The sequence below is a fragment of the Stenotrophomonas sp. 93052_Sma genome, from assembly GCF_056481145.1.
The window spans coordinates 4,046,332-4,104,002 of the sequence record NZ_CM151134.1 but is presented as its reverse complement, the minus strand read 5'-3'; the positions used below and the strand labels follow the sequence as shown (position 1 = coordinate 4,104,002).

Annotated in this window: 40 protein-coding genes, 10 pseudogenes and 1 riboswitch (2 of these 51 only partly in view); of the genes and pseudogenes, 26 read left to right on the top strand and 24 right to left on the bottom strand. The window is 66.5% G+C overall.

Translation table 11 applies throughout. The features are described from left to right. The 3 genes and pseudogenes from ACZK2V_RS19195 to ACZK2V_RS19185 all read right to left on the bottom strand — a co-directional run. Nucleotides 1–711, bottom strand: the 5' portion of a protein-coding gene (locus ACZK2V_RS19195; protein WP_486322684.1) for a TolC family outer membrane protein. 588 nt of this gene lie to the left of the window's left edge; only the first 711 of its 1,299 coding nucleotides appear in the window; the start codon lies at nucleotides 709–711; the stop codon falls past the left edge of the window. Between the two features lie 74 nt (nucleotides 712–785). Continuing rightward, a complete protein-coding gene (locus ACZK2V_RS19190) occupies nucleotides 786–1,433 on the bottom strand; it encodes a protein-L-isoaspartate O-methyltransferase family protein (protein WP_049421767.1) in 648 nt (215 codons plus the stop codon). 136 nt (nucleotides 1,434–1,569) lie between these two features. Further along, a pseudogene (locus tag ACZK2V_RS19185) lies at nucleotides 1,570–2,248 on the bottom strand (TetR/AcrR family transcriptional regulator). Nucleotides 2,249–2,365: 117 nt separating this feature from the next. Here ACZK2V_RS19185 and ACZK2V_RS19180 point away from each other — a divergent pair. Both ACZK2V_RS19180 and ACZK2V_RS19175 read left to right on the top strand, forming a co-directional pair. Further along, nucleotides 2,366–3,494, top strand: a pseudogene (locus ACZK2V_RS19180) (efflux RND transporter periplasmic adaptor subunit). Between the two features lie 4 nt (nucleotides 3,495–3,498). Further along, a complete protein-coding gene (locus ACZK2V_RS19175; protein WP_486322683.1) occupies nucleotides 3,499–6,660 on the top strand; it encodes an efflux RND transporter permease subunit in 3,162 nt (1,053 codons plus the stop codon). A gap of 312 nt (nucleotides 6,661–6,972) precedes the next feature. On the opposite strand, the pseudogene ACZK2V_RS19170 reads toward ACZK2V_RS19175, so the two are convergent. Both ACZK2V_RS19170 and ACZK2V_RS19165 read right to left on the bottom strand, forming a co-directional pair. Continuing rightward, nucleotides 6,973–7,116 (bottom strand): annotated as a pseudogene (locus ACZK2V_RS19170) (LysR family transcriptional regulator); the annotation flags it as partial. Between the two features lie 119 nt (nucleotides 7,117–7,235). Next, on the bottom strand, nucleotides 7,236–8,141 hold the full coding sequence (locus tag ACZK2V_RS19165) for a LysR family transcriptional regulator (protein ID WP_049421761.1): 906 nt from the start codon (nucleotides 8,139–8,141) through the stop codon (nucleotides 7,236–7,238). Between the two features lie 117 nt (nucleotides 8,142–8,258). Here ACZK2V_RS19165 and ACZK2V_RS19160 point away from each other — a divergent pair, with 117 nt between their 5' ends. Next, nucleotides 8,259–9,032, top strand: a complete 774-nt coding sequence (locus ACZK2V_RS19160; protein ID WP_049421759.1) for an SDR family oxidoreductase — start codon at nucleotides 8,259–8,261, stop codon at nucleotides 9,030–9,032. A 165-nt stretch (nucleotides 9,033–9,197) separates the two neighbouring features. Here the strand turns inward: ACZK2V_RS19160 and leuB are convergent, their stop codons facing one another. From leuB to ilvC, 9 genes and pseudogenes are all read right to left on the bottom strand, one after another. After that, entirely contained in the window at nucleotides 9,198–10,259 is a 1,062-nt protein-coding gene (leuB, locus tag ACZK2V_RS19155; protein ID WP_201117276.1) for a 3-isopropylmalate dehydrogenase, read from the bottom strand. Further along, complete coding sequence (gene leuD / locus ACZK2V_RS19150; protein WP_049421756.1) at nucleotides 10,249–10,827, bottom strand: 3-isopropylmalate dehydratase small subunit; 579 nt, start codon at nucleotides 10,825–10,827, stop codon at nucleotides 10,249–10,251. The genes leuB and leuD overlap by 11 nt, the downstream gene beginning before the upstream one ends. Beyond that, on the bottom strand, nucleotides 10,827–12,245 hold the full coding sequence (gene leuC, locus ACZK2V_RS19145; RefSeq protein ID WP_201117275.1) for a 3-isopropylmalate dehydratase large subunit: 1,419 nt from the start codon (nucleotides 12,243–12,245) through the stop codon (nucleotides 10,827–10,829). Before leuC ends, leuD begins: the two co-directional genes overlap by 1 nt. 60 nt (nucleotides 12,246–12,305) lie before the next feature. Then, nucleotides 12,306–13,085, bottom strand: coding sequence for a class I SAM-dependent methyltransferase (locus tag ACZK2V_RS19140; RefSeq protein ID WP_201117274.1), 780 nt, complete (start codon nucleotides 13,083–13,085; stop codon nucleotides 12,306–12,308). 10 nt (nucleotides 13,086–13,095) lie between these two features. Next, nucleotides 13,096–14,682, bottom strand: coding sequence for a 2-isopropylmalate synthase (locus ACZK2V_RS19135; protein WP_049421750.1), 1,587 nt, complete (start codon nucleotides 14,680–14,682; stop codon nucleotides 13,096–13,098). Beyond that, on the bottom strand, nucleotides 14,679–15,776 hold the full coding sequence (locus ACZK2V_RS19130) for a threonine dehydratase (RefSeq protein WP_486322682.1): 1,098 nt from the start codon (nucleotides 15,774–15,776) through the stop codon (nucleotides 14,679–14,681). The genes ACZK2V_RS19135 and ACZK2V_RS19130 overlap by 4 nt, the downstream gene beginning before the upstream one ends. 96 nt (nucleotides 15,777–15,872) lie before the next feature. Then, nucleotides 15,873–16,124, bottom strand: coding sequence for an ACT domain-containing protein (locus tag ACZK2V_RS19125; protein ID WP_014038403.1), 252 nt, complete (start codon nucleotides 16,122–16,124; stop codon nucleotides 15,873–15,875). Next, nucleotides 16,108–17,842: pseudogene (ilvG, locus tag ACZK2V_RS19120) on the bottom strand (acetolactate synthase 2 catalytic subunit). The gene ACZK2V_RS19125 and the pseudogene ilvG overlap by 17 nt, the downstream one beginning before the upstream one ends. Nucleotides 17,843–17,881: 39 nt before the next feature. Beyond that, nucleotides 17,882–18,856, bottom strand: a complete 975-nt coding sequence (ilvC, locus tag ACZK2V_RS19115) for a ketol-acid reductoisomerase (RefSeq protein ID WP_032130453.1) — start codon at nucleotides 18,854–18,856, stop codon at nucleotides 17,882–17,884. Nucleotides 18,857–19,542: 686 nt separating this feature from the next. On the opposite strand from ilvC, the gene ggt reads away from it, so the two are divergent. Beyond that, entirely contained in the window at nucleotides 19,543–21,261 is a 1,719-nt protein-coding gene (gene ggt, locus ACZK2V_RS19110) for a gamma-glutamyltransferase (RefSeq protein ID WP_486322681.1), read from the top strand. A gap of 414 nt (nucleotides 21,262–21,675) precedes the next feature. On the opposite strand, the gene ACZK2V_RS19105 is transcribed toward ggt, so the two are convergent. After that, a complete protein-coding gene (locus ACZK2V_RS19105; protein WP_486322680.1) occupies nucleotides 21,676–23,391 on the bottom strand; it encodes a BCCT family transporter in 1,716 nt (571 codons plus the stop codon). Between the two features lie 245 nt (nucleotides 23,392–23,636). Then, a riboswitch (TPP riboswitch) is annotated at nucleotides 23,637–23,738 on the top strand. Between the two features lie 82 nt (nucleotides 23,739–23,820). On the opposite strand from ACZK2V_RS19105, the gene thiC reads away from it, so the two are divergent. From thiC to ACZK2V_RS19075, 6 genes and pseudogenes are all read left to right on the top strand, one after another. Next, entirely contained in the window at nucleotides 23,821–25,665 is a 1,845-nt protein-coding gene (gene thiC / locus ACZK2V_RS19100; RefSeq protein WP_049421745.1) for a phosphomethylpyrimidine synthase ThiC, read from the top strand. Between the two features lie 137 nt (nucleotides 25,666–25,802). Continuing rightward, a pseudogene (locus ACZK2V_RS19095) lies at nucleotides 25,803–26,472 on the top strand (ion channel). Nucleotides 26,473–26,732: 260 nt separating this feature from the next. Continuing rightward, nucleotides 26,733–29,057, top strand: coding sequence for a winged helix-turn-helix domain-containing protein (locus ACZK2V_RS19090; protein WP_486322679.1), 2,325 nt, complete (start codon nucleotides 26,733–26,735; stop codon nucleotides 29,055–29,057). Nucleotides 29,058–29,172: 115 nt separating this feature from the next. After that, nucleotides 29,173–30,072 (top strand): helix-turn-helix transcriptional regulator, encoded by a 900-nt coding sequence (locus ACZK2V_RS19085; protein ID WP_032128400.1) that lies wholly within the window; start codon nucleotides 29,173–29,175, stop codon nucleotides 30,070–30,072. A gap of 49 nt (nucleotides 30,073–30,121) precedes the next feature. Continuing rightward, nucleotides 30,122–32,980 carry a TonB-dependent receptor gene (locus ACZK2V_RS19080; protein ID WP_486322678.1) on the top strand — a complete coding sequence of 953 codons (2,859 nt, stop codon included), beginning with the start codon at nucleotides 30,122–30,124 and terminating at the stop codon, nucleotides 32,978–32,980. A gap of 180 nt (nucleotides 32,981–33,160) precedes the next feature. Then, entirely contained in the window at nucleotides 33,161–33,433 is a 273-nt protein-coding gene (locus ACZK2V_RS19075) for a hypothetical protein (RefSeq protein WP_486322677.1), read from the top strand. 288 nt (nucleotides 33,434–33,721) lie between these two features. Here the strand turns inward: ACZK2V_RS19075 and ACZK2V_RS19070 are convergent, their stop codons facing one another. Both ACZK2V_RS19070 and ppa read right to left on the bottom strand, forming a co-directional pair. Continuing rightward, on the bottom strand, nucleotides 33,722–34,843 hold the full coding sequence (locus tag ACZK2V_RS19070) for an HDOD domain-containing protein (RefSeq protein WP_049421739.1): 1,122 nt from the start codon (nucleotides 34,841–34,843) through the stop codon (nucleotides 33,722–33,724). Nucleotides 34,844–34,995: 152 nt separating this feature from the next. After that, nucleotides 34,996–35,532 carry an inorganic diphosphatase gene (ppa, locus tag ACZK2V_RS19065; protein WP_005410935.1) on the bottom strand — a complete coding sequence of 179 codons (537 nt, stop codon included), beginning with the start codon at nucleotides 35,530–35,532 and terminating at the stop codon, nucleotides 34,996–34,998. 184 nt (nucleotides 35,533–35,716) lie between these two features. On the opposite strand from ppa, the gene ACZK2V_RS19060 reads away from it, so the two are divergent. The 4 genes and pseudogenes from ACZK2V_RS19060 (at nucleotide 35,717) to ACZK2V_RS19045 (ending at nucleotide 40,981) form a co-directional block, all read left to right on the top strand. Beyond that, a complete protein-coding gene (locus tag ACZK2V_RS19060) occupies nucleotides 35,717–36,190 on the top strand; it encodes a hypothetical protein (protein WP_049421737.1) in 474 nt (157 codons plus the stop codon). Between the two features lie 72 nt (nucleotides 36,191–36,262). After that, nucleotides 36,263–36,763 carry an RNA polymerase sigma factor gene (locus ACZK2V_RS19055; protein ID WP_014038389.1) on the top strand — a complete coding sequence of 167 codons (501 nt, stop codon included), beginning with the start codon at nucleotides 36,263–36,265 and terminating at the stop codon, nucleotides 36,761–36,763. A 104-nt stretch (nucleotides 36,764–36,867) separates the two neighbouring features. Further along, nucleotides 36,868–37,798, top strand: a pseudogene (locus ACZK2V_RS19050) (FecR family protein). A gap of 267 nt (nucleotides 37,799–38,065) precedes the next feature. After that, a pseudogene (locus ACZK2V_RS19045) lies at nucleotides 38,066–40,981 on the top strand (TonB-dependent receptor). Between the two features lie 96 nt (nucleotides 40,982–41,077). Here ACZK2V_RS19045 and ACZK2V_RS19040 read toward each other — a convergent pair. Next, nucleotides 41,078–41,335 carry a DUF2789 domain-containing protein gene (locus ACZK2V_RS19040; RefSeq protein WP_006390068.1) on the bottom strand — a complete coding sequence of 86 codons (258 nt, stop codon included), beginning with the start codon at nucleotides 41,333–41,335 and terminating at the stop codon, nucleotides 41,078–41,080. A 106-nt stretch (nucleotides 41,336–41,441) separates the two neighbouring features. Here ACZK2V_RS19040 and ACZK2V_RS19035 point away from each other — a divergent pair, with 106 nt between their 5' ends. The 5 genes from ACZK2V_RS19035 to ACZK2V_RS19015 are packed head-to-tail and all read left to right on the top strand — an operon-like array spanning nucleotide 41,442 to nucleotide 44,394. Continuing rightward, nucleotides 41,442–42,029 (top strand): biliverdin-producing heme oxygenase, encoded by a 588-nt coding sequence (locus ACZK2V_RS19035; protein ID WP_049400694.1) that lies wholly within the window; start codon nucleotides 41,442–41,444, stop codon nucleotides 42,027–42,029. A 31-nt stretch (nucleotides 42,030–42,060) separates the two neighbouring features. Further along, nucleotides 42,061–42,528 carry a YbaN family protein gene (locus ACZK2V_RS19030; protein ID WP_121504430.1) on the top strand — a complete coding sequence of 156 codons (468 nt, stop codon included), beginning with the start codon at nucleotides 42,061–42,063 and terminating at the stop codon, nucleotides 42,526–42,528. Beyond that, on the top strand, nucleotides 42,515–43,243 hold the full coding sequence (gene exbB / locus ACZK2V_RS19025) for a tonB-system energizer ExbB (protein WP_107431601.1): 729 nt from the start codon (nucleotides 42,515–42,517) through the stop codon (nucleotides 43,241–43,243). Before ACZK2V_RS19030 ends, exbB begins: the two co-directional genes overlap by 14 nt. Nucleotides 43,244–43,252: 9 nt before the next feature. Beyond that, nucleotides 43,253–43,678: a TonB system transport protein ExbD gene (exbD, locus tag ACZK2V_RS19020; RefSeq protein ID WP_486322676.1), complete on the top strand. Its 426-nt coding sequence runs from the start codon at nucleotides 43,253–43,255 to the stop codon at nucleotides 43,676–43,678. Then, the gene (locus ACZK2V_RS19015) at nucleotides 43,675–44,394 is read left to right on the top strand and encodes an energy transducer TonB (protein WP_071228168.1); all 720 of its coding nucleotides are present in this window, start codon (nucleotides 43,675–43,677) and stop codon (nucleotides 44,392–44,394) included. Before exbD ends, ACZK2V_RS19015 begins: the two co-directional genes overlap by 4 nt. A 93-nt stretch (nucleotides 44,395–44,487) precedes the next feature. On the opposite strand, the gene ACZK2V_RS19010 is transcribed toward ACZK2V_RS19015, so the two are convergent. Continuing rightward, nucleotides 44,488–46,515, bottom strand: coding sequence for a sodium-translocating pyrophosphatase (locus tag ACZK2V_RS19010; RefSeq protein ID WP_111202757.1), 2,028 nt, complete (start codon nucleotides 46,513–46,515; stop codon nucleotides 44,488–44,490). A gap of 308 nt (nucleotides 46,516–46,823) precedes the next feature. Between ACZK2V_RS19010 and ACZK2V_RS19005 the strand changes: the two are divergent. Further along, a pseudogene (locus ACZK2V_RS19005) lies at nucleotides 46,824–47,325 on the top strand (hypothetical protein). 162 nt (nucleotides 47,326–47,487) lie between these two features. On the opposite strand, the gene ACZK2V_RS19000 reads toward ACZK2V_RS19005, so the two are convergent. From ACZK2V_RS19000 to ACZK2V_RS18990, 3 genes are all read right to left on the bottom strand, one after another. Further along, nucleotides 47,488–47,877, bottom strand: coding sequence for a DUF488 domain-containing protein (locus ACZK2V_RS19000; protein WP_049421719.1), 390 nt, complete (start codon nucleotides 47,875–47,877; stop codon nucleotides 47,488–47,490). Between the two features lie 120 nt (nucleotides 47,878–47,997). Further along, nucleotides 47,998–48,792, bottom strand: a complete 795-nt coding sequence (locus ACZK2V_RS18995) for a hypothetical protein (RefSeq protein ID WP_049400701.1) — start codon at nucleotides 48,790–48,792, stop codon at nucleotides 47,998–48,000. A gap of 205 nt (nucleotides 48,793–48,997) precedes the next feature. Continuing rightward, the gene (locus tag ACZK2V_RS18990) at nucleotides 48,998–50,254 is read right to left on the bottom strand and encodes a 6-phosphofructokinase (RefSeq protein ID WP_049421714.1); all 1,257 of its coding nucleotides are present in this window, start codon (nucleotides 50,252–50,254) and stop codon (nucleotides 48,998–49,000) included. 136 nt (nucleotides 50,255–50,390) lie between these two features. Here ACZK2V_RS18990 and ACZK2V_RS18985 point away from each other — a divergent pair, with 136 nt between their 5' ends. The 3 genes and pseudogenes from ACZK2V_RS18985 (at nucleotide 50,391) to ACZK2V_RS18975 (ending at nucleotide 53,220) form a co-directional block, all read left to right on the top strand. Next, nucleotides 50,391–50,954, top strand: a complete 564-nt coding sequence (locus ACZK2V_RS18985) for an adenylate kinase (protein ID WP_032128385.1) — start codon at nucleotides 50,391–50,393, stop codon at nucleotides 50,952–50,954. 328 nt (nucleotides 50,955–51,282) lie between these two features. Beyond that, nucleotides 51,283–52,645 (top strand): annotated as a pseudogene (gene mpl / locus ACZK2V_RS18980) (UDP-N-acetylmuramate:L-alanyl-gamma-D-glutamyl-meso-diaminopimelate ligase). Then, entirely contained in the window at nucleotides 52,642–53,220 is a 579-nt protein-coding gene (locus ACZK2V_RS18975; protein WP_049421709.1) for an LON peptidase substrate-binding domain-containing protein, read from the top strand. The pseudogene mpl and the gene ACZK2V_RS18975 overlap by 4 nt, the downstream one beginning before the upstream one ends. Before the next feature lie 263 nt (nucleotides 53,221–53,483). Here the strand turns inward: ACZK2V_RS18975 and ACZK2V_RS18970 are convergent, their stop codons facing one another. Next, nucleotides 53,484–55,478 carry a bifunctional DedA family/phosphatase PAP2 family protein gene (locus tag ACZK2V_RS18970; protein ID WP_049421707.1) on the bottom strand — a complete coding sequence of 665 codons (1,995 nt, stop codon included), beginning with the start codon at nucleotides 55,476–55,478 and terminating at the stop codon, nucleotides 53,484–53,486. Between the two features lie 85 nt (nucleotides 55,479–55,563). On the opposite strand from ACZK2V_RS18970, the pseudogene ACZK2V_RS18965 reads away from it, so the two are divergent. The 3 genes and pseudogenes from ACZK2V_RS18965 (at nucleotide 55,564) to ACZK2V_RS18955 (ending at nucleotide 57,263) form a co-directional block, all read left to right on the top strand. Then, a pseudogene (locus ACZK2V_RS18965) lies at nucleotides 55,564–56,225 on the top strand (serine/threonine-protein kinase). Then, nucleotides 56,222–56,728: a DUF2867 domain-containing protein gene (locus tag ACZK2V_RS18960; protein ID WP_329811287.1), complete on the top strand. Its 507-nt coding sequence runs from the start codon at nucleotides 56,222–56,224 to the stop codon at nucleotides 56,726–56,728. The pseudogene ACZK2V_RS18965 and the gene ACZK2V_RS18960 overlap by 4 nt, the downstream one beginning before the upstream one ends. Before the next feature lie 175 nt (nucleotides 56,729–56,903). Then, nucleotides 56,904–57,263, top strand: coding sequence for a DUF6984 family protein (locus tag ACZK2V_RS18955; protein ID WP_049421701.1), 360 nt, complete (start codon nucleotides 56,904–56,906; stop codon nucleotides 57,261–57,263). Between the two features lie 193 nt (nucleotides 57,264–57,456). Here ACZK2V_RS18955 and ACZK2V_RS18950 read toward each other — a convergent pair whose 3' ends face one another. Then, a protein-coding gene (locus tag ACZK2V_RS18950) for a hypothetical protein (protein ID WP_049421699.1) crosses the window boundary here: on the bottom strand, nucleotides 57,457–57,671 show its 3' end. Its footprint extends 469 nt past the window's final position; the window shows 215 of its 684 coding nt (coding positions 470–684); its start codon lies beyond the right edge, outside the window — the gene reads right to left on this strand; the stop codon is at nucleotides 57,457–57,459.

Here is a 57,671-nt window from a genome sequence, read left to right as displayed (position 1 = left end):
GACCTTCAGTTCCTGTGCCTTCAGTGCCGGATTCTGGTTGGTGGCCTGGTGCACCAGCTCATCGATGTTGCCACGGTTGGCCGGCACTTCCGGGCGGAAGTCCGCCGGCAGGCCGCGCAGGTTCACCACCGGCTGGCCGGTCAGTTCGGTCAGGGCTTGGTAGTTATCGGCCAGGGTGTTCTGCGCAACGATGGTGTTGGCACGCGCCTGGTCGTACTGGGCGCGTGCTTCGTGCACGTCGGTGATCGGCGCCAGGCCCACTTCCAGGCGCTTGTCGGCGAAGTCGAACTGCTTCTTCGCGGCCGCTTCATTGGTCTGTGCGGCGTTCAGCGATTCGATCGCCACCAGCACGTTGAAATAGGCTGCCGAGGTGCGCACGATCAGGCTGTCGTTGGCCGAATCGAGGGTGAAATCCGCCGCCTTGCTCAGCTCGCGCTGCGAACGCAGGTTGTTGATCTGGGTCCAGTTGAACAGCGTCTGGCTGCCGTTGATCGTGTAGTTGCGGCGCTTGCTGGTGACAGTGCCGGAGTTGGCGTCATGGTCGGCTTCGCTGCGCGAGCGGTTCAGCGTGGCTGTGCCGTCGATCTGCGGCAGCAGGGCAGCGCGCCTGCACGGCGCCTTCCTTGTCGTACAGCCGGGTCGATTCGGCAGCCGACAGCTGCGGATCGCCGTTGCGGGCCATCTCGTAGACCTGCAGCAGGTCGGCGGCATGGGCGGACAACGGCAGCAGGGCAGTGGCCAGCGCAACAGCGAGGGATCGGCGGATCATTGCGGCTTCCTTGGACTCAGAGGTGGAACTGGGGTGCCGGGGCGGCACCGCGCAGGTAATCGATATCGGTCTCGAACAGGGACTCGCTGCTGCCGTCGGCCTTGACCAGCAGGGCCTCCATCGCCGGCGAGCGGCCGTGGATCACGAACAGGCGACCACCCGGACGCAGCCACGAGGCGAACTGTGACGGCACCACGTCGACCGCACCAGTGACACAGATCACGTCAAAGCGGCGTTCGGTCTGCCAGGACAGGGCGTCAGCCACTTCCACGCGGACGTTGGTGCCCAGGCCGGAAGCATCCAGGCGCGCACGTGCGGCGGCAGCCAGCTCCGGGTCGATCTCCAGGCTCAGCACGTCGCGCGCCAGCGCGCCGATGCAGGCTGCCAGGAAGCCGCTGCCGGTGCCGATCTCCAGCACTTCGTCACCCGGCTGCAGGTCCAGCGCCTGCAGGGTACGGCCCTCGATGACCGGCTTCATCATCTTCTGGCCATGGCCGATCGGCAGTTCGACATCGGCGTAGGCCAGTGCCCGGTGTGCATCGGCGACAAAGGCCTCGCGCGGCAGGCGGGCCAGGACGTCGAGCACCTTGATGTCCAGCACGTCCCAGGGACGGATCTGCTGTTCCACCATCAGTTCGCGGGCGTGGGCGTAATCAATCGTCATGAGGTTCAAATCCAGCGCAGTGGGCCGGCCATTTTACCGGTGCCGGAGGCCGGCGGCGCGCCCAGAGCATCAGCTGCCGGGTGGCCGGGGTCGCAGTGCCGGAAGTCATCGCGACCTCCGGTTTGTTCAGTTTTGGTTATTCAGCCGTCCCGGCCCCTCGCGGCGCATAGGCGCGCAGGAAGAAGTCGATGCTGGCGGTCACATGGGCAAGAGGGTCGCACTCCACCGGTGACAGTGGCATGCCGCACATCATATGCATGTGCACTTCGCCCTTGACCAGCGTCAGGAACTGCTGACCGGCCAGGTAATAGTCGGGGATGTCCAGCTCGCCGCGTTCACCGCGCGCGCAGGAAGTCGGCCAGAGCCTCGCAGGTACGCTCCGGGCCGGCCTGCCAGAACAGCTCGCGCAGGCGTTCGTCGGTCTCCGGCGCCATCATCATGCGCTGGATCGAGATCGCCGCATCGGAAGTGATCAGTTCGAAGAAGGCCAGGCCGATGCCGATCAGCTGGTCGCGCAGCGGGCCGTCCGCGTCGGCCACGAACAGGGCATCGGGCAGCATTTCAATGCACTTTGACTGCACGGCCTCGGAGAACAGGGTCTCCTTGTCGCCGAAGTGGCTGTACACGGTCAGCTTCGAGACGCCGGCCTGGGCGGCGATGGCGTCCATGCTCACGCCGGTATACCCCTGTTCGATGAACAGTACCTTGGCTGCTTCAAGGATCGCCGCGCGCTTGCCCAGATCCTTGGGGCGCCCGGGTCCGGCGGCCTTGGCAGCGGGCTTGGCCGACGGCTTGCGGGAAGTGGAAGAACTCATCGCAACAATACTAGACCAAGCGGTTCGATATTTATACTATACCGGCCGGTTTATTAAATTGGGCCGGCAGTCGCGGCTCCCCCTTGTTGCAACCCTGCGTTTTCAGGACGTTGACCGATGAAGATCGTGCGCTGGATGGGCGGTATGGTGTGGGTGGCTGCGCTGGCAGCCTGTTCGGGACAGGAACAGGCGCCGCAGGCGGCCGTGCCGGTACTGGTGGTTCACCCCGGCGAACAGGCCGGACAGGCGCCGGCGGCATTCCCGGGCACGGTGCGTGCCCGTCAGGAAAGCCCGCTGTCGTTCCGCGTCGGAGGCAACCTGGTCAAGCGCCACGTCGATGCCGGCCAGGGGGTGAAGAAGGGCGACGTGCTGGCCGAACTGGACGTGGCTGACTTCGCGCTGCAGGCCCGTGCCTCACAGGCGCAGCTGGCTGCGGCCGAGGCCGACCTGGTGCGTGCCCGCGATGACCTGAAGCGCTACCAGGTGCTGGCCGACCAGCAACTGGTCAGCCGCTCGCAGCTGGACCAGCAGTCCGCGGCGTTCAAGGCCGCGCAGGGCCAGGCCAACGCGGCCCGCGCCAACCTCGATGTGCTGCGCAACCAGGCCGACTACGCGCAGCTGCGCGCCGGCCGATGGCGTGATCGCCAGCCGCGAGGCCGAAGCCGGGCAGGTGGTGTCCGCCGGCCAGACCATCTTCAACCTGGCCGCCGATGGCGGCCGCGAAGTGCTGATCGACCTGCCCGAGGCGACCATCCGCGACTACGCGGTCGGCCAGCCGGTCGAGGTGGAACTGTGGAACCGCCCGGGCCAGCGCCTGCCCGGTACGATCCGCGAGATCGCCGCCGCCGCCGATCCGCAGGCACGCACCTATGCCACCCGCGTCAGCCTGGCCGCCGATGCGCTGGCCGATGTCGAACTGGGCCAGAGCGCACGCGTCTACAGCAGCGCCGGTCGCCACGGTACCCTGCAGCTGCCGCTGGGCGCGCTGCAGCGCGGTGCCAACGGTGCCGCCAGCGTGTGGGTGGTCGATCCGGCCAACAGCACGCTGAAGGCCGCCTCGGTCACCACCGGTGCGTTTGGCAGCGAGACCGTGCCGGTGCTGTCCGGCGTGAACGCGGGTGACTGGGTGGTTGCTGCCGGTGGCCACCTGCTGCGGGCGGGCCAGCCGGTGATCGCCGTGGACCGGCAGAACCGCCCGGTGCTGAAGCCGGCCGCGCCGGCCGCTGCCGCCAAGGCCAAGGAGTAAGCCGGTGCGCCGCTTCAATCTATCCGAGTGGGCGCTGGCCAACCGCCCCCTGGTGCTGTTCGCGATGCTGGCCTTCGCGCTGATCGGCGCGTGGTCGTACAAGCACCTGGGCCAGTCCGAGGATCCACCGTTCACCTTCAAGGCGATGGTGGTGCGCACGCTGTGGCCGGGCGCCACCGCCGAACAGGTCTCGCGGCAGGTGACCGAGCCGATCGAGAAGGCGCTGATGAACACCGGCGAGTACGAGTTCATCCGCTCCTATTCGCGCCCCGGCGAATCGCAGGTCATCTTCATGGCCCGCGACAGCCTGCGTTCCAGGCAGATCCCGGACCTGTGGTACCAGGTGCGCAAGCGCGTGGGCGACATCCGTGCGACGCTGCCGCGCGAGATCGTCGGTCCGTTCTTCAACGATGAGTTCGGCGACACCTACGGCAACATCTATGCGTTGACCGGCAAGGGCTTCGACTACGCGGTGATGCGCGACTACGCCGACCGCATCCAGCTGGAACTGCAGCGCGTGCCCGATGTCGGCAAGATCGACCTGGTCGGCCTGCAGGACGAGAAGGTGTGGATCGAGCTGTCCAACACCCGCCTGGCCACGCTGGGTGTGTCGATGCAGCAGGTACAGCAGGCGCTGGCCGACCAGAATGCGGTCACCGGCACCAGCTTCTTCGAGACCGCCACCGACCGCGTGCAGCTGCGCGTGACCGGCCAGTTCAACGACATCGAAGCGATCCGCCAGTTCCCGATCCGCGCCGGTGACCGCACCGTGCACCTGGGCGACATCGCCGAGGTCAAGCGTGGCTTCGCCGATCCGGCGTCGCCGAAGATGCGCTTCATGGGTGAAGAGGCCATCGGCCTGGCGGTGGCGATGAAGGATGGCGGTGACATCCTCAAGCTCGGCGCCAACCTCGATGCAGAGTTCGAACGCCTGCAGAAGACCCTGCCGGCCGGCATGCAGCTGCGCAAGGTGTCCGATCAGCCGCAGTCGGTGGAGGAGTCGGTCGGCGAGTTCGTGCAGGTGCTGACCGAAGCCGTAGTGATCGTGTTGCTGGTCAGCTTCTTCTCGCTGGGCCTGCGCACCGGCCTGGTGGTAGGTGTGACCATCCCGCTGGTGCTGGCGATGACCTTCTTCGTCATGCACTACTTCGACATCGGCCTGCACAAGATCTCGCTGGGCGCGCTGGTGCTGGCGCTGGGCCTGCTGGTGGACGATGCGATCATCGCGGTGGAGATGATGGCCACCAAGATGGAGCAGGGCTACGACCGCCTGCGTGCGGCCAGTTTCGCCTGGGAGTCGACCGCGTTCCCGATGCTGACCGGTACGCTGATCACGGCGGCCGGCTTCCTGCCGATCGCCACGGCGGCATCGAGCACGGGTGAGTACACCCGCTCGCTGTTCCAGGTGGTGACTATCGCACTGGTGGTGTCGTGGATTGCCGCGGTGCTGTTCATCCCGTACCTGGGCGACAAGATGCTGCCGGACCTGTTCAATCCGCAGCCGCCGAAGCCGGGCAGCCTGTCCGCGCGCTGGCATGCCAAGCGCCAGCAGTGGGCCGACCGCTATCCGGCGCTGGCCAACCTGATCGCGCCGCCGCTGCACGGGCACGACCACGATCCGTACCAGCGCCCGTTCTACCGCAGCTTCCGTCGCTTCCTCGATGGCTGCCTGCGCCACCGCTGGTGGGTGATTGCCGCGACCATCGCCCTGTTCGTGTTCTCGCTGATGATGTTCCGCTTCGTGCCGCAGCAGTTCTTCCCGGATTCGACCCGGCCGGAACTGATGGTGGACATCGAGCTGGCCGAGGGCGCATCGCTGCGCTCGACCCAGGCCCAGGCCGAGAAGCTGGAGAAGCTGCTGTCCAACCGCGATGGCATCGCCAACTACGTGTCCTACGTGGGCACCGGTTCGCCGCGCTTCTACCTGCCGCTGGACCAGCAGCTGCCGGCCACCAACTTCGCCCAGTTCGTGGTACTGGCCAAGGACATCAAGGCGCGCGAAAGCACCCGTGACTGGCTGCTGCACGAGGTGATTCCGAAGTTCCCGGACGTGCAGATGCGCGTGACCCGCCTGGAGAACGGCCCGCCGGTCGGCTATCCGGTGCAGATGCGCATTTCCGGCGAGCACATCGAGAAGGTGCAGGCGATCGCGCGCCAGGTCGAAGCCAAGGTGCGTGAGAACCCGCACGTGATGAACGTCAACCTGGACTGGAGCGAGCCGAGCAAGGTGGTGCGGCTGGTGATCGACCAGGAGCGTGCGCGGGCGCTGGGCGTGAGCAGTGCCCAGGTCAGCCAGTTCCTGTCCAGTTCGCTGGCCGGGCAGTCGGTGAGCGTGTACCGCGAGGGCAACCGCCAGATCGAGATGCTGCTGCGTGGCCCGGCCGATGAGCGCAACCAGCTGGAGCTGCTGTCCAGCCTGTCGATGCCGACCGCCAACGGCGGCAGCATCACGCTGTCGCAGGTGGCGACGATGGAGTACGGCTTCGAGGATGGCATCATCTGGCACCGTAACCGTCTGCCGACGGTGACCGTGCGCGCCGACATCAGTGATGGCATGCAGCCACTCGACGTGGTGCATCAGATCCTGCCGACGCTGGATGGCATCCGTGCCGAGCTGCCGAATGGCTACCTGCTGGAAACCGGCGGTACCGTGGAGGATTCGGCACGTGGCCAGAACTCAATCAAGGCCGGCATGCCGCTGTTCCTGGTGGTGGTGGCCACGCTGCTGATGCTGCAGCTGCGCAGCTTCTCGCGTGCGGCGATGGTGCTGGTGACCGCGCCGCTGGGCATCATCGGCGCGACGTTGTTCCTGCTGCTGTTCCGCGCGCCGTTCGGCTTCGTGGCACTGCTGGGCACGATCGCGCTGGCCGGCATGATCATGCGCAACTCGGTGATCCTGATCGACCAGATCCAGCAGGACATCGATGCCGGGCATGACCGCTGGCATTCGATCATCGACGCGACGGTGCGCCGCTTCCGCCCGATCGTGCTGACCGCGCTGGCGGCGGTGCTGGCGATGATTCCGCTGTCACGCAGTGCGTTCTATGGCTCGATGGCGATTTCGATCATGGGTGGCCTGATCGTGGGCACGGTGCTGACCCTGGTGTTCCTGCCGGCGCTGTACGCCGCGTGGTTCCGGGTCAAGCCGGACGAATCCGGGGCGTAATGCCCCGGGTTCGGCGGCCACTGCCCTGGTAGGTGCCAACCTTGGTTGGCACTGATGCACGCATCCACGCATGGCGTGGATCTACCGCAGCGGGTCTTGGCCCTGGTAGGTGCCAACCTTGGTTGGCACTGATGCACGCATCCACGCATGGCGTGGATTTACCGCAGCGGGTCTTCGCCCTGGTAGGTGCCAACCTTGGTTGGCACTGATGCACGCATCCACGCATGGCATGGATTTACCGCAGCGGGTCTTCGCCCTGGTAGGTGCCAACCTTGGTTGGCACTGATGCGTGCATCCACGCACGGCGTGGATCTACTGCAGCTGCAGGCCGCTCCGCAGCGCTGGCAGCAGCCATTCAATGAACACCTGCACGCGTTGCGCGCGGTGCTGCCGATGCGGCTGCAACAGGGTCACCGGCAGCGGTTGCGCCACGTGCTGTGGCATCACTTCCACCAAGGTTGGTAGTTTCTGCAGTAGAGCCACCCCATGGGTGGCTGCGGAGGACCAGGATCAGTCATCCACGCATGGCGTGGATCTACTGATCTGCGCGGCATGCATCTACGCATGGCGTGGATCTACTGCAGCTGCAGGCCGTTCCGCAGCACCGGCAGCAGCCATTCGATGAACACCTGCACGCGTTGCGCGCGGTGTTGCCGGTGCGGCTGCAGCAAGGTCACCGGTAACGGCTGCGCCACGTACTGCGGCATCACTTCCACCAGCGCACCGGATTGCAGTTCGGCCTGCACGTCGTAGCGCGGAATCTGCAGCAGGCCGAGCCCCGCCACGCAGCACGCGATCGAGGCCTCGGCGCTGTTTACCCGTACCCAGCCAGGCATCGGCAGCGTGCGCAGCTGGCCACCGTCCTGCCATTCCCACGGTTCCACCCGCGCCGTGGTCGGCGATGCGTAGTTCACCGCGCGGTGCTGCTGCAGGTCGGCAGGATGCTGCGGTACGCCGTGTTCGCGCAGGTAGGCCGGCGCGGCGACGTTGACGAAGTCGAGCTGTCCCAGCATGCGGGCCACCAGGCTGGAGTCACCCAGCTGGCCGACCCGCAGCACCGCATCACAGCCGTCTTCGATCAGGTTCACCGCGCGGTCGGTCATGCCCAGGTCCACTTCAACCTGCGGATGGCGCGCGAAGAAGTCGGGCAGGGCCGGGGCGAGGATGCGGCGGCCGATCCGGCTGGGCACATCGATTTTCAGCAGGCCCACCGGCTGCGCATCGTCTTGCCGGAACAGCGATTCGGCGTCTTCAACCTCGGCGATCAGGCGCAGGCAGCGGGCATGGAACACGTCCCCATCATGGGTGGTGGACACCCGACGGGTCGATCGCTGCAGCAGGCGGGTGCCGAGCCGCTGCTCCAGTTCGGCGATGGCCGCCGATACCGTGGAGCGGGGCAGGCCGAGCTGGTCGGCGGCGCGGGTGAAGCTGGCGCATTCCACCACCCGGGTGAAGATGCGGAAGCGATCGATCCGGTCCATTGTTCGCCTACTCTGGAAAGTTAAGTCAATGTGGCGGGCTTTATCCGCATTTTCTGCACGATATCGTCGTCAGGGCAGGGTTGCCACCCCGGGCAGCCCCCTCCTGAGACAAACGCCATGACCGACCATTCCCTCAAGGGCAAGACCGTGCTGATCGCCGGTGGCGCCAAGAACCTGGGCGGACTGATCGCCCGCGACTTCGCCAGCCAGGGCGCCAAAGCCATCGTCATCCACTACAACAGTGCCGCCACCCAGGCTGATGCGGAAGCAACGGTCGCCGCCGTGCAGGCCGCTGGCAGCAAGGCGGTGGCGCTGCAGGGCGACCTGACTTCGGCCGCAGCGATGGAGCGCTTGTTCGCCGATGCCGTGGCCGCAGTCGGCCGTCCCGACATCGCCATCAATACGGTCGGCAAGGTGCTGAAGAAGCCGCTGCTGGAGATCAGCGAAGCCGAGTACGACGAGATGAGCGCGGTCAATGCCAAGGCCGCGTTCTTCTTCCTCAAGGAGGCTGGACACCACGTCAACGACGGTGGCCGCATCTGCACTCTGGTCACCTCACTGCTGGGTGCGTTCACGCCGTTCTATTCCAGCTATGCCGGCACCAAGGCGCCGGTTGAGCATTTCACCCGCGCCGCGTCGAAGGAGTTCGGTGAGCGCGGAATCTCGGTGACTGCGATCGGGCCGGGCCCGATGGACACGCCGTTCTTCTACCCGGCCGAGAGTGCCGATGCGCAGGCGTACCACAAGACCGCGGCCGCGCTCTCGGCGTTCACCCGCACCGGCCTGACCGACATCGCCGACATCGTGCCGTGGATCCGCTTCCTGGTCACCGACGGCTGGTGGATGACCGGGCAGACCATCCTGGTCAATGGTGGGTACACCACCAAATAATGCAGCCACGCATGGCGTGGCTCTACTGCGGTGGTAGGTGCCAACCTTGGTTGGCACGGATGGCGCATCCACGCATGGCGTGGATCTACAGTAGAGCCACCCCATGGGGGGGCTGCGCACAATGTACAAAGGGAGGGGCGCCACGCATGGCGTGGCGCTATCGGATCAGTTGAGTTTGGCCAGCACCGCGTCGGTGGCGGCAGCGGTGCTGACGGCCTGGCCCTTCGCTGCCAAGTCGGCAGTGAACACACCATCATCCAGCACGGCGTGCACCGCCGCTTCAACCGCGGCGGCTTCCGCTTCCAGCCCCAGCGAATGGCGCAGCAGCATCGCGGCGCTGAAGATCGTCGCGTATGGGTTGGCGATGCCCTTGCCGGCGATGTCCGGGGCCGAACCGTGGATCGGCTCATAGATGCCGACTGCACCCGGCTCACCCAGCGAGGCCGAGGGCAGCAGGCCGAGCGAGCCGGCCAGCATCGAGGCTTCGTCGGTGAGGATGTCGCCGAACATGTTCTCGGTGACGATCACATCGTACTCGCGCGGCTTGGCCAGCAGGTGCATGGCCATGGAATCGACCAGCTGGTGCTCCAGTGCAACGTCCGGGAATTCCTCGCGGCCGATGCGCGCGGCCACGTCACGCCACAGGCGCGAGGTCTCCAGCACGTTGGCCTTGTCCACCGAGGTGACCTTGCCGCGGCGCTGCCGGGCCAGGCGGAAGGCACTGCGCAGCACGCGTTCGATCTCGGCCACGGTGTAGCGGCACAGGTCGCTGGCGCTGTCGGCGTCGCGGGTCTTGTCGCCGAAGTAGATGCCACCGGTCAGCTCACGTACCACCACGAAGTCCACGCCCTGCAGCAGCTCGGCCTTGATCGGCGAGGCGTGCACTGCGGCTTCGTGGGTACGCACCGGGCGCAGGTTGGCATACAGGCCCAGCGCCTTGCGGATCGCCAGCAGGCCCTGTTCCGGGCGCACCTTGGCGTTGGGATCGGACCACTTCGGGCCGCCGACCGCACCCAGCAGCACCGCGTTGGCGGCTTGGCAGGCGGTCAACGTAGAGGCCGGCAGTGGCTCGCCGTGGCGGTCGATGGCGATGCCACCGATGTCGTGCTCGCTGAAGGTGAAGGTGTGGTTGAAGCGTGTGGCGACAGACTTCAGGACGGCGACTGCCGCGGCGGCCACTTCCGGGCCGATGCCATCACCGGGCAGGACAACAATTTCAGCGTGCATGCTCACTCTCGTAGCGTTCGATTTCAGGGACACGGCCCAACAGATACCCCAACTGGTCGACGCCTTCCAGCAGGCAGGTCTGCGAGAAGCCATCCAGCGGGAAGGAATAGACGCGCCCATCGGGCGTGCGCAGCTCGCGCGCGGCCACGTCGATGGTCAGCTCGTCGTCCGGGCGCTGCATCAGCGCCTGCACGTCGGCTTCGTCCAGCACGATCGGCAGCAGGCCGTTCTTCAACGCGTTGCCGCGGAAAATGTCGGCGATCTCGCTGCTGACGATGGCGCGCAGGCCCAGGTCGGTCAGTGCCCAGGGCGCGTGTTCGCGCGACGAGCCGCAGCCGAAGTTGCGGCCGGCCAGCAGGATGCTGCGGCCAGCGTTGTGCGGCTGGTTGAAGGCGAAGTCGGCTACTGGTGCGCCGTCGGCCTGCCAGCGCCAGTCATTGAACGCGTTGCGGCCGAGGCCGGCGCGTTCGGTGGTGGACAGGAACCGGGCCGGGATGATCTGGTCGGTGTCGATGTTGGTCTGGCGCAGCACCACGCTGGCCGAGGTCAGGGTACGGAAACCGGCCATCACGCCACCTCCTGTGCGAACAGGTCGCGGGTATCGGCAACGTGCCCGTTCACTGCGGCCCACGCGGCGCTCATCGGTGAGGCCAGCAGCGTGCGCGAACCGGGACCCTGGCGGCCCTCGAAATTGCGGTTGCTGGTGCTCACTGCGAGCTGGCCAGGCGCAACCAGATCGCCGTTCATGGCGATGCACATCGAACAGCCCGGCTCGCGCCATTCGGCACCGGCCGCGCGTACGATCTCATGGATACCTTCGGCCTCGGCCTCGCGCTTGACGATTTCCGAGCCCGGCACCACCAGCATGCGCACCCGCTCGGCGACGCGGCGACCGCGCAGGACCTGCGCCACTTCGCGCATGTCGCTCAGGCGGCCATTGGTGCACGAACCGACGAACACCACATCCACCGGCGTACCCGCCAGCGCCTTGCCGGCCTGGAAGTGCATGTAGTCCAGGCCCTTCTGTGCGGCGGCATCATTGGCCGCTGGAATCGGCGCATCCACCGCGATGGCGGTGCCCGGGTGGGTGCCCCAGGTCAGGGTGGGGCGGATATCGGCGGCGTCGATGTGCACCTCGTTGTCGAAGCGTGCGCCTTCATCGCTGCGCAGCTGCTGCCAGCGTGCCACGGCAGCGTCGAAGTCGGCGCGCTTGGGACCACGCGGGGTCGCGGCGACGAAGTCGAAGGTGACCTGGTCCGGCGCCACCATGCCGGCGCGTGCGCCGGCCTCGATCGACATGTTGCACAGGGTCATGCGCTGTTCCATGTCCATCGCTTCGATGGTGCTGCCACGGAACTCGATCACGTGGCCGGTGCCACCGTTGACGCCGATCACACCGATGATGTGCAGGACCACATCCTTGGCGCCGACGCCCGGCGCCAGCGGACCGTCGACGGTGATCGCGAAGGTCTTCGCCTTGCGCTGCAGCAGGCACTGCGTGGCCAGCACGTGGCCGACCTCGCTGGTGCCGATGCCGAAGGCCAGCGAGCCGAACGCACCATGGGTGGAGGTGTGGCTGTCGCCGCACACGATGGTCATGCCGGGCTGGGTGAACCCCTGTTCCGGGGCGATCACGTGGACGATGCCGCGGTTGTCCGAGGCCATGTCGAACAACTCGATGCCGTGCTCGGCGCAGTTGCGCGCCAGCGTGGCGACCTGGGCTTCGGAGGCGGCGCTGGCGTAGGGCAGCGTGCCGTCGGCGGCGGCCGGCAGGGTTGGTGTGGAGTGGTCCATCGTTGCCTTGGTACGGTCCGGTCGGCGCGGTGACAGGCCGCGTTGGCGCAGTTCGGTGAACGCCTGCGGCGAGGTCACCTCGTGGATCAGGTGCAGGTCGATGTACAGCACGGCGGGCGCGCTGTCGGATTCAGGGACAACCACGTGGGCGTCCCACAGTTTGTCGTACAGGGTGCGGGGTGCGGAGGTCATGCGTATGCCTGGCAGAAGTACGAAGTTGCGGACATCGGAAAAGATGACGAATGGATCATGTCAGCGGCGACGGGCAAGTACCCGCAGCCGCACGTAGTCGGCCAGCGGCTGGCCGGCGGCGTTGCGCGGCAGGTGGGCCAGCAGCGCGGTGGCGGCCTCGCGCACGGTCGCGCGTGCCTCGGCGGGCAGGTCGTCCAGCAGCGGTGCTGCGAACACCCGCAGCCAGCCGGCCACGCCGGTCGGCAGTGCGGTCGGGCGCGGTGTGCACTCGATCAGCTGCACCTGGAAGCCATGCTGGCGCAGGCGATCGGCGTAGGCATCGGCAGTGGGGAAGTACCACTGGAAGGCGCTGGCACCATGGCCGTGGGCCACGCGCGCGGCCTGCACCGCCGCGATGATCTTGGCCACGTTGCCGTGGCCGCCGAACTCGGCGACGAAGCGGCCGCCGGGGCGCAGCGCGCGGCGCACGCCTTCCAGCACCTGATCGGGGTTGGTCATCCAGTGCAGTGCTGCGTTGCTGAACACCGCATCGAATGCGTTGTCGAAGGTCAGTGCGTGGCCATCCATCACCTGCGCATCGACGCCGCGCGCACGCGCGGCGATCACCAGTTCCGGTGAGGCATCCACACCGCGGATGTGTGCGCCACTGAGCGCCAGTTCGGTGCTGAGCATGCCGTCGCCACAGCCCAGGTCGAGAATGCGTTCACCGGCGCGCGGGTCGAGCAGGCGCGATACCGCACCGCCGAGCAGCGGCACGAAGCCGGCGTCGATCGCATAGTCCTGGGCGTTCCACTGCTGGCCAGCGGCGCTGGCCGGGGTAGGAGTGTCGAAGGCGCTCATCTCGGGTTCCTCAGGCGGTGGCAGGGGTGGGAACGTCGGTGCTGCTTGGGGCGGTAGCCTGGCGCTGGCGCAGCAGGCGGTTGGCCACATCCAGCCAGGCCAGTGCGGAGGCTTCAATGATGTCCTTGCTGGTACCGGTACCGTCGTACTCCACGCCTTCGTGGCGCACGCTCAGGTTGGCCTCGCCGCGCGCATCGGCGCCGATGCCGACGCTGTGCACGTGGTAGCTGTCCAGCATCAGCTGCACGCCGGTGGCAGCCGACAGCGCGCCGAACAGCGCATCGACGGGGCCGTCGCCCTGCGCGGTCTCGGCTACGCGGTTGCCGTCCGGGTCGGACAGTTCGACCAGTGCATTGGCGCGGCTGCCGACGTCGCTGATGGTCATCGACGCCAGGCGATATCCCTGCGCGTTGGAGCCGCCCTGCATCAAGGTTTGCAGGTCGGCATCGGTGACCACGCGCTGCTGTTCGCACAGGCCCTTGAACTGCTCGAACACCAGCTTCAGTTCGTCTTCGTCCAGCCAGAAGCCCAGCGCACGCAAGCGGGCTTCGACGGCGGCGCGGCCACTGTGGCGGCCCAGCACCATCTGTGAATCCTCCCAGCCCACGTCTTCCGGCCGCATGATTTCGTAGGTGCCGCGGTGGCGCAGCATGCCGTGCTGGTGGATGCCCGATTCGTGGGCGAACGCGTTGGCACCGACGATGGCCTTGTTGCGCTGTACCGGCATGCCGACCAGGCGCTGCAGCAGCTGCGAGGTGCCGACGATGCGCGGGGTGTTGATCGCGCTGTCCTGCTCGTAGAAGGCCTGGCGTACCTTCAGCACCATCGCGATCTCTTCCAGCGAACAGTTGCCGGCACGTTCGCCGATGCCGTTGACGGTGCACTCGACCTGGCGTGCACCGCCTTCGATGGCGGCCAGCGAGTTGGCCACCGCCAGGCCCAGGTCATTGTGGCAATGTGCGCTGAAGATCACATTGGCGGCATTCGGCACGTCGGCGACGCCGGCGATGACCTGCTGGAACATCGCGCGGATCTCTTCCGGCGTGGTGAAGCCGACGGTGTCGGGCAGGTTGATGGTGGTGGCGCCGGCGGCAATGGCCACGCGCGAAACCTCGATCAGGTAGTCCAGCTCGGTGCGGGTGGCATCCTCGGCCGAGAATTCGACATCGTCGATATAGGACCGGGCCAGCGATACGTGCTTGCGTACCGACTCCAGTACCTGCTCGCGGGTCATCCGCAGCTTGTGCTCGCGGTGCAGCGGGCTGGTCGACAGGAACACGTGCAGGCGCGGGTTGGCAGCGGCCTCCAGCGCACGTGCCGAGGTTTCGATGTCGGCCTGCAGGCAGCGCGACAGCACCGCCAGGGTCAGGCTCGGGCGGCGCAGTTCGCGGCCGATCAGTGCCATCGCCTCACGGTCGGACTGCGAGCTGGCCGGGAAGCCGGTCTCGATGATGTCCACGCCCAGTTCGTCCAGCGCACGCGCCATCACCAGCTTCTGCGGCGGGCTCATGCTGCAGCCGGGGGACTGCTCGCCGTCACGCAGGGTGGTGTCGAAGATGCGGATGCGCGGGGTGGTAATTCGTTCGATGGTGGTCACAGGGAAATCTCCTCGACAGCGGGTGCGACGGCTTGCAGGGGGGAAGGGGAAGGGGAAGAGGTGGGGGAAGCTGTGGCGCTGGCCTTGCTGGGCGAGCGCGGGGATTCGCTGCGCCGTCGCCGCGGTTTGCGTGGCGGGCGCGGACGGATGTCGGTGAGCAGGCCGGCCAGTACGCCGGCATCGATGTTGCCGCCGGAGACCACCGCGCACTTGCGGCGGCCGGCGACGCGGCGGCCGGCGGCCAGCGCCAGCGCACCGGCGCCCTCGGCGATGATGTGTTCTTCCAGTGCCAGCCGGACCAGGGTTTCGCGCAGTTCGGCTTCGCGCACGATCACCACATCGTCCAGCAGCGAGGTGCACAGGCGGCGGGTCAGGAAGCCGGGAATCTTCACCCGCACGCCGTCGGCCAGCGAGGCAACGGGGGCGATCTCGCGCATGTCACCGCGGATCGCGCGGGCCATCGAATCGACGCCCTCGACCTGCGCGCCGACCACGCGGACGCCCTGCGATTTCAGTGCCAACGCGACGCCGGAGGCCAGGCCGCCGCCGCCGATCGGCACGATCACCACATCCGGCGCGTGTGCGGCCAGCTCGATGCCGACCGTGCCCTGGCCGGCGATCACGTCGGCATCGTCGAACGCGGACAGGAAGCGGTAGCCGTGGCGTTGTGCCAGTTCGACCGCGAAGGCGTAGGCCTCGTCATAGCTGGTGCCGTGCTGGCGCACGGTCGCGCCCCAGTGGGCGACGCCGGCGATCTTGGTGGCGGGCGCGCCATGCGGCATCACGGTGATGGCCGGCACGTCCAGGCGGTAGGCCGCCCACGCCACGCCCTGGGCATGGTTGCCGGCCGAAGCGCAGATCACTGGCCGGGTATCGCCGCGCTCGCGGCCGGCCAGCAGCGCATTCAATGCGCCGCGTACCTTGTAGGAACCGGTGCGCTGCAGGTTCTCCAGCTTCAGCCAGGTACCGAAGCGTTCGGCATGGTGCAGCGGGGTGGGCGGCAGGAAGCGGCGCAGACGAGCCTGCGCCGCCAGTACGTCGGCGACGCTTACGTCGCCGACATCGCTTTCCTGGCTGGTGTCAGCGGCCGGCATGGGCCACCAGCGCAGTGCAGAAGACCGCCGCATGCGGGCACGGGCGGCGAAGAAGACGCCTCCGTACCGGCACCGTGGTCGCTACGGTACGGGTGTTCATACGGATGCTCCTTCCACGGCGGTGACCTGCACGGACACGCAGTCGTAGATCTTCTCGATCTGCCGGCACAGCGTTTCCGCCGGACGCTGGCCATCCACCACCAGCTGCAGGTGCCAGCGGCCATCGTCGGCGGCCACCGGCGCACCACTGATCGCACGCGGCGCGAAGCCACGGCGTTCGGCCATGCCGATCACGCGCAGCAGCGCGCCTTCGGCCGGGTGCAGCACCAGGTCAAGCCGGTATTGCATTGGGGGTCTCCTGGCGGGCGTGGGCGGGATTGCTTTCCAGCATCGTGCTGTTGGCAGTGTTCGGCGGCACCAGCGGCCACACGTTGGCGCGTGCATCGATGGCCACGTGCAGCAGCGCCGGGCCTGGTTCGGCCAGCAGTGCGGCCAGGCCGCCCTCCACGTCGTCGCGGTTGTCGATGCGGGTGGCGGCGATGCCGAACACCTGCGCCAGTGCCACGAAGTCCGGGTTGTCGGACAGGTCGATCTCGCTGTAACGCTCGGCGAAGAACAGCTCCTGCCACTGCCGCACCATGCCCAGCGAACTGTTGTCCAGCAGCACGATCTTCACCGGCAGGCGGCAACGCGCGATGGTGGCCAGCTCCTGCACGTTCATCATGAAGCTGCCGTCGCCGGAGACCAGCACCACGGTGCGCTCGGGGCATGCGAACTGCGCACCCATCGCGGCCGGCAGGCCGAAGCCCATGGTGCCCAGCGCGCCACTGGTCAGATGATTGCGCGGGTGGTTGAAACGGCAGTGCTGGGCGACCCACATCTGGTGCTGGCCGACATCGCAGGCGATCACTGCATCGGCCGGTGCCAGCTCGCTCAGGCGCTTCAGCAGCGCCGGGGCGTAGATATGCTGGCCGGGGGCGTCGTAACGCGCAGCGAAACGATCACGATGCTGTGCACAGCGCTTGCGCCAGGCGTCCTGGTGGGCCTTGGGGGAGGGGAAGGCCGCACGCAGGGCGCGGATGGCGTGGCCGACATTGCCGGGCACGGCGACGTCGGCGCTGCGCAGCTTGGAGATCTCGTAGGCGTCGGCGTCGATGTGGACGACGCGGGCGAACGGTGCGAACTCGGCCAGCTTGCCGGTGGCACGGTCATCGAAGCGCGCACCCAGCACCAGCAGCAGGTCGCTTTCCTGCACCGCCATGTTGGCCGCGCGGGTACCGTGCATGCCCAGCATGCCCAGCGACTGCGGGTGGTTGGCCGGCAGTGCGCCCAGCCCACGCAGGGTCATCACCGTGGGGATGGCACTGGCCTCGACGAAGTCGCGCAGGTCCTGCACCGCGTCGCCCAGCGCGATGCCACCACCGGCGTAGACCACCGGCTTTTCGGCGGCTGCCAGTGCGGCGATGGCCTCGGCGATGGCCGCTTCGGCCGGCGCAGGTGGCGGCTCGACGCTGCTCGGCACGTGCGCTGGCAGATGACCGGCATCGGCCAGCTGCACGTCCTTGGGCAGATCGATCAGCACCGGGCCGGGCCGGCCTTCGCGGGCGATCCGGAATGCATCGGCGACCACGCGCGGCAGGTCATCGACGCTGCGCACCAGCCAGCTGTGCTTGACGATCGGCATCGTCAGACCGAACACATCCAGTTCCTGGAAGGCGTCGGTGCCCAGCAGCGGCGTGCCGACCTGACCGGTGATGCAGACCATCGGTACCGAATCCAGCATCGCATCGGCAATGCCGGTGACCAGGTTGGAGGCGCCCGGGCCAGAGGTGGCCACGCAGACACCCACCTGGTTGCTGGCGCGGGCGAAACCATTGGCGGCCAGCGCCGCGCCCTGCTCATGGCGTACCAGGATGTGCTTCAGCGACGAATCCACCAGCGCGTCGTAGAACGGCATGATGGTGCCACCGGGATAGCCGAACAGCGTACGGACGCCTTCGGCCTCCAGCGCCTGGGTCAGCCAGCGCGCCGTTGGGCGGCGCGCTGCGATGTGTCGAAGAGTTCATGGGGGAACCTTGCAAAGCGGGTGGGGGAGGGCCGCGCGGTTACGCGGCCTGTCCTTGCAACCAGACCATCTTGGCGCGCAGTTCCTTGCCTACCTTTTCGATCGGGTGCTCCAGGTCGGCCTGCTTGAACCTGTTGTAGTTCGGCAGGCCCGCTTCGTACTCGGCCACCCAGTTCTTGGTGAAGGTGCCGTCCTGGATGTCCTTCAGCACTTCCTTCATGCGCGCCTTGGTGCCGGCGTCGATCACCCGCGGGCCGCTGACGTAGTCGCCGTACTGCGCGGTCTCGGAGATGAACTCCAACATGCGCGAGATGCCGCCTTCGTAGAACAGGTCCACGATCAGCTTCAGTTCGTGCAGCACTTCGTAATAGGCGATCTCCGGCTGGTAACCGGCTTCGACCAGGGTTTCGAAACCGGCCTGCACCAGTGCCGAGGCACCGCCGCACAGCACCGCCTGCTCGCCGAACAGATCGGTCTCGGTCTCTTCCTTGAAGGTGGTCTGGATCAGGTTGGCGCGAGCGCCGCCGAGGCCGGCCGCATAGGCCTGCGCGTGCTGCGCAGCCTTGCCGCTGACATCCTGGTAGACCGCCCAGATGCACGGTACGCCGCGCCCGATCTCGTACTCACGACGCACCAGCGCACCCGGGCCCTTCGGCGCAACCAGCACCACATCCAGGTCGGCGCGCGGCTCGATCATGCCGTAGTGCACGTTCAGGCCATGCGCGAACAGCAGGCAGGCGCCCTGCTTCATGTTCGGCGCCAGCACGTCGTTGTAGAGCTTCTTCTGCACCATGTCCGGGGTCAGCACGGCGACCAGGTCGGCGTCTTTCACCGCTTCAGCGGGCGCGATCACGGTGAAGCCATCGGCCTGCGCCTTGGCTTCGGTCGGGCCGCCCGGACGCAGGCCTACCACCACATCGAAGCCGGATTCACGCAGGTTCAGCGCGTGGGCGCGGCCCTGGCTGCCGTAGCCGATGACGGCGATCTTGGTCTGGGGCAGGTCGTTGGTGCTCATGGGGGAGGTTCCTTGCGGTGGGAAGAAAAAAGAACGGCCGGTCGTCGAGGTGACGTGCCGGCCGGTCAGGGGAAAGCGGTGGAGGAGGCGCCGCGCGTTGCACAGGCACAGCCACCACGAGGCGTCGCGGTGGTGCAGGTCCGGGTTGTGCGATCGGCGTTGTGCATGGTGGTTGCGTCTGAAACCAGGTTCTGAAATGAAAAAACCCGCACCGGGGCGGGTGCGGGTTTTTGAAGAGTTCCGGTGTGTTTGTTGCTTACACGCTGGCTCGTCCCGCACCTGTTGGTTGGGTAATAAGTACGAGCACAAGAATCGAACGCAGCGAGGCGGCGCCGATGTCGGCGGCTTCGATGTGGGTTCGCGGTGGCGTGTTGTGATGCAACATGTGATCGAGAGAAACACAGCCGTTTCGGCGCTGTCAACCCTCGCAACGGATTTTCCATCGGTTTCCGGTGCATCCAGCGCAATCGCTTGCGGCACAAGGATGGTTGCCGCTGAAAGTGTTTCGGTGAACCCCAATTCACTCCTTTCAGGCCGGCTTTTGCGCGGAATCCGGCGGATTTTCGCCTTGGCGGGTGCGGAGCTTCCGCACCCACTCCATGATCAACGTCCATGACCTCTGCCCGATACCGCGTGAAGGCCGCAGCGGCGAAGATCGGGGACCACCCTTCCATCGGAACCCGACCGTGTCCCGACGCCTTGCCCGTTCCCTGCTCGCCGCCGCCGTGCTGGCTGCCGTGCCCGCGCTGTCCTTTGCCGCCGACCGCATCACCGGCCACACCTTTGCCACGCGTTCGGAGGTGATCGCCCCGCATGCGATGGCTGCCACTTCACAGCCGCTGGCCACCCAGATCGCGCTGGACGTGATGAAGGGCGGTGGCTCGGCGGTGGACGCGGCGATTGCCGCCAACGCCGCGCTCGGCCTGATGGAGCCCACCGGCAACGGCATCGGCGGCGACCTGTTCGCCATCGTGTGGGACCCGAAGACGCAGAAGCTCTACGGCTACAACGGCTCGGGCCGCTCGCCGAAGTCGCTCACCCTGGCCGAGTTCCAGCGCCGTGGCCTGAAGGACATCCCGGCCACCGGTCCAATGCCGGTGTCGGTACCGGGCGCTGTCGACGGCTGGTTCGCACTGCACGACCGCTTCGGCCGCAAGCCGATGGCGGACAACCTGGCACCGGCCATCCGTTACGCCCGCGAGGGTCACCCGGTGGCCGAGGTGATCGCCTATTACTGGGACCGCTCGGTGCCCAAGCTGTCGCAGTACCCGGGCTTCAAGGAACAGTTCACGATCAACGGCCATGCCCCGCGCAAGGGCGAGATGTGGAAGAACCCGAATCTGGCCAACACCCTGCAGCAGATTGCCGACGGCGGTCGTGATGCCTTCTACAAGGGCGATATCGCCCGCACCATCGGCGACTACTTCAAGGCCAACGGCGGCTTCCTGAGCTACCAGGACATGGCCGACCACCACGGTGAGTGGGTCGAACCGGTCAGCAGCAACTACCGTGGCTACGACGTGTGGGAGCTGCCGCCGAACAGCCAGGGCATCGCCGCGCTGCAGATCCTCAACGTGCTGGAAGGCTACGACTTCTCGAAGATCCGGTTCGGTTCACCGGAGCATGTGCACCTGTTCGTTGAAGCGAAGAAGCTGGCCTTCGCCGACCGTGCGCGCTTCTATGCCGACATGGCGTTCCAGCCGGCGCCGGTGCAGAAGCTGATCTCCAAGGAGTACGCCGCACAGCGCCGCGCACTGATCTCGATGGACAAGGCGCTGAAGGAAGCGCAACCGGGCACGCCGAAGCAGCTGGAGGAGGGCGACACGATCTACATGACCGTGGCCGACGCCGACGGCATGATGGTTTCGCTGATCCAGTCCAACTACCGTGGCATGGGCAGCGGCATGGCACCGCCCGGTCTGGGTTTCATTCTGCAGGACCGTGGCGAGATGTTCGTGCTGCAGAAGAACCATCCCAACGGCTACGCGCCGGGCAAGCGTCCCTTCCAGACCATCATCCCGGCGTTCATCACCAAGGGCGGCAAGCCGTATGCCAGCTTCGGCGTGATGGGTGGCGCGATGCAGCCGCAGGGCCACGCGCAGATCGTGATGAACCTGGTGGATTTCGGCATGAACCTGCAGGAAGCCGGTGATGCGCCGCGCATCCAGCACGAAGGCTCGACTGAACCGACAGGTCAGGCCACGGCGATGACCGACGGTGGTGAAGTGAATCTGGAAACCGGCTTCCCGTATGAAACGGTGCGTGCGTTGATGCGCAAGGGGCATCGCATCGTGTTCGCCGATGGTCCGTATGGCGGGTATCAGGCGATCATGCGTGATCCCGAGACCGGGGTTTACTACGGTGCTTCGGAGAGCCGCAAGGATGGGCAGGCGGCGGGGTATTGAGGTTTCCCGGCCACCGGGCGCAGCCCCCTCTGCGGTGGATTCCGTAAAGCTGGGTTTGGCCGGGCGTGTGGATTGTCTGGGGGCCGCTGCAAGTACGTCCATGTAAGCTCGGTCGCCGCATCCATGCGGCTCACGCCCCCAGCCAACCCACCCGCCCGGCCACGGACAGTTTCCTGTGGCTGCCACCGCAGGAAGAGAAAGAAGAAGATCAAAAGCAAAGGCAACAGCAACAGCTGCGCGCTTTGGGTTGGGGTCGGATCCGTTTTCCGGGGGAAAACGGATCCGACCCCTTCTTGTTTTCCGATACACCTCATCCACGCATGGCGTGGAAAACCCACCGTCACCGGGAAACTGTCGGAGGCGGAGAGGGGGCAGATGGCGGGACCGTCCACGGCATGGATGCCGTGGCCGAGCCTACAGGGACGTACTTGCGGCGTGTCCCGCCATCTGCCCCCTCTCCGCCAAACCAGCAGCAACCCAGAGCCGCTTGTGAGGTTGCTGTTGCAGTTGCCGTTGCTTGAAAAAGCGGTGCAGCCGCAGGCTGCAAAACCCACTCAATCCTGATCGTGCGCGCGCAGCCTCCGCCTGGGTCTCTTCCTGCGCCGCCATCTCGCGCGCGATCCATGCGTCGATCATGTGCCGCTGGCGCTGCGCCTGCCGCCGCTCGCGGGTGTACTCCTGGTCCAGTACCCGGTACAGCGACACCATCACCAGCACCATCAGCAGCGCGAATGGCAATGCCGCAATCGTGATCATGCCCTGCAGCGCATCCAGGCCACCGGCGAGCAGCAATGCGGCTGCGATCAATGCCACCGCGATGCCCCAGGCCAGCTTGCGCTTCAACGGAGGATCGCCTGCCTCGTCAGTGGACATGCTGGCCAGCACCAGCACCGCCGAATCGGCTGATGTCACGAAGAAGATCATCAGCAGCACCAGTGCGATGCAGGAAAGCAGCAAGGGCAGCGGCATGCTGTCAAACAGGGTGAACAGCACCGTTTCATAGCCGTTGCCCAGCGCCTGCACCAGGTCGGCGTGGCCGAAGATCTGCGCCCACAGTGCAGTACCACCAAACACCGCGAACCAGAAGAAGCCCAGCACCGTCGGTGCCAGCACCACGCCGATGACGAACTCGCGGACGCTGCGCCCACGCGAGATGCGCGCGATGAACGAGCCGACGAACGGGGCCCAGGAAATCCACCACGCCCAGTAGAAGATGGTCCAGTCCGCTACCCATGTGCTGCCCGAGAACGGCGACATGCGCAGGCTCATCGTCACCAGCTGGTTGAGGTACGACCCCAGTGTGGTGGTGAACGTATCGAAGATGAATCCGGTCGGACCCAGCACCAGTACGGTGGCCGCAAGAAGCGCGGCCAGCGCAAGATTGAAGTTGGACAGCCACTTCACCCCGCGCTCGACTCCGCTGGCGGTGGACGCCATGTACAGCACGAACGCGATGGCGATGATGGTCAGCTGCAGTGGCACACCCGCGTGCAGGCCGAACACGCGTTCCATGCCGGCAGCGATCTGGATGGTACCGAACCCCAGCGTGGTGGCCACGCCAATGGCAGTGGCAACAACCGCGGCGATGTTGACCACGCGTCCGATCCAGCCGCGATGGTGCCGGCCGATGATCGGTTGCAGCATGTCACTGACCAGTCCACGGCCATTGCGGTTGAACTGGAACCAGGCCATCGCCAGGCCGATCAGCGCGTAGATCGCCCATGGATGCAGACCCCAATGGAAGAATGCATAGCGCATTGAAGCCCGCGCCGCGTCCATGCTCTGCGGTGCGAGGCCTTCCGGAGGCTTGGTGAAGTGGGAAATCGGCTCGGCGGCGCCCCAGAACACCAGGCCGATGCCCATGCCGGCGGCGAACAGCATCGACATCCAGCTGGCGCGCGAGAACTCCGGCTCGGCATCTTCACCGCCGATGCGCAGGTTGCCGAAGCGACCGAATGCCAGGTACATCAGGAACGTCAGCGCCAGGAACACGACCAGAAGATAGAGCCAGCCGACACTGCGGATGACATCGGCCAGTACCGACTGCACCACGGTATTGAAGGGGCCGGGTGCAACACCGGCAAGCAGCACCAGAAGCAGAACCAGTGCGATGGAAACGCGAAACACCATGAAGGAGCTTCTCCGATCAAGGGATTGAGGGGAGCGAGCAGAGCTTGCTGCGAGGGGCCGGCGACATGCAGCACAGACCGGGCAGGGGCCGCGGAGGCGGCGGGGAAACACCGGCCGCAGCGGCACGATGCGCGTGCACGTTACTGAATGCGATGTCACGGTTCTGTTAATACAGAAACAGCGGATCCACGCCGTGCGTGGATGGAACAGCCAGGAGCTGCAGTGCGTTCTATGCTCTAATGCACATCAAGAAGCGGGGGTACCGCGGCCATGTGGCCACGGTTGAGACAGTCCCTTGGAACCTGATCCGGCTCATACCGGCGTAGGGAAGCTTTGCAGTGCATCCATGCCCGGACTCCGCCCAAGGACCGTCCGGGCGCGGCAGCAGTGCGCCGCCGCTTCGTCCCTGACCTTCCTGGACGATGCCCGATGAACGCACAGCTCTCCGCCCTGCAGCAACAGGCCCAGCAACTCTCCGAATCCGTGACCCGGCCCATTCCCGGCTCGCGCAAGATCCACGTGCCCGGTTCACGCCCGGATCTGCAGGTGCCGATGCGCGAGATCGCGCTGACCCGCACGCCGACCTTGTTCGGCGGCGAAGAGAATGCACCGGTGACCGTTTACGACACGTCGGGCCCGTACACCGATCCGGAGGTGCGCATCGATCTGTCCGCTGGTTTGCCGGCACTGCGTCGCGGCTGGGTGGAAGAACGCGGTGATACCGAGCGGCTGGAAGGACTGAGTTCTTCGTTCGGTCGCGATCGCGAGCATGACCCGAAGCTCGATGCGGTGCGCTTCCCCGCGCGCAGCCTGCCACGCCGTGCGCGTGCAGGTGCCAACGTCACCCAGATGCACTACGCGCGCCGCGGCATCATCACGCCGGAAATGGAATTCGTCGCCATCCGCGAGAACCAGCGGCTGGACGCGATCCGCGATGCCGGCCTGCTGCAGCAGCACCCGGGCGAGGCGTTCGGCGCGTCGATCCAGAAGATCATCACCCCGGAGTTCGTGCGCGACGAAATCGCCCGCGGCCGTGCGGTGCTGCCCAACAACATCAACCATCCGGAAAGCGAGCCGATGATCATCGGCCGCAATTTCCTGACCAAGATCAACGCCAACATCGGCAACAGCGCCGTGTCCTCGGGCATTGCCGAGGAGGTGGAGAAGCTGGTGTGGGCGATCCGCTGGGGCGGTGACACGGTGATGGACCTGTCCACCGGCAAGCACATCCATGAGACCCGCGAGTGGATCATCCGCAACTCGCCGGTGGCGATCGGTACCGTGCCGATCTACCAGGCGCTTGAGAAGGTCGATGGCCGCGCCGAAGCACTCACCTGGGAGATCTTCCGCGACACACTGATCGAGCAGGCCGAGCAGGGCGTGGACTACTTCACCATCCACGCCGGCGTGCTGCTGCGCTATGTGCCGCTCACCGCCAAGCGGGTCACCGGCATCGTCAGCCGTGGTGGCTCGATCATGGCCAAGTGGTGCCTGGCGCACCACAAGGAGAATTTCCTCTACACGCATTTCGAAGAGATCTGCGAGATCATGAAGGCCTATGACGTGACCTTCTCGCTGGGTGACGGCCTGCGCCCGGGCTGCATCGCAGATGCCAACGACGCGGCGCAGTTCGGTGAGCTGGAGACGCTTGGCGAACTGACGAAGATCGCCTGGAAGCATGACGTGCAGACCATGATCGAAGGCCCCGGCCACGTGCCGATGCAGCTGATCAAGGAGAACATGGACAAGCAGCTGCGCGAGTGTGGCGAAGCGCCGTTCTATACGCTGGGCCCCCTGACCACCGACATCGCACCGGGCTACGACCACATCACCAGCGCGATCGGTGCGGCAATGATCGGCTGGTTTGGTACGGCCATGCTCTGCTACGTGACACCGAAGGAACACCTCGGCCTGCCCAACCGCCAGGACGTACGCGACGGCATCATGGCCTACCGCATCGCCGCGCATGCGGCCGACCTGGCCAAGGGACACCCCGGCGCGCAGGTGCGCGACAACGCGCTGAGCAAGGCACGCTTCGAGTTCCGCTGGGAAGACCAGTTCCATCTCGGGCTGGACCCGGAGAAGGCCAAGGAATTCCATGATGAGACCCTGCCGAAGGATGCGCACAAGCTGGCGCATTTCTGCTCGATGTGCGGCCCGCACTTCTGTTCGATGAAGATCACCCAGGACGTGCGCGACTACGCCGAGGCCGGCATGAAGGAGAAGTCGAAGGAGTTTCGCGCGGCCGGCGCCGAGGTCTATCACCAGGGCTGACGTGTAACGGGTAGTGCCGGCCGCTGGCCGGCATTCCGTCGTGCGTGGGACCGGGAGAGTGCCGGCCAGTGGCCGGCACTACCGCTCATCACGTCGCTCCCGGCTATCCTCCGCCCATCACCCTGGGGAAGGACGCCATGCCCGTTGCCATCACCACCCGCTGGCTGGCCATTGCCCGCCGCCATCCTTCGGCCTGGCTGCTGGGTGCCCAGTTGATCGCGGTGCTGCTGTATCCCGCACTTGATGACACCGCCGGCGGCCGTGCGGCACTGGGCATGTTCGGCATGGCGGTACTCGGCCTGGCGCTGTGGGTGGTCCAGCGCAGTCCGCTGGGCACCTGGCTGGCACTGCTGCTGGCCATTCCTTCGGTGGTGTTCTCGCTGGCCGGCGCACTGCTGGATCGCAGTGCGCTGCTGACCACCGCGCAGCTGCTGGAAAGCCTGCTGTACTTCTATACGGCCGGTGCGCTCATCGCCTACATGCTCCAGGACCATAAAGTCACCCGCGATGAACTGTTCGCAGCAGGTGCGACATTCACGTTGCTGGCGTGGGCCTTCGCGTTTGCTTTCGCCGTGTGCCAGCAATGGTATCCGGGCAGTTTCCAGGGCACCGGTGGTGGCGCGCAGCGCACCTGGATGGAGCTTCTTTATCTGAGCTTCAGTTTGCTTTCGGGTGTTGGCTTGAGCGACGTTGTGCCACTGCATCCGCAGGCGCGCCTTGGTCATGCTGGAGCAGTTTTCAGGCGTGATGTACGTAGCTTTGGTGGTTTCGCGACTGGTTGGATTGACCATGCTGCGGCGCATGTGAAAATGAACGCCAGATAAAAATTTCGCGCCCCGCAGGGCGCGAATGGTGCTGCAGATTATGTGAATGCGTCGGCGAGAGAGAGCCTGGATGTCGACCACGCGATAGGCGAGGTAACCCGCATAGGCTAGTATTCGCCCGCTTCATTGTTTTTGCGGTATGCGCCGATGCTTTGTGCGGAGTCTGGCTTTTTGCTGTTCCCAGGACGGGAGGGTATCGAAGGCAAACGCTGCCCCGGACCTGTCTCTACTGTGTAGCGGAAAATGAACAGCAGTGAAAACCAGCCCCCCGGATTCGATCGGATCCGGATAGGAGAGTGCACTGTCACTCTGTCCTCGCGCGAAGTCGAGGTCGTGGGTGCGCGTCGCCCGCGTCGGCTGACGCCGAAGGCGCTGGGCGTGCTGCGTGTGCTGCTGCGCCAGCCGGGGCGTGTTGTCACCCGCGATGAACTGTTCGCGGAAGTCTGGCCGGACACGCTGCCGACCAATGATGTGCTTACCCAGGCCGTCACCCAGCTGCGCAAGGCGTTCAGCAACGACGACGACAACGGCCAGGCCTATATCGAGACCATCGCCAAGACCGGCTATCGCCTGCTGGTGCCGGTGCAGGTACTGGACGATGTCGAGCCGGCGCCGCCCGCGGGAGCCGATGACGAAATCGTGGACATGCAACCGGCGATGGCCATCGCCGAGATGATGCCGCCACACGTGCAGGCATCGCGCCGCCGCTGGCGCCACGTCCGCCGGCGCGTACTGCTGGTGCTGGGCGTGCTGATGCTGGCCACGGTGGTGGTGCTGACCGCGCTGCTGCTGCGGCGGGCACCGGCCAGCAGTTCAGCTGTGGACGCGGCCGTGGAGAACGGCACGCGCGTGATCGGCAGCCCGCAGCGTCCCTATCGGTTGATCACCGCGACCAGCGGCTTTGAAACCTATCCCACGCTTTCACCCGATGGTTCATTGGTGGCCTATGAGGGCGCCAACGAAGACGGGCAGGGCGGTGGCGCGATCAAGGTGCAGACCTCCGGCAACGCGCCTGCGCGGCAGCTGCTGGCTCCGCCGGCCGGCTCGGTCGATCGCTTCCCGAGCTGGTCGCCGGATGGACGCGAGATCGCCTTCGCGCGGTTCAGCAACAACGGCGGTTGCCAGGTGCTGATCGCCAGCGCGACCGGTGGTGCCCTGCGCCAGGCCACACGGTGCGATGGCACCGAGCTGCTCAGTTTCGACTGGACGCCGGACGGCCGTGGTCTGGTGTTCGGCAGCATGGTGGGGCGCTATGCCCATCGCGGCATCCGCAAGCTTGATCTGGCCAGTGGCCAATGGGAGGCGCTGGACTACGGTGTCGCCGAGGATGACTTCGACTATGCGCCGCGCTACTCGCCTGATGGCAAGTGGCTGGTATTCGTGCGCAATCCGCAGCTGGGCGACCTGTGGCGCATGCCGGCCGCAGGTGGCACGCCCAAGCAGCTGACCAACGAGGCCGCTGAACTGCGTGGCTGGGCCTGGTTGCGTGATGGCCGGACAATCGTGTTTGGACGCCGTGTCGACAGTGAGGTGCGCCTGTATTACCTGGACGTCGAGAGCCGCACGCTGCGCGACGCCGGGCTCGACGACGCACAATGGCCTGCGACGGCGCGCCGCGCGGGCATGCTGGCCTTCGTTCACCGCCGCGCGCAGTTCGGCATCTTCAAGGTGCCGATGGAGGGCGGCTCACCCCCGCAGCGCCTGTTTGCGTCCAGCGGCCGGGATGGGCAGCCGATGGCGGCGCCGGATGGACGCCAACTGGTGTTCACGTCCGATCGTTCAGGCAGCTTCGCGCTGTGGTGGGCGGACATGGAGCGCCCCGATTCGCTGCGGCCTATCGAAGGATTGCGGCCGGAGGCACGTCAGGCACCGGACTGGTCGGCCGACAGCCGGCGGTTGCTGGTGGTGGGGCGCGACGAACACGGACGCACGGTGGTCTATGAGATCGCCCCACGTGACGAACGCGTCCAGCCGTTGCCGGTACCGTCGGAGCAGCCGCTGCAGGCACTGTACGGCGCAAACCCGGACCAGCTGCTGGTAGTCGAGCGCGATGACCAGCAACAGACCCGGCTGAGCCTGTTTGATCGAAGCGTGCAGCCTTGGCGCCGCCTTGCCAGCATCGAGGGCGTGTCTCAGGCGCGGTTCGATCGCAGCAGCGGGCGTGTGCTGTTCACCCGCCTGGCGGCAGGCGGCCTGTGGTCGGTGGATGCGGCGCTGGCGTCAGGCAGCGTGCAGCAGATCAGCGATGACCAGCCCAGCCGGTGGCGGTACCGGGCCTGGACCGTGGCCGGCAACAGTGCGATCGGCTATCTCGGTACGTCCACCCGCTGCGGTACGACACTGGTGCTGATCCAGGCCGGGCGCGAGGAACCGGAACGCTGCCTGGACGCGGAACGCCTCAGTGCCGGCAACGGGCTGAGTGCCGGCGCCGATGGGCGCACCCTGTTCGTGGCAATGGCTGTCAGCGACGGTGCCGACATCGGTGTGATGCGTTTGCCCGAGCGCTCGCCGACGCTGCTTCCGGCGTTCTCCAAGTTGTTGTTGTTCAACGGAAATGGGCCTTCGTAATTTCTTCGTGGCGACCTCGCCGCGAATTCGTGGCGATCTCGTCTGACTTTCCTGACGTGGTGCCGCCTGATTTGGCAAAACGGAGGCCTGTACTAGGCAAATCCGTGGTGCCCCCATGCGTCAACTCTCGCTGGCCGATCGCGGCCAAACCGTCTCTCTGGACCGGTCGCTCGACGATGCTGCGCCGACCTGCCTGGGCGTGGCCCGGCTCGGCAGCCTGCAGACCGCAGGCAGCAGCTTCACTGTGTGGATGCAGGTGCGCGGCAGCTCCTGGGTGGAAGCCAAGGAAGGACGCTTCCGCTTGCGCCAGGGCGAGTGGATCGCCTTCGAGAAGGAGTCGCGGCCGCTGGTGCAGGCCGGTCGCAACGGCTTGTGCGTTGGCCTGAACCTGACGGTCGAAGCGCTGCGCGTGCTGGCCGAGATGGCCGATTGCGGTCTGTATGCCGGGCGTGGCCGCATGAACCGTGGCGATGCCCGCGTTGCGCTGCGCCTGTGGCGCGATGCGCTGGCCAGTGGCCAGCCGGCACAGGCACTGCGCCCGCTGCTGCTGCACCTGGCGGGCCTGCAGCGTGGGCTGGCCGACAATGTGCAGCGTTGCCCGGGGCGCTCGCGCAGCCGCAAGCGCCAGGTGTTCGGCCGCATGCAGCGCGCCCGCCTGTACCTGGAAGGCAACAGCCACCGCGTGGTGCGCATCGGTGAACTGGCCGAGCTGACCAACTTCTCCAGCTGGTATCTCTCCAAGACCTTCCAGAGCCTGTACGAGGAAAGCCCGCAGTCGCTTTCGGCGCGGCTGCGCCTTGAGCGCGCTGCCGACCTGCTGCGTGACACCGACATGATGGTCGGCGAAGTTGCTGCAGCCAGTGGCTTCGACAACTGCTGCAGCTTCGCGCGTGCGTTCCGCGCCCGCTACGGCCAGTCCGCGTCGCGCTTCAGGGAGAACGGCGGCTTGCTGCCGCCACAATCTGCAAAGTCTCCGGTTGGTTCGCGCAAATACAGCGCTGCAACGCAATCGTAACGTGCTGGGGTGTTTTAACACGCTGCTAACACGTACCTTGGAGAGATAGATGAACGTTCGTATTCCCGCAGTGCGGCTGGGCCTTCTGCCGGCTGGCATTGCGTTGGCGCTGACGCCCGCCTTTGCTTCTGCACAGGAAGCAAAGGATGCGACCACCCTGGATCGCATCGAAATCACGGGCTCGCGCATCCGCGGCGCCTCGATGGAGACCCAGCAGCCGGTCCTCACCCTGAGCCGTGAGAACCTGGAAAAGCAGGGCTACACCACCGTCGCCGATGTCCTGCAGAACCTGACCTCGGCAGGTTCGCCGGCCATTTCCCGTGCGGACTCGCTGTCCTCCGGCGAAAACGTTGGCGGCTACTACGTCGACCTGCGCAACCTGGGCGCGCAGCGCACCCTGGTGCTGATGAACGGCAAGCGCCTGGGCGCGACCACTGCCGGCTACCAGGATCTGAGCCAGATTCCGATGGCCGCCGTCGAGCGCATCGAAGTGCTGAAGGATGGCGCCTCCGCCATCTACGGTTCGGACGCCATCGCCGGCGTGGTCAATGTGATCACCCGCAAGCGCTTCGACGGTGCTGAAGCCAGCGTCTACGTCGGCCAGTACGGCCGCGGCGACGGCGACACCAACACCTACTCGTTCACCCTCGGCTCCGAAGGCGAGCGTGGCGGCGTGACCCTGTCGGCCGAATACTCCAAGCAGGATCCGGTGTGGGCGAAGGATCGCTGGTTCAGCCGCGACGGCGGCCTGGGCCCGAACACCACCTCCGGTGATTGGAGCCCGCTGAGCCAGAACAGCACCTGGTGCGACCCGCGCGTGTGGGGCGACTGCAAGCCGCGCGCTGCAGGCCAGCCGCAGCCGGAGTGGATGACCCTGAATCCGGGCGGTGACCCGAAGAATGCGGCCGACTACCACCTGCTGACCCCGGCCGAGTACTCCAATGCCAACCAGCAGATGATGGTGCAGACAGGCATCGAGCGTAAGTCCGTGTACGTCAACGGCAGCTACGATCTGGCCGACTCGATCACCTTCAATGCTGACGTGCTGTACAACCAGCGCACCACTGACCAGCAGATCGCGGGTTACCCGTACCAGTCGCTGTCGTTCGGTACCCCGCTGTCGAAGGACAGCGCGTTCAACCCGATCGGTCAGGACGTCGAGTTCCGTCGCCGCCTGTGGGAAGTGCCGCGTACCACCAAGAGCGACCTCAAGACCCTGCGCTTCGCGCCGAGCCTGAGCGGCTTCTTCGAATTCGCTGGCAAGACCTGGGATTGGGACGTCGGCGCGCTGTGGAACCGCAACGAGCTGACCAAGACCGGCTACGGCGACATGAGCCTGATCGCATCCGAGCAGGCACTTGGCAAGTCGTTCATCAACGGCCAGGGTGTTGCCCAGTGCGGTACCGACGCCAACCCGATCCCGCTGAGCCAGTGCCGTCCGTGGAACCCGCTGCTGCCGTATGGCGTCAACGGCCAGGGCTCGCTTGCCGACCGTGATCTGCAGAACTTCCTGTTCCCGACCTACACCGACACCGGTGTGACCAAGACCACCAGCTACACCGCCAACCTGTCCGGTTCGCTGTTCGAGCTGCCGGCCGGTGACCTGGGCGTGGCCATGGGCTACGAGCACCGCAAGGAAGAAGGCCGCTTCGTGCCGGACGCCTTCCGTCAGTCGGGCCAGTCGACCGGCCTGGCGTCGACCACCACCTCGGGCAACTACTCGCTGGATGAGTTCTACCTGGAACTGAACGTGCCGATCCTGTCGGACCTGCCGTTTGCCAAGGAACTGACCTTCAACGTCGCCAGCCGCTACTCCGACTACAGCAACTTCGGTGACACGATCAACTCGAAGTTCGGCCTGGTGTGGCGCCCGATCGAAGAGCTGCTGGTCCGCGGTACCTACGCAGAAGGCTTCCGCGCGCCGACCGTCGACGATCTGTACGGCGGCACCAACTCGAGCTTCGAGCGTTACACCGATCCGTGCGGTTCGACCTCGCCGGGCAACGTCGCTGGCAATGCTGCCTGCGCCGGGGCTGGCGTGCCGGCCAACTACGTGCAGGTCGGCCAGGGCTTCGCGCCTTGCAGCACCTTCCCGTGCGCGACCCCGGACCAGTTCGTCAGCGGTTCGAATTCGGCTCTGAAGCCGGAAACCTCCAAGAGCAAGACGGTTGGCCTGGTCTGGAGCCCGCGTTGGGTGCAGGGCCTGGACATCTCGCTCGACTGGTACCGCTACGAGCTGAAGAACATGATCATCGCTGACAGCGTTGATCGCATCCTGCGTGACTGCTACGTGCTGGGCAACGCAGCTCGCTGCGAAGGCGTCACCCGTGCAGCCGATGGCCATATCGAGGCGCTGACCTACGGCCTGGCCAACCTCGGCTCGATGGAGACCGAAGGCTACGACCTGGGTGTCAAGTACCGCCTGCCGGAACTGTCGATCGGCAAGTTCAGCATCGACTGGCAGACCAGCTACCTGGCCAAGTACGACGAAGCCGGCCAGAACAAGAAGGGTGAGAACATCACCATCGGTCGCGTTGGTGAGCCGGGCCTGTTCCGCGTCCGTTCGAACCTGGGCGTGAACTGGGAGCTGGGTGACTTCGGTGTCAACTGGACTGCTCGTTACTACTCGGGCATGAAGGAAAGCTGCATCGACGACGCATGGTGCGACGCCCCGAACCACTACGCCAATGGTGAGCCGGATCCGCTGCGCCACACCGGCTCCAACACCTTCCACGACGTGCAGGTCAGCTGGAAGGCTCCGTGGGATGCCACCATCGCCCTGGGTGCGAACAACGTGTTCGATCACCGCGGTGCGCTGCAGTACTCGGCGCCGAACTCGAGCTTCGCCTACTACGGTGGCTTCGACGTCGGTCGCTTCCTGTACATGAAGTACACCCAGCGCTTCTGATCGTTCGAAGTGCGATAGCAATACAGGGAGGGCGGACCGCAAGGTCCGCCCTCTTTGCTTTTACTGCCATCAAGGATCGATCTCCAGCAGCGGTGGAACGGAGTGATCCGTGCCTGCCGTGTGCGTCTGCTGCAGGCGGGCCTAAGATCGGGACGCCCACATCAGATAAGGAGATTTGCTGTGAAGACTGTCAGATTCGTTCGTTCAGTGGTGTTCAGCAGTGTGTTGAGCCTTTCGGCAACGGCGATGGCTGCGCCATCTGCCCAGGAAGATCCGTCCTTCATCGATGCGCTGATCGCGAAATTGACCAGCGTGCTCGACCTGGACAATCCCGCATTCAATCCGCCCGTCGCACGCCCTGCAGTGAACCTTCCAGGCTATCCGGGTCTTCCGGTGGATGGTGGCGTGTGTGATCGCAAGAGCAGGGAATGGATCGTGTGCCGTCCGCGTTGAGCGGAATTCTGCGTTTCCAGCAGTGAATGGATGAATGACGATCAAGTGGGCCGTTGTTGATCCAGAGAGGGGAGGCCCACCTTGGGCCCTCCCTTTTTCGTTGGGTGGCCCATCAAGCATTGCATTGCGGTAACAGTACTCTGCCCATCCATCGTCCGAGCATTCAAGACAGATGAAGCACATCCGACGCATGACATCGGACGTCGCTGAGCCGTTGGAGGGTGTCGATGGCCGGCCCCAACTGGATCAGACTCCTTCGGGCGGATTGCACCTTTGCGGAGCGGTCGCTCAAGCCTCGCTCGGCACCAGTCCCATCAACGCATTGGCATGCTCGCGCCACTGCGGCAGCTTGTTGAGCACACCTGCGCGCTGCAGGTAGTCCTCATCCACCGGATCGCCGTTGACCAGCGCCAGCGCCACATGCACCGCACCGGTCACCCAGAAGCTGCGCGTATTGGCGCGCTGCGGCTGCAGGTGGAAGGCAACCGCTTCGATGATCGGCATCGGCAGGCCCCACAGGCCCAGCAGGTAGGCGCCGGCCTCTGCATGGCCGGGGCGGGTGTCACCGGCCAGCGACGGTTCGCTGCGCTCGTTGCGTACGCCGGGCAGCAGCAGGCCGATGTCGGCCAGCAGGGCGGCGGTCGCGCCCAGTTCGGCACTGGATTCGGGCAGCAGGCGCGCGGCCAGGCGCGAGGCGAGTAGGGCGCGCTGCTGCAGCGAATTGCGTTCGGCGGTGGACAACGTGGGTGCGGAAAACACCTCGCTGGCCAGCACCAGGTCGCGCAGCGTCGACAGGCCCAGGCGGGTCACGGCCGTGCGCAGGTCAGCGATGGTGCGTCCCTGGCTGAAGAACGCCGAGTTCGACAGCTGCAGCACCTTCGCGGCAATGGCCGGGTCGGCCGCCACCAGCTTGGCGACGTCGGCGCTGTCGGCGTCGTCGTCATGCTCCAGCGCCTGGGTCAGGCTCAGGTACAGGTGCGGCGGCGAGGGCAGCTTCTCGATACGGCCGATGGCATCGCGCAGGCGTGGGCTGTCCAGTACTTCGCGCAGCTCTTCCAGGCTGGTCAGCGCTTCCAGCAGCACTTCCGGTGCCAGTGGCAACGGCAGGAAACGGTGAGCGACACCGATCAGGCGTGCCGGCGGCGGCCGGTTGCCGTGCTGGGCATCGATCAGCGCGATGCGGATGGTTTCCGGGCGCAAGGTCCGGATCTGGCCCAGCAGCGTAGTGGCATTGAGATCCGGCAGCTGCGGGCAGACGATCACCGCATCCACGCCCTGCGTGGCCACCGCGGTCATCGCGGTCTGGCCATCGGTGGCGGTCAGCGGCTGCCAGTCTTCCCCAAGATCGGCAATGAATTCGGTCAGCTCGGCCGGCAGGCTGGCTGCATCCCCAACAAGCAGAATACGCACGACACATTCCCCTGACTGTCTCGACGATGGATGTCGACGACGTGTGAAGTGACGCAATTTACCTAATACGGCGGCACGTGTGATGTGCCGTCGTCATGAAACGTGACCCGCATCGCTCCAGCGGGGTGCCGCCGGAGCGATCCGGTTCAGGCTCAGGCCTTGCTGTCGAGATGGCGCTGGTGCGCCTCGATCAGGATCTGCTTGGCCTCAGCGGCGCCGCCCCAACCGTCCAGCTTGACCCACTTGCCCTTCTCCAGGTCCTTGTAGTGCTCGAAGAAGTGGCCGATGCGCTCCAGCCAGTGGCTCGAGACCTGGGCGATGTCTTCGACGTGCGCATAGCCGCTGAAGATCTTCGAGACCGGCACGGCCAGGATCTTCTCGTCGCTGCCCGCCTCATCGCTCATCTTCAGCACGCCGACCGGACGGCAGCGCACGACCGAGCCCGGCACCAGCGGCAGCGGCAGCACCACCAGCACGTCGGCCGGATCGCCATCGCCACACAGGGTGCTCGGCACGTAGCCGTAGTTGCACGGGTAGCGCATCGGGGTGGACAGGATGCGGTCGACGAAGATCGCGCCGGTTTCCTTGTCCACTTCGTACTTCACCGGCTCCGAGTCCTTCGGGATCTCGATGATGACGTTGATTTCTTCCGGCGGGTTCTTGCCGGGCGAGACGAGTTCCAGACCCATGGTCGTGCTCCAGGTGGGGGATGTAGACGGATAGCCCCCCATTTTATGCCTTTGCCGGGCGCTGTGCAGAGGGAGGGGCCGACGGCGCTGTGGGGCGGGGGCCTACCCGGCAGGCCGGGATTGGCTGATGGGGGCGGCCGGCATGGGAGCGCAGGCTGGACCAACCTTCCCAAGGAGTCTGCCCATGAACGTGTCTGCCCTGCCGTTTGGCCTGACCTGCATGCTGCTGGTTGCGCCTTTGGCACAGGCGTCCCCTTATGTCGACCTGATCGACTACCCGCACCAGGAGGCCAACTGGGACCGCTTCTTTGCCCTGGAAGGCCGTTTGCAGCATGGCTTCGATGCCATCTGTGGCGACACCTTCTGCGAGGGCGAATACAGCGATATCCGCGCCCTGCGCCTGCGCTGTTCGGTGGATGCGGTGCGGGGAACCGTGCATGAATGCCTGTGGGCATTCGCCGCCAGCGATCTGGAGGTGTCCCGCAACGATGGCGCGATCAGGGCACGGCAGCCGACCTGGCTGTGCCGCCTGCCGCTGGGTGCGGGAACCCCGGTGGAAGCCTTCCATGCCGCGCTCGCCGCCCGCGATCCACTGCATGACCCGCTGCCGGGGACCTCGCAGAGCGTCTATGACGGGCTGACCGGGTGCATCCATTGATGCGAACGTGACTGATTCTCATTAACGGAGTAGCATGCGCGGCGCCTTCCGTCTGTCGTCCCGGTTCCGCGCATGTCCTCCAATGCCGCCTCCCTCACCGAACTGCTGATCCGCGAGCGGCCCGCGCTGCTGCGCCGGGTGCAACGCATCCTGGGGGGCGACAACGGCGCCGAAGACGTGATCCAGGCGGTGTGGTTCAAGGCACGTGGCGTCGACGACAGCCAGGCCATCGACAACCCGCGCGCCTATCTGTACCGGCTGGCCGCCAACTTGGCCACCGACCATGGCCGCGAATCGACCCGGCGCAACCGTCTGCTGGCCGACCACTACCTGTGGGGGCCGGACGAGGTGATCTCGACCGAAGAGCAGGCGATGGCACAGGACGAGCTGCAGCGGGTGCTTGACGCGGCGGGGCACCTGCCGGAGCCGACCCGCACCATCTTCCGGCTCAACCGCCTGCAGGGGCTGACCCAGGCCGAGATCGCACGCCGTCTGGGTGTGTCGGTGACTACCGTCGAGAACCATGTGCGCACGGCGCTGCAACGCCTGGCCTGGGCGCGCAGCGGCCGATGATCGCCCCGCCTTGGGGTTGGCCCTCGCTGAAACGTCTTGATCACTGGACCGCGGATGCGGTCTAGTTCCTCCGCCCGCGCTTGAATGCGCCTGTCCGCCAGCCGATGAGCCCGCCGAACACGCTGCCCGCCGCCAATGACGATGCCCTGGCCGAACAGGCCCGGGGCTGGATCGCGTGGCTGGCCTCGGGTGACATCGGCGAGGGGCGCATGCATGAGTTCGAACGCTGGTTGGCACAGCCGGGGCACCGTCGGGCCTTCGAGCACGAGCGCGCTGTGGCGCAGCGTCGGACCACGCCCGCAGGCCCGGCCGGCCGAGCGCCGGCGCCCGCGGCGGCTGCGCTGGGCAATGGCCGCTGCAGCTGCGCTGGCGATGCTGGTGGCATGGCCGGAGGCCTGGTTGCGGCTGCAGGCCGACCATCGCAGTACGCATGTCGTGCAGAACGTGCAACTGCCCGATGGCAGTCGAGCCGTGCTGGATGCGGACAGCGCGATCGCCGTGCGGTTTGATGCCGATGCACGCCGGATCGAGCTGCTGCGCGGGCGCGCCTGGTTCGAGGTCAGCCCGGACGCCCAGCGGCGTTTCAGCGTGCGCGCGGGCAATGGCGTGGTCGAGGACATCTCGACCGCGTTCTCCGTCGCACGCGACAACGATCAGGTGGAAACCCAGGTCGGACAGGGCAGGGTGCGCGTGGCCAGCCCGGCCGACGGTGGCTGGACCTACCTGCAGGTGGGACAGCGTGCGGTCTATGGCGAGCGCAGTGGCGTGACGCGTCTGGGAGATGTGGCGGCCGACAGTGTCGGCGCGTGGCGGCAGGGTGAACTGCTGCTGGAGCAGGCCAGCGTCGCCGAGGCCGTGCAATGGGTCGGGCGCTATCGCGCTGGCCCGACCTTCGTGCGTGGCGATCTGTCGCAGCTGCCGGCCGTCAGTGCAGCATTGCGCATCGATCGCCCGGAGCAGGCGCTGGATGCGTTGGCGGCAACAGCAGGTCTTCGGGTTACTCGTCTTCCATTCGGCGTCGCCATCGTGCAGTAGATCCACGCCATGCGTGGATGACCGTCCCTGTGCCGACCAACGGTCGGCACCCACCACTGCAAGCAGCCGACCAACGGTTGGCACCCACCGCGGCAACCAGCCGACCCACGGTCGGCACCTGTCGCGGCCGCAAATCGCTCTTGGGGTTGCCGCGCTTTCATCCGTCTTACTCCGCGAACGTACCCGCCGCCGCCAGTACGTCGCCGTGTCCGCCCGTGTTGCGGATGTCGCCGCGCCCGCGGCACCGATTACCTGACAGGTTCCCCCATGTTCGATTTCCATCGTCCGGGCCGCATGCCGCGCCCGTCCCGCCTGTGCATCGCCCTGCTGGCGGCCGGCCTGGCCAGCGCCGCGCCCTCCGTACTCGCGCAGGATGCCAGCGGTGACCACGCTGCCGTGCAGCGCTTCGATATCCCCGCGCAGCCACTGGACGAGGCGCTGCGCAGCTACATGCGCCAGTCCGGCGTGCAGGTCGTGTACCCGGCCACCCTGGCCCGGGGTGTGACCTCGCGCGGTCAGCGGCAGCCTGTCGGCCAGCGAGGCTTTGCAGCACCTGCTGCAGGGCAGTGGCCTGGCGGTGCGCCGGGTCAGTGCCGATGCGGTGACCCTGGAAGCGGCAGCGTCGGCGCAGGCCGACAGCGGTGTGATCGTCACCGATACGCTGAGCGTGGCCGGCGACCGTATCGACAGCGGCGCAACCAGCGACGAGGCGCGCCTGCTCGACGGCTATCGCAGCGTTGGCTCCACCACCACGCTCAACCGCACGCACCTGGAGCGTTTCCGCGGTACCTCCAACGGCGACATCGTCAAGGGCGTGGCCGGCGTCACCGCCGGTGATCCGCGCGTGGGCAACGGCTTCGACGTCAACATCCGTGGCATCCAGGGCCAGGGCCGCGTGCCGGTGATCATCGATGGTGGCCAGTCCAGCATGGATACCTATCGCGGCTATGCCGGCCAGTCACAGCGCACCTACCTCGACCCGGACCTGATCTCCAGCCTGACCATCACCAAAGGCCCGAGCCTGCAGGCCAACGCCTCCGGTGGTATCGGCGGCGTGGTCGAGATGGAAACGCTGAAGATCGGCGACGTGCTGCGCGAAGGCCGTGATTTCGGCGTGCGCGTGCGTGGCGGCCTGGCCAACAACAGCGCCAACAACATGCCGTCCTACAGCGCCGCGCCGCGCAACGATCGCAGCGCCACCGGCAGCCAGTTCTTCAACGTCGCCGCGGCCGGTCATTGGGATCGTTTCGATCTGGTCGCCGCCTATGCCTACCGCGACAATGGAAACTACTTCTCCGGCAAGCACGGCTACGACGACTTCCCGCAGACCCGGCGCACGCTGGCGCCGCTGAATCCGCCGCGTACCGAGGTCTTCAATACCTCGGCGCGCTCGAAGTCGGCGCTGCTCAAGGGCACCTGGCGCATCGACGATGCACAGACCCTGGAAGCGGGCTACCGCCGCTACGAGGGCACCGCCGGCGAGATCATGGCCTCGCAGATCATCCGTGTGGATCGTGACCGCATTCCGCAATGGGACCCGGGCCACGTCGACATGGACAGCTACACCCTGCGCTATCGCTTCAACCCGGACAGCGAGCTGGTCGACCTGCGCGTCAACGCCACGTACACCGACACCGACAGCGTGATGTACAACAGCCTGACCGGCATCACCCCCTGGTACTTCGATCGCCGCACCGAGTGGTACGACGCGCCCAGCTTCAGTGGCGACCCCGGTTACAAGGATGCCTACCGCAATCCGCTGCGTCAGAAGCGCTTCGGCCTGGATGCCAGCAACACCTCGAAGTTCGATACCCACGCCGGTGCATTCACCCTCGACTACGGCCTGTCCTACAGCGATGAGGACATCGCACCGGGCAGCTCGGGGCCGGTCATGCACGATGACCTGATCAACAACCGCTTCCTGCGCAACGCCGAGCGCAAGGAATACAGTGCCGTGGCCTCGCTGAAGTGGCAGCCAGATGAGCATTGGGAACTGCTGGCGGGCGGCCGCTGGAACCGCGTGGATGTGCACGACCGCAACCGCCTGGCCACGCCCGATGCCTACGAGGTGCAGGGCCAGTACCGCTACACCGAGCTGCTCAATGGCAACCCGGCGCTGCCGTCGTGGCGGGCCAAGCGCATCGCGCTGCTGAACTGGTATCCGGACGCCAACGGCAATTTCACCCAGGAATCGCTGCTGGCTTCACCGTACAAGAAGGGTACGGTGGGCGATATCGGTGGCTGGAACTTCTACGACGCCGGCAAGGCGCAGGACCTGGAGGTGCCGGTCAGCTGGACCTGGTCGCAACCGATCCGCCGTCGTGACACCGCGTTCTCGCCGACCGCCAGCGTGGCTTACCGCTTCAGCGAAGACACCATGGTCTACGTGAAGTACGCCGAAGGCACCAAGCTGCCGAGCCTGTTCGAGACCACGCTGGGCCTGTTCACTGCCGCCAAACCGGTGGGTGAGCTGAAGCCGGAGCGCGCGGCAGCTGGGAAATCGGCGCCAGTACCATCCGCTACGACCTGTTCACTGCCGGCGACCGCCTGGCACTGAAGCTGGCCTACTTCGATACCCGCATCGATGACCTGATCACCCGCGACTACCGCACGCTGTCGGCTGGCCTGATCCGCAACGTCGACCAGTTCAAGGTCTCGGGCATGGAGTTCCAGTCCAGCTATGACAGCGGCAAGGTTTTCGCCGACCTGTCCGCGCACTACTACTTCAAGGCCAAGACCTGCGCGCCGGACATCGCCGCCGAGCGCCGTGCCTATGGTGCGCAGCGCAGGAACGATGAGCTGGCCAACACGCCCAACTGCGTGGACGGCGGCTTCGAGGGCTCGTACACCAATACCCAGAACCCGCCGCGCTACATGGTCAACCTGACCCTGGGCTCGCGCCTGTTCGACGAGCGCCTGACGTTCGGCACCCGCGTGGTCCACAACGCCGGCCCGATCAGCAAGCTGGACAAGGACTGGAACGTGGGTCTGTCGGCGATCCAGCAGCTGTACCGGCCGACCACCCTGGTGGACCTGTTCGCCAGCTGGAGCTTCAACGACCAGCTGTCGGTGGAAGCCGGCGTGGACAACCTGACCGACCGCTACTACCTGGACCCGCTTGCCCTGGGCGTGATGCCGGCCCCGGGCCGTACCGCGCGGCTGGCGTTGACCTGGAAGTACTGATCGTCGGGGTCGGATCCCTTTCCTGCAGAAAGGGCTCTGACCCCAGCGGGAGACAACGGTAGCGCCGGGCTATGCCCGGCGCCTTCCTCCGGCCGGTTACAGCCCGGTCGCCGCCTTCACGGCATCTTCGTGCAGCGACTCGTTCAGCTCATCCACCACCGTGGTCCATGCCGCATCGGCCTGCAGCGACTCGGACAGGAACTGGCGCTGGGCATCGTTCCAGTACGGCGCTTCGACCACTTCCACATCGGTGGCCAGCTGGTGTTCGCGGATGAAGCGGGCGATGCCCTCGGCGCTGGCATCCAGGCCCAGCTGCAGGAACAGGTTGGTCATGCGCGGTTCGGTGGTGATCATCGTCGGTTCCTGCGGGAAGAAGGGATACGCCATTATCGGTGCACATGGCCTTGGGGAAAGCCCCGTGGCGAACGTCTACAGCAGGACGACCCCCTTGGCACCCCCCATGAACGCACACATCGCCCCTGAAGACAGCCGCAGCCTGCGGCTCAAGGCCGCCACCCGCGACAGCCATGGCGCGCTGGACAAGCGCATCATGGCCGGCGACATCTTCGCCGACCGCAGCAACTTCGCCCGTTTCCTGCGCGTGCAGTATCGCTTCCACCGCAGTATCGATGCGCTGTATGCCAACCCTGCGCTGGATGCACTGCTGCCGGACCTGGGCGAGCGCCGCCGCCTGACCCAGGTGGCGCGCGACCTGCAGGATCTGGAGCAGACCCTGCCGGGGGCCGACATCGCGGCGTTGCCGTCCGATCTGGAGCTACCCGCCGCATTGGGGTGGCTGTATGTGGCCGAAGGCTCCAATCTCGGCGGCACCATTCTGTACAAGATGGCTGCCAAGCTCGGCCTGGATCGTGATTTCGGCGCCCGCCACCTGGCCGCACACCCGGATGGCGCGGCGCGCCACTGGCGTGAATTCACCGCTGCGCTGGATGCGGTGCCGCTGAGCGCCGAGCAGGAGCAGCAGGTGATCGATGCGGCCGATGCAGCGTTCCGCAGCGTGCACGGTCACGTTGAAGTGGAATTCGCCTGATGCACGCCTCCCGCCTATCGGCGCAACGCTGATGCGCTGGCTCTGGTTCGCGCTGGGCTGGCTGATGGTCGGCCTCGGGGTGATCGGCGCGCTGCTGCCGGTGATGCCGACCACCATCTTCCTGATCCTGGCCGTGGGCTGCTTCGCGCGCAGTTCGCCGAAGTTCGAGCAACGCCTGCTGGCGCACCCGCGCTACGGCCCGTCACTGCGGCTGTGGCGTGAGCAGGGCGCGGTGTCGCGCAAGGGCAAGGCGTTTGCCAGCGCCGGCATGGCGGTGGGCTTCGCGCTGTTCTGTTGGGGCGCACATCCGTCCTGGCGGCTGCTGCTCGGCGTGGGCCTGTTCTTCGCGGTCAGCGCCGGCTACGTGCTCAGTCGGCCCGCACCGCGGTTGGAGCCCAACCCGGTCGTGGAAGTGGACGACGCCAATGATCCGCGCACGGTACGCCGCCGTGCAGCGACCCCTGATGCTGATGGAAAACGAGACGATGCTGCCTGCTGACCTGGCCCCCGTGGCTGCTCCTGCACTGACCCCGTGGGGCATGTACCTGGCCGCCGATGTGGTGGTGAAAACGGTGATGATCGCGCTCGCGCTGGCGTCGCTGGCCACCTGGACCGTGCTGCTGGCCAAGGGCTGGGAACTGGCCCGCCAGGCACGGCAGCTGCGCGCAGCGCGTGCGCTGCTGCTGCAGGCGCCGAGCCTGCCCGGCGAGAGCGCCGACGCCAGTATGCAGCAGGGTACCGCACTCGCCATGCTGGACGCAGCGCGCACCGAACTGCGCCTGTCGCAGGAACTGGATAGCCGCGACGGCATCAAGGAGCGCGTGGCCTCGCGCCTGGACCGCATTGAACTGGAAACCGCGCGCGTGCAGCGACGCGGCATCGGCGTGCTCGCCAGCATCGGCGCGGTGGCGCCGTTCGTCGGCCTGTTCGGCACGGTGTGGGGCATCATGAACAGCTTCATCGGCATCGCGCACAGCAACACCACCAACCTGGCGGTGGTTGCGCCCGGCATCGCCGAGGCTCTGCTGGCGACCGCGCTGGGTCTGGTCGCAGCGATTCCCGCCGTGCTGGTCTACAACCACTTCAGCCGTGTGCTGGCCGGCCTGCGGGGTCTGCTCGGCGATCTGTCCGCGGCTGTGCAGCAACTGGTCTCGCGCGATCTCGATCGTGCCGTTCCGCGTACCGCAGCGGCGCCGCTGCGTGCGGTGCACTGAGGCGCGTCGATGGCGATCAGGACCGCGTCCGACCGCGACGATGTGCCGGAAGAAGCACACGAGATCAATGTCACGCCCTTCATCGACGTGATGCTGGTGCTGCTGATCATCTTCATGGTGGCCGCACCGCTGGCCACCGTGTCGGTGCCGGTGCAGCTGCCGGCCAGCAATGCCAGTGCCACGCCGCCGGAACAGGCACCGGTGTACGTGACCGTCCAGGCCGATCTGTCGCTGCGCGTTGGTGAACAGGCCGTGGCGCGCGACAGCCTGGCGGCTGCATTGCAGGCGGCCACTCACAGTGACACCACGCAGCGCATCTTCCTGTGTGCCGATACCCGTGTGCCCTATGGCGAACTGATGGCCACGCTGGATGCGCTGCGCGCGGCCGGCTACCTGAAGGTGGCACTGGTCGGCCTGGAGCAGGGCGCACGATGAGTGGACTGCGGCGCTGGGCGACCAGCCTGGCGATCGTGCTGCTGGTGCATGCGCTGTTGATCGGCGCGGCCTGCTGGTGGGCGGCCCGTGCGCCGGCGCTGACGGCTGCGGTTCCGCCTGCGGCGCTGATGCTGGAACTGGCGCCGATGGCACAGGCACCGCCGGTGCCGCCGCGCGAGGTCGCGACCGGGCCGCTGCAGCAGCAACAACAGCGGCAGGCGCCGACGCCGGCCCTGCGTGAACAACCCAAGGCGCCGGTGCAGCCGCAGGGTGACCTGCCGCCGCCGCGTACACCGGAGCCGACGCCGTCGCCGGACACCGCTGACGCCAACGTCGCGCAGACCAGCGCACCGCCGCAGGTGGCGGCTGATGCGGCTACACGCTACACCGCACCGCAGACCACGGCGGGTGAGCGCAGTCGTGCCGAGGCGACCTGGGAAGGACGCCTGCTCGGGCACCTGCAGAAACACCGCCGCTATCCGCGCCAGGCCGAGCGGCTGCGCCAGCAGGGTGTGGTCTACGTGCGCTTTGCGGTTGCCCGCGATGGCGCGGTCTCGGGGTTGAAACTGGGCCGCAGCAGTGGCTTCGCGCTGCTCGACCAGGAGACGCTGGACACCGTGCAGCGGGCCAGCCCGGTACCGGCGCCGCCGGCCGAAGTGGCCGGCGACCCGGTGGAAGTGATGGTGCCGGTGTCGTTCTTCCTGCGCGGGCGTTGACCTCGTAGCGTCGAGCTTGCTCGACCGCTCTTGCGGTGTGGGCCAGAAGCAGTCGAGCAAGCTCGACTCTACGGGTTTGCGCATGGTGTGGATCTACAGCAGCGGCACCAGCAGCAGCGCCACGATGTTGATGATCTTGATCAGCGGATTGATCGCCGGACCGGCGGTGTCCTTGTAGGGATCGCCGACGGTATCGCCGGTCACTGCCGCCTTGTGCGCCTCGCTGCCCTTGCCGCCGAAGTGGCCGTCTTCGATGTACTTCTTGGCGTTGTCCCAGGCGCCGCCGCCGGTGGTCATCGAAATGGCCACGAACAGGCCGGTCACGATCGTGCCGATCAGCAGGCCGCCCAATGCGCGCGGCCCCAGCAGCAGGCCGACCACCACCGGCACCGCCACCGGCAGCAGCGAGGGCACGATCATTTCGCGGATCGCCGAGCGGGTCAGCATGTCCACCGCCTTGTCGTACTGCGGCTTGCCGGTGCCCTGCATGATGCCGGGGATCTCGCGGAACTGGCGGCGCACTTCTTCCACCACCGCACCGGCGGCGCGGCCGACCGCTTCCATCGCCATCGCACCGAACAGGTAGGGAATCAGGCCGCCGATCAGCAGGCCGATGATCACCGTGTGGTCGCTGAGGTCGAAGCGGAATTCCTGCCCCGGATGTGCTGCCTGCAGGTTATGGGTGTAGTCGGCGAACAGCACCAGTGCCGCCAGTGCCGCAGAGCCGATCGCATAACCCTTGGTCACTGCCTTGGTGGTGTTGCCCACCGCATCCAGCGGATCGGTGATGTCGCGGATCTCCGAGGGCAGCTCGGCCATCTCGGCGATGCCACCGGCGTTGTCGGTGATCGGTCCATAGGCATCGAGGGCGACGATCATGCCGGCCATCGACAGCATCGCGGTGGCGGCGATGGCGATGCCGTACAGGCCCCCAAGCGCGAACGCGCCCCAGATTGCCGCACACACCGCGACCACCGGTAGCGCGGTGGACTTCATCGAAATGCCAAGGCCGGCGATGATGTTGGTGCCATGCCCAGTGGTCGAGGCCTGTGCCACGTGCTGCACCGGCTTGTACTGGGTGCCGGTGTAGTACTCGGTGATCCACACGATCAGGCCGGTCAGCACCAGCCCGATCAATGCGCAGCCATACAGCGCCATCGGCCCATGCACGTTGTCACTCATCAGCCCGGTGGTGATCGGGTAGAAGGCGATGGCGGCCAGAACGCCGGAGACGATCACGCCCTTGTACAGCGCGCCCATGATCGAGCCGCCTGGCTTCACCTTGACGAACAGTGCGCCGATGATCGAAGCGATGATCGATACGCCGCCCAGCACCAGCGGATACAGCACTGCATTGGCGCCGGCCTCGGCCAGCATCAGGCTGCCCAGCAGCATGGTGGCGATGACGGTGACCGCATAGGTCTCGAACAGGTCGGCGGCCATGCCGGCGCAGTCGCCCACGTTGTCACCCACGTTGTCGGCGATCACCGCCGGGTTGCGCGGATCGTCTTCGGGAATGCCGGCTTCGACCTTGCCCACCAGGTCGGCACCGACGTCGGCACCCTTGGTGAAGATGCCGCCGCCCAGACGCGCGAAGATCGAGATCAGCGAGGAACCGAAGGCCAGGCCGACCAGGGCATGCAGCGCCTGTTCCATCGGCAGGCCCATGCGCAGCAGCAGCGCGTAGTAGCCGGCCACGCCCAGCAGGCCGAGGCCGACCACCAGCATGCCGGTGATGGCGCCGCCGCGGAAGGCGACGTCCATTGCGGCGCTGATGCCGTGGCGTGCAGCTTCGGCAGTGCGTACGTTGGCGCGTACCGACACGTTCATACCGATGTAGCCGGCCGCACCGGACAGCACCGCGCCGACTGCGAAGCCAATCGCGGTGTACCAGCTGAGGAACACACCGACCAGCACGAACAGCACCACACCGGCCACGCCGATGGTCAGGTACTGGCGGTTGAGGTAGGCACGCGCACCTTCCTGGATCGCGGTGGCGATCGCGACCATGCGTTCATTGCCGGTGGGTTGGCGCAGGATCCAGCGCGCCGAGACGATTCCGAACAGGATCGCGAGAATGGCGCAGCCCAGCGCCAATGACAGCCCGTGACGTTCCAGCATTAGACCCCTCCGCAGAATGGATGTAGGCATCCAGTGGCGATGAACGGCACCACGAGGGGGACGACGGGCTGCAGCCTGGAACCAACCCGTACCGACCTTGGTGGTCGTCCGACGTATGGCGGTGTTCAGCATTCCCTGGTGCCCGCAGTATGCGTGCCGCGCACTGTAGAGTCGAGCCGTGCTCGACTGGTTTTTACGAGCCCCGCCGCATGCCGCCAGTCCATGGGCATGATTCGAAAGCCACAGGCCTTTGCACCCCGTTAAGCCAGCCTCTGCAAGCCTGCGCTCAGTCCCGTAGGAGATTCCCCATGCGCCTGTCCCTGTTGATGCTTGCCGCCCTGGTCCCGGCCGTACCGGCACTCGCCGCGGAAACCCCGGAGCTGCAGCGCGCCGTGGGTGCCCCCCAGGCCGTGGGCGCGGTGCATACCCTGCGGCAGATTCCCGAGGCCTGCGCGCGCCTGGAAGGTGCCTTCACCGGTCAGGCGGCCGAGCCGTATCGCTTCGCGCCGGTGCGGACCAGCGAGCAGTGCCAGCCGCGCGCGTTTCGTCGACTATGCCAAGGCGCAGCCAAGCGCCGACAAGGGCTGGAAGCTCAATGATGTGATCCGCGTGCCCAGCGCCGCCTGCCCGGCACAGCAGGCCGTGGTGCGCGTGTGGCGCCTGCCGTCGAACAACAAGGTCGAGCTGGACGGGCAGGGCCAGTCGCGCATCTATCTGGAAGAGGCCAAGAAGCAGGCCGCTGCCGGCCAGATTCCGCAGGTGACGATGTTCGCCGCGCAGCTGCAGATGGAAGGCAAGGCCTGCAATTGAGGCCGTCCAGCAGCGCGCATCAACGCATGGCGTGGATCTACTGACGTGCCCGGCGCTGCGCATCCACGCATGGCGTGGATCTACTTCGCTGCGCATCGGTAGTGCCGGGCCATGCCCGGCGGGCAACCTGGTAGTGCCGGCCGCTGGCCGGCTCCCCTGCAATCACTCCGCCAGCGTCGCCCCGCGCGCCACCAGCAGCTCTCGCAGGGCCCTGCGATGGCAATGCGCTTCATCCTCGCAGTAGCACCCCACGCTGATGTCGCTGTGCTGTGACATCGCGGCCAGCAGGTCCAGCGCGTGGGCCGCGTCCGGCGCCTTCATCTCGGCCTTGTAGTGGCGGAAGAACGCATTCCAGTCGGCCGCAGTTTTCGCTTCGTGCGCCCGCTTTACCAGTTCCGCGCTGGGTGACAGGGGCGGGAACCAGACGTCGTACCAGTCCTGTGTCGCGAATTCGCTGCGTGGTACGCCGCGCGGTGGTCGCCGCACGGTACCGATACGCAGCCCTTCGCCGGGGTGGCGCGGCGTACCCAGTCGAACAACACGCAGTGCCATGATGACCTCCGGACGGGGTATCCATCATCCTGCGATGCACGTGCGCCAGGTGTGAACCGCTGTGGAAACGAAAAGGCCCGGGCGCCTGCGCACCCGGGCCTTTTCCCATGCTGGCAGCGATCAGTTGCCGCGGCAGTCCTTCAACCACAACACACGACCAATCTGGTCGTAGCTGTCGACCACACCAGTCAGCGTCACCTTCTCGCGCGGGCGCAGGGCCAGCGCATACGCGGCCTGGTTGGCTGCAAACGAGCAGGAAATGGCCACGCGCTCAAAGTCGATGCTGCCATCGCTGGGCAGGTCAAAGCTGGTGTTGTAGGTGCCGCCACTGCGCAGCACGGAGGTGATGCGACCGGTGATGGCGTAGGTCTTGCCCTTGTAGCGCGGCTCGACCGCGGCCGGGTTGTCCTTGTTCTGGTTGCGCAGCTGGAAGCCGAAGCGGTCGGCGGCAATCGTTACCACCGACGCCTGCGGAGTGGCCTTGGCTGCCTGTTCGCCAGCCTTGCCCGGCTTGATCTGGTTGAGCAGCTTGCACATTTCTTCGCGCACGCCATCGGCCGAGGCAATGGCGCCCTTGTTGACCTTCACCACCATGCCGACGGTGCCCTGGCCGCCTTCGGAGGTGGCACTGATGATCATCGGAATCGGCTTGTGGGCCATGGATTCCGGCTCTTCGATCAGCATCGAGCCGCCTTCCACGTCCTCGCTGAGGACGTCCATGTTGGCGTTCTTGGCGATCACCCGCATCTGGCCGATGGCACTGGCCACGGTCAGGTCTGGATGGGTGACCGATGAGGTGAAGGTCGTGCCGACGAAGGGATTGCCCTTCTTCTGGAAGTTGCTTTCGCAGGTCGCAGCGAAGGCCGGCGCGGCGGCACCGCACAGCAGCGCGGCGATCAGGATCGGGTGCTTCATGGTTACAGTCCTTGTGAAATGGCAGCACAGGCCCGGGCCTTGAAGGCCGGGCAGCGTCGAATCTGGCTTGCGGCGGCCCCTTTGCCCCGGGCCGGAGCCCGATTGTGGGGTGCTTCGGCGGCCGCCGCAATGTGCCCTGCGCTCCGCACAGGGCTCAACACAAAGGGGCGTATACGACTTAATCCCCTCCGTCCCCTTTTTCGGCTCAGCCCTCGAAGGCCGGCAGCTTCTGCTTCACGGCCACGTTCTTCAGCGTCACGTACTTCGGCAGGCCGTCGGTGCCATAGGGCAGCGGGGCTTCGCCCTTGATCAGCGGCGACAGGTAGGCGCGTGCCTTGGCGGTGATGCCGAAGCCGTCGCGGCGGATGAAGCCGGCGGGCATCTTCTTTTCATGATTGGCGATCTTCGACAGCGGCGCCGCTTCGATCTTCCAGCGATAGGGCGCATCGCTGCTGCGCACGATCACCGGCATCACACCGTTCTGGCCCTTCAGCGCCAGCTGCACGGCGGCCTTGCCGACCGCCTGCGCCTGCTCCCAGTCGGTCTTGCTGGCCAGGTGGCGGGCCGAGCGCTGCAGGTAGTCGGGCAGCGCCCAATGCACCTTCAGGCCCAGTTGGTCCTTGACCCGGCCGGCCAGGTGCGCGGCCACGCCGCCCAGCTGCGAGTGACCGAACGAGTCCTTGCCGCCACCGGCGTCGGCGACGAAGCGGCCATCGGCGGTGGCGATGCCTTCCGACGCCACCACCACGCAGTAGCCGACGCGCTCGACCACCGCCTTGACCTTGGCCAGGAACGCCGCTTCGTCATAGGCGCGTTCGGGCAGCAGGATGATGTGCGGCGCTTCGTCATCACCGTTGCCGGCCAGACCGGCGGCCGCAGCCAGCCAGCCGGCGTGGCGGCCCATGGCCTCGTAGATGAAGACACGGGTGGAGGTCTCGGCCATTGCCGCCACGTCCAGCGCCGCCTCGCGCACCGAGACCGCGGTGTACTTGGCCGCCGAGCCGAAGCCGGGACAGGTGTCGGTCACCGCCAGATCGTTGTCGATGGTCTTGGGCACGCCGATGCAGGTCAGGTCGTAGCCGGAGGCCTTGGCCAGCTGCGAGACCTTCAGCGCGGTGTCGGCCGAGTCGTTGCCGCCGTTGTAGAGGAACCAGCGCACGTCGTGTGCGCGCAGCACTTCCAGCAGGCGGTCGTAGCGGGCGCGGTCGGCATCCAGCGATTTCAGCTTGACCCGGCACGAGCCGAAGGCGCCGCCCGGGGTATGGGCCAGCGCGCGGATCGCGGCGGCACTCTCTTTGCTGGTGTCGATCAGCTCCTCGCGCAGGGCGCCGAGGATGCCGTTGCGGGCGGCCAGAACCTTGATGCCCTTGGCCCGGGCCTGCTCGATCACCGCCGCCGCCGTGGCGTTGATGACCGCGGTGACACCGCCGGACTGGGCGTAGAGGAGAGTACCGTTGCGCATGCTTCTACCTGCTCGGGGGAGGGGACATTGCAGGGACATTACCCGGATGCGGTAAAGTGGCGCTATTGCGGTGCAGCGATACCGGTCCGTCCGGGACGCGAACCTTCTTTGTTTTCAACACGTTGGAGTCAGGTCAATGCGATTGGTTCTGTTGGGACCGCCCGGTTCGGGCAAGGGGACACAGGCGACGCGCCTGAAGGAAAAGCTGGGGATCGCCCACATTTCGACCGGTGACATGCTGCGCGCGGAAATCGCCGCGGGCACGGAGCTGGGCAAGCAGGCCAAGACGGTGATGGATGCCGGCAACCTGGTGTCGGACGACATCCTGCTGGGCATGCTGGAGTCGCGCCTGACCCAGGCCGATGTCGCCAAGGGCTTCATCCTCGATGGCTACCCGCGCAATGTGGCCCAGGCCAATGCGATGGACGGCCTGCTGGCCAAGATCGGCCAGCCGCTGGATGCCGTGGTGCAGCTGGACGTGGCCACCGAGCTGCTGGTCGAGCGCATCGCCGGTCGTGCCAAGGAACAGGGCCGCGCCGATGACACGCCGGAAGCGGTGCGCCAGCGCCTGCAGGTCTACAACGACCAGACCGCCCCGGTGGTCGACTTCTACGCCGGCCGTGGCACCCTGGCCCGCGTCGACGGCGTCGGTGAGCTGGACGAGATCGAAGCCCGCATCCTGGCGGCGATCAAGGGGTGATCCTGCAGGGCCGGTGCACTGCCGGTCCTTCGGGTGCAAAAAGCACAGGCCTGGTCCGCGAGGACCAGGCCTGTGTCGTTTGATAGGCGCCAGCAGAGGGCTTGCTCAGGGCCCCGCAGCATGAGCTCCCTTGGGGATGGCCTCTTGGGGAGTAGGACCGGTTCGGGTACTGCGGCTGGCAGTTCGAATTGTGTCCGGGTTCACAGAACATCGCTATCGGGATTTCCCTGACAGATGATTGGAGTTTTCTCACATCCTGTGTAGGACTTGTCTTACCCCGGATCGGACATTGGCCCTATACAGCCGTCATCGGTCACAATCCTCGGTCATGAGCAGCGTACATATCCTTGCAATCGCCGGCACCTTCATGGGCGGCGTGGCCGCCCTGGCGCGGGAACTGGGCCATACGGTCAGCGGCAGCGACCAGGCCATCTATCCGCCGATGTCGACCCAGCTCGAACAGCTGGGCATCACCCTGGATCAGGGTTACCGCGCCGACAGCGTGCCGGCCGGTACCGACGAGGTGGTGATCGGCAACGCGCTCTCGCGCGGCAACCCGGCCGTGGAGGCCGTGCTCGACGCCGGCCAGCGCTACATCTCCGGCGCCCAGTGGCTGTCCGAACAGGTGCTGCCGGGCCGCGACACCCTGGCCGTGGCCGGTACCCACGGCAAGACCACCACCACCACCATCCTCACCTGGCTGCTGGAAAGCGCCAGTCGTTCACCCGGTTTCCTGATCGGCGGCGTAGCCGAGGATTTCGGCGTCTCCGCCCGCCTGGGCCAGGGCCGCGAGTTCGTGGTCGAGGCCGACGAGTACGACACCGCCTTCTTCGACAAGCGCAGCAAGTTCGTGCACTACCGGCCGCTGGTGGCCATCCTCAACAACCTTGAATACGACCACGCCGATATCTTCCCCGACGTGGCCGCGATCCAGCGCCAGTTCCACCATCTGGTGCGCACGGTGCCGGCGCGTGGCCGACTGATCGTCAACGGCGAGGATCAGCATCTGGCCGAAGTGCTGGCGATGGGCTGCTGGACGCCGGTCGAACGCTTCGGATTCGATCCGTCGCTGGAATGGCATGCCGAGCTGCTGGCCGCCGATGGCAGCGCCTTCCGCGTGCATCACCGCGGGCAGGCAATGGGCGATGTGCAGTGGTCGCTTCTGGGCCGTCACAACGTGCTCAACGGCCTGGCCGCGCTGGCCGCCGCGCATGCAGTGGGCGTGGCGCCGGCCGAGGTGATTCCGGCGCTGGCGCGCTTCCGCAGCGTCAAGCGCCGCATGGAAGTGATCGGCCAGCATGACGGCATCACCATTTACGACGACTTCGCCCATCACCCGACCGCGATCGCCACCACATTGGAAGGCCTGCGTGCCAAGGTGGGTGATGCGCGCATCGTGGTCGCGATGGAGCCGCGCAGCAATTCGATGCGACTGGGCGCACACGCGCAGGCGCTGGCTCCGTCGCTGGCGCTGGCCGATGAAGTGGTGTTCCTGCATCGCCCGGAACTGGCCTGGGATGCCGCTGCGGTGATCGCCGCGGTGCGTGGCGAAGCGCACGCGGTGCCCGATACCGACGCGTTGCTGGCGCAATTGCAGGCCAGCGCGCAGTGGTGACCACGTGGTGTTCATGTCCAATGGTGGCTTCGACGGCGCGCCGCGCCGTTTCCTGGCCGCGCTGCAGGCCCGATGAGCGTCGACGGTTCGCTGCCGCTGTTTCCGCTGCACACCACGCTGGTGCCGGGTGCGGCGGTGGGCCTGCGTGTATTCGAGCGCCGCTATCTGGACCTGGTCCGCGACAGCGGCCGCAGTGGTGAGGGGTTTGGTGTCTGTCTGATCCTCGATGGCGAGGAAGTCGGCGCACCGGCAACGCCGGCCGCCTATGGCGTGCAGGTACGCATCGAAGACTTCGATGTCGGCGCCGACGGCGTTCTGCAGTTGCGCCTGCGTGGCACCCGCCGCTTCCATGTCGAGCGCACCCGCGTACGCGACAACGGCCTGGTGGTGGCCGACGTGCGTTGGTGTGATGAAGACCCGGACGATGAGCTACGGCCGCAGCATGCGCTGCTGGCCACGGTGCTGGGTCACATCATCGAACAGGCGGGCGACGCCTATGCGCCCGCCAGCCCGGCACTGCTGGACCAGGCCAGCTGGGTCGGCTGGCGGTTGGCCGAACTGCTGCCGCTGAGCGAGCAGCAGCGCCTGCAGCTGCTGCAGATGGACGACCCACACCAGCGATTGCAGCAGTTGCTGGGCTGGATGCCGTAACCGGAAACCGCCAACCAAGGTTGGCGACTACCAGGGCGCGGCGGAACCGGAAAACGCCAACCAAGGTTGGCGACTACCAGGGCGCAGCGGAACCGGGAAACGCCAACCAGGGTTGGCGACGGCCGGAGCGCAGCGGAACCGGGAAACGCCAACCAAGGTTGGCGACGGCCAGAGCGCCGGAACCGGTAGATGCCAACCTTGGTTGGCAGCCTTCACCGAAGCGCCAACCAAGGTTGGCGACTACCAGAGAAGCACCGGCTCGATCACGGCATGGTCTTCAACCGCAACACCGGCAGCCCGGTTTCGCTGTGCACATCCTCCCGCTGCGGCAGGTCCTGCACGGCGTCCTTCACCGCGTTCAACGCCGGGTCGACACCCCGCAGCGGGTGCCACATGCCGATCCATTCGAAGTGGCGCTCGTAACGCAGGGTCTGTGCACTGCCCAGCCACAGCGGCGTGTTGCCCGGCTGCAGCTGCGCGGGTGCCGGCCACAGGCGCAGCACATAGCGCTCATCCGGCTTCGCACCCTGGCGCACCATCAGCAGTGCTTCCACGCGGGTGTCCAGCGTCGCCGGCAACACCGGCAGCTCGTCGGCGCCGGTGTTCTTGTCCAGCATCAGCAGCGCCTGCTGCCAGCCGGCCTGCTCCTGCCGCTTCCAGCCGCGGGCTTCCAGCTGCGCCTGCAGCGGCGCCAGCGGGCCCGCCACCTGCACGTCCAGCGGCCAGCGCTGGTCGTCGTCGAACTCGTTGCGGCGCGCCGGCAGCGTGGCCCAGTCGTGCTGCCACCAGGCTTGCGCATCCATCGCCTGCGGTGCCGGCAGGGTCGGCTCGAACCGCTCCAGCTTCACCGGAATGTGGCGCGGCGCGTACCACATCGCCGCCACGGCGAAGACGCCGTAGAACAGCCAGGCCACCGGCTTCACCCAGAACGAGCGGTTGAAGCGGCGGCGGTAGGCGATGCCCAGCACCAGCAGCCAGAACGTGCCGAACAGCATGCCGCCGATCACATCGCTCAGCCAATGCGCGCCCAGGTACAGGCGCGAGAAGCCGATCAGGCTGACCACGATGCCCGACACCAGGTACGGCCAGACGCGGGTGCGACCGGGCATCTCGCGGGCGATCAGCACCGCGAAGAAACCGAAGGTGATGGTGGCCATGGTCACCGACACCGACGGGAAGCCAAAGCCGCTGCTGGCATCGACCGGGCGCACCACATCCACGGTGGCACCGAGCAGCATGGTCAGCGCCAGGCCGAAGGCAAGCGCGGCCAGCCAGTGCGCGGCCGCCATCCAGCGTCGGCGCCAGATCAGGTAGCCCATCGCCGCCGCGGTGGCCGGCAGCAGTACCTGCCAGGCGCCCAGCGATGCCAGTGCGGCCATCGGGTAGTCGGCCAGCGGGTTGCGCAGCGCCAGCATGGCCTGGTGCACCAGCAGGTCGATCGCCAGCGGCTCGCCGTGTGCGACCACCACGGTCAGTAGCGCGAACCAGCCCCAGCCCAGTACCAGCAGCATCAACGCCAGCATCGCCAGCGGCACCGATTCGCGGCGCTTGGGATCAAGCACGCCGACGGTGTAGCGACCCAGCGTCGGGTGGCGGTTGGACCAGTCCAGCAGGCGTGCCAGCCAGTTATCCATGCGTGCGGCCGACCAGCGGTAGCCGTACAGCACGATGGCCCAGACCAGGCCGAGGATCACCGCCAGCAGGCCGACCACCACCACCAGTCGCCCAGCCACCGCAGCCACCGCGTCGTAGGCCTCGCCGAGAATCCAGCCCGGGGCCAGGAACAGCACCGCCCAGGAAATGCTGGCGATACCGCTGGCCTGCACATAGCGGCTGGCGGGCATCTTCATCATGCCGGCGATGGCCGGCACGAACGGGCGGATAGCGCCCACGTAGCGTGCGATCAGGATGCTCTTGAAGGCATTGCGGCGGAACAGGTTCTCGCCGCGGTCGAGCAGCTGCGGGTAGCGGCTGAACGGCCACACGCCACGCAGGCGGTCGCCCCAGCGGCGGCCGATCCAGTAGCTGATGCCATCACCGGCGAACGCACCCAGCGCCGCCGCCGCCACCGCATACGGCCCGGAGATCTGGCCCAGGCCGATGAACACGCCCACCGCGAAAAGCAGCGGCAGGGCCGGCACGATGGCACCGAGAATGATCACCGCATCGCAGAAGGCGATGAGGAAGATAACGGCACCCGCCAGCACGGGGTGAGCGGCAATCCACGCAAGGGTGGCGTCGATCCATGAAGAGTCCATTGCCCGATTATAGGGGCGTGAAGGTGACTGGTTCCCAGCCGCTTCGTGACCGTTTGCAACCGGCGCCATCGCCTAGAATGGGCACATGCCGCATTCGCCAGACACGCCCTCGCACGCCCTGAAGGCCGACAGCTTCGGTCGCATCCTCCTTGTGGAAGGGCCTGCCGGTCCCTTCGTGCGCCGTGACCTGGGCGCCACGCCGCTGTGGCTGCGGCTGCCGGCCTGGTGGCTGGCCCGCCGTGAAGCGCGGCGCTGCGCCACATCCACGGCATGGCCGATGTGCCGCAGCTGCTGGCTTGGGATGGCCGTCAACTCGACCGCAGCTTCATGGCCGGTGATGCCATGTACCAGCGCCCGCCGCGTGGCGATCTGGCCTGGTTCCGCTCGGCGCGTCGGCTGCTGCAGCAGCTGCATCGCAATGGCGTGGCACACAATGATCTGGCCAAGGAAGCCAACTGGCTGGTCACCGACGATGGCCGCCCGGCATTGATCGACTTCCAGCTGGCGGTGATCGGCAACCCGCGCTCGCGCTGGATGCGCCTGCTGGCCCGCGAGGATCTGCGCCATCTGCTCAAGCACAAGCGCATGTATTGCCGCGAGTCGCTCACCCCGGTGGAGAAGCGCGTGCTCAAGCGCACCTCGTGGGTGCGCGAACTGTGGTTCGCCACCGGCAAGCCGGTCTACCGCTTCGTCACCCGCCGCATCCTGCATTGGGAAGACAACGAGGGGCAGGGGCCGAAGCCGTGAGCCCTGCGCAGGTGGCGACCGGCCCGCCAAGCGCGGGCAGCGTCCTGCGCCCACAGCTGGCCGGCGCCGACTTCGTGCACGCCTGCCAGGCGACGACCCATCGTGATGGACGCTCGGCCTTGCAGGCCTATCGCGATATGGCCGCGACCATTCCCGGCTGGTTCGACGGATTGATGGCGCTGCGCAACCACGGCATGCGCCTGCTCGGCATGAAGCACCTGGGCTCATTGCGTGCGGTGCAGGATGTTGCGGATCCTCAACCCGGGCAGCGGCTGGGCATCTTCACCCTGCAGTCGCTGACTGACGATGCGATCGTGCTGGAAGACGACGATCGCCACCTGCGTGTGCAGCTAGCCCTGCAGTGGCAGGGCGCCGTGCTGGAGGTGGCGACGGTGGTGCATACGCACAACGCGTTCGGGCGCGTGTACATGCTGCCGGTCGCGCCGGTGCATCGGTTGATCGTGCCGCATCTGCTGAGGAAGCAGGTGCAGGCGTACCGGTAGATCCACGCCATGCGTGGATGCAGTTTGCGATCCATTACATGCTCGTCGGTCATTGCCAAGTGTCACTGAAACGTGGATTCTGCATGCGGCACTCCAGCACCAGTCCAACGCGATGTAAGCAGGGCCGGGGGGCGCGGTGAGTCGGTACGGGAGCAACCCTGAGATCAACGATGCGATGAGCAATCCGACGCGTGCTGTTTCCTGCTTTGAAAGGCAGTTGATCGAGGCTGTGGCATCTCATCTGCCTGAGGCCTCTGCCTCGCAGCTTCACGCCGACCTTGCTCTCGCAGCGGCCGTGGAAATGGGTCTTGGTGGAGCTCGGGTGGGATTCGTCATTTCCGGATATGAGCGTCCTCCGTACCAAGGCCAGCACGCGTATCCCGTCGAGCTGCAGATGCAGGACGCAGATGGTGCTGAACTCACGCCGATTCTTCATGCGGACGCAAACGACCGTCTGCTGGAGCTGGAAATCATCCGCTGGGACGGTGCCGAGCTGATATCTCCTCGAATTGAAAGCTTGGTCTGCTATGCCTGAGGTGGCAATGAAGGGTTCTGGTGGAAACAAGCACGATGTGCGGATGGCCGGCCTCGAAGAGCCGGTGGACGTCGCGGACGATTCTTGCGAATTCGAGTGAAGGGTCTTGCTAGTGGCGATGATGTGGAGCCGAGCCATGCTCGGCTGCATTCAATGAGCCGAGCATGGCTCGGCTCTACAGACGCCGGTGACCTTACGGCGTCGCCGGCACCACCTGCTGGCCGATGAAGTTGCGCTTGGCGTCGAAGTCGTAGGCGATCTGCAGCTGGCCCACATCCGGGCAGGCGTGGCAGTCGCGCAGTGGCGTGCGATACATCACGCGGATGCCGCCATTCTCCAGTGGCGTGGCCCCGGCAGACTGCGCCGGGGCGAACGGCGTGGCCTGCGGGTTGGCCTTCAGCAGTTCCT

Excerpts from the sequence above, each read along its gene's own strand:
- ACZK2V_RS19000 (WP_049421719.1), bottom strand. The coding sequence starts at position 47,877 with ATGGCACTGCGTGTTGTTCGACTGGGTACGCCGCGCCACCCCGGCGAA.
- ACZK2V_RS19010 (WP_111202757.1), bottom strand. The coding sequence starts at position 46,515 with ATGCTGGAACGTCACGGGCTGTCATTGGCGCTGGGCTGCGCCATTCTC.
- ACZK2V_RS19015 (WP_071228168.1), top strand. The coding sequence starts at position 43,675 with ATGAGTGGACTGCGGCGCTGGGCGACCAGCCTGGCGATCGTGCTGCTG.
- ACZK2V_RS19140 (WP_201117274.1), bottom strand. The coding sequence starts at position 13,085 with ATGAGCGCCTTCGACACTCCTACCCCGGCCAGCGCCGCTGGCCAGCAG.
- ACZK2V_RS19085 (WP_032128400.1), top strand. The coding sequence starts at position 29,173 with ATGCGTCAACTCTCGCTGGCCGATCGCGGCCAAACCGTCTCTCTGGAC.
- ACZK2V_RS19130 (WP_486322682.1), bottom strand. The coding sequence starts at position 15,776 with ATGCCGGCCGCTGACACCAGCCAGGAAAGCGATGTCGGCGACGTAAGC.
- ACZK2V_RS19190 (WP_049421767.1), bottom strand. The coding sequence starts at position 1,433 with ATGACGATTGATTACGCCCACGCCCGCGAACTGATGGTGGAACAGCAG.
- ACZK2V_RS18975 (WP_049421709.1), top strand. The coding sequence starts at position 52,642 with ATGAGCGTCGACGGTTCGCTGCCGCTGTTTCCGCTGCACACCACGCTG.
- exbD (WP_486322676.1), top strand. The coding sequence starts at position 43,253 with ATGGCGATCAGGACCGCGTCCGACCGCGACGATGTGCCGGAAGAAGCA.
- ACZK2V_RS19165 (WP_049421761.1), bottom strand. The coding sequence starts at position 8,141 with ATGGACCGGATCGATCGCTTCCGCATCTTCACCCGGGTGGTGGAATGC.
- exbB (WP_107431601.1), top strand. The coding sequence starts at position 42,515 with ATGCTGCCTGCTGACCTGGCCCCCGTGGCTGCTCCTGCACTGACCCCG.
- ACZK2V_RS19060 (WP_049421737.1), top strand. The coding sequence starts at position 35,717 with ATGAACGTGTCTGCCCTGCCGTTTGGCCTGACCTGCATGCTGCTGGTT.
- ACZK2V_RS18990 (WP_049421714.1), bottom strand. The coding sequence starts at position 50,254 with ATGCGCAACGGTACTCTCCTCTACGCCCAGTCCGGCGGTGTCACCGCG.
- ppa (WP_005410935.1), bottom strand. The coding sequence starts at position 35,532 with ATGGGTCTGGAACTCGTCTCGCCCGGCAAGAACCCGCCGGAAGAAATC.
- ACZK2V_RS18985 (WP_032128385.1), top strand. The coding sequence starts at position 50,391 with ATGCGATTGGTTCTGTTGGGACCGCCCGGTTCGGGCAAGGGGACACAG.
- thiC (WP_049421745.1), top strand. The coding sequence starts at position 23,821 with ATGAACGCACAGCTCTCCGCCCTGCAGCAACAGGCCCAGCAACTCTCC.
- leuC (WP_201117275.1), bottom strand. The coding sequence starts at position 12,245 with ATGACCTCCGCACCCCGCACCCTGTACGACAAACTGTGGGACGCCCAC.
- ACZK2V_RS18970 (WP_049421707.1), bottom strand. The coding sequence starts at position 55,478 with ATGGACTCTTCATGGATCGACGCCACCCTTGCGTGGATTGCCGCTCAC.
- ACZK2V_RS19030 (WP_121504430.1), top strand. The coding sequence starts at position 42,061 with ATGCGCTGGCTCTGGTTCGCGCTGGGCTGGCTGATGGTCGGCCTCGGG.
- ACZK2V_RS19035 (WP_049400694.1), top strand. The coding sequence starts at position 41,442 with ATGAACGCACACATCGCCCCTGAAGACAGCCGCAGCCTGCGGCTCAAG.
- ACZK2V_RS19040 (WP_006390068.1), bottom strand. The coding sequence starts at position 41,335 with ATGATCACCACCGAACCGCGCATGACCAACCTGTTCCTGCAGCTGGGC.
- ACZK2V_RS19125 (WP_014038403.1), bottom strand. The coding sequence starts at position 16,124 with ATGCAATACCGGCTTGACCTGGTGCTGCACCCGGCCGAAGGCGCGCTG.
- ACZK2V_RS18995 (WP_049400701.1), bottom strand. The coding sequence starts at position 48,792 with ATGAAGCACCCGATCCTGATCGCCGCGCTGCTGTGCGGTGCCGCCGCG.
- ilvC (WP_032130453.1), bottom strand. The coding sequence starts at position 18,856 with ATGAGCACCAACGACCTGCCCCAGACCAAGATCGCCGTCATCGGCTAC.
- ACZK2V_RS19055 (WP_014038389.1), top strand. The coding sequence starts at position 36,263 with ATGTCCTCCAATGCCGCCTCCCTCACCGAACTGCTGATCCGCGAGCGG.
- ACZK2V_RS19080 (WP_486322678.1), top strand. The coding sequence starts at position 30,122 with ATGAACGTTCGTATTCCCGCAGTGCGGCTGGGCCTTCTGCCGGCTGGC.
- leuB (WP_201117276.1), bottom strand. The coding sequence starts at position 10,259 with ATGCACGCTGAAATTGTTGTCCTGCCCGGTGATGGCATCGGCCCGGAA.
- leuD (WP_049421756.1), bottom strand. The coding sequence starts at position 10,827 with ATGGCCGGTTTCCGTACCCTGACCTCGGCCAGCGTGGTGCTGCGCCAG.
- ACZK2V_RS19160 (WP_049421759.1), top strand. The coding sequence starts at position 8,259 with ATGACCGACCATTCCCTCAAGGGCAAGACCGTGCTGATCGCCGGTGGC.
- ACZK2V_RS18955 (WP_049421701.1), top strand. The coding sequence starts at position 56,904 with ATGAGCAATCCGACGCGTGCTGTTTCCTGCTTTGAAAGGCAGTTGATC.
- ACZK2V_RS19090 (WP_486322679.1), top strand. The coding sequence starts at position 26,733 with ATGAACAGCAGTGAAAACCAGCCCCCCGGATTCGATCGGATCCGGATA.
- ACZK2V_RS19105 (WP_486322680.1), bottom strand. The coding sequence starts at position 23,391 with ATGGTGTTTCGCGTTTCCATCGCACTGGTTCTGCTTCTGGTGCTGCTT.